Here is a 54,632-nt window from a genome sequence, read left to right as displayed (position 1 = left end):
TGCGTACGCCGGAGTCCCCCTCGTCCACGGTCAGCCGGCCCACGTCGACGCGGGGCAGCGCGGCGGGCCGCACCGCCGGCGTGCCCGGCCGCCAGCCCCAGCCGTCCATCAGCCACGCCTTGCCCGAGCGGCTGCGCGGGGTGAGTTCGAGGGTCTTCACCCGCTTCAGGTCCAGCTTGTCCGCGACCGTCTCCGACAGCGGCACGCGGACCTCGCGGCCCCAGTACGAGGCGGTCGACCCGCTGCCCGGCAGGCCGTCGACGCGGACGCGGCCGAGCTTAGCTCGGTGGCCCGCGGTGTCGACGAGCGTGACGTCGAAGCGGGTGCCGGCGGTGTTGGGCGGCACGATCAGACGCAGCGCCAGGCGGTCGGCGCCCGCCAGCGAGACGGGCCGGGCGGGGCTCACCCGCACCGGGGCGCCGGGATGCGTCCAGCGCAGCGCCACCGCGTCACGTCCCGGCTCGGGCGAGACGTCCCACGCGGCGAAGTGCGGTGACGCCCCCGCCGTGCGGGGCGGCAGACAGGCGCGGGCCGCGTCCTGGTCGACCTGGGCGCAGACCCTGCCGCCCCTGACCGTGGTCGAGGCGTCCGGCAGGAAGGCGGCCGTCCTGTTCGCGCCCACGGCGTGGGTGAGGACCCGTGCGGGGCCGGCGGAGGGCGCCCGGCGCTCGGCGCCGTCCAGGAGGGGGCGCACCCGGTCGTCGCCCGCGACGAACAGCCGGGCCGCCGCGGCGATGTACGTGGCTCCCGCGCGCTGCTGCTGGGAGGCGGTGAGCCGGGTCTTCTTCTCCGGCGAGCACACGGCGTCGGAGTCGTCGCCGAAGTCGTCGTCGGCGGGTGCCTTCGCCTGCCCCGGAGTCCACTCGCTGTTGAAGAAGTTGTGGTTGGCGCCCACCATGTAGACCGCGCTGTGCAGGGCCTTGCCGCGGCTGACCCGGCGCGTTCCGTCGACGTAGAGCTCGCCCTGGAGGTCGGACACGTCGCCGTCGCAGCCGGGCAGGATGGTGGCGGAGGGCACGTCGGGCACCGGGTTCTGGCCGAAGACGGTGGGGCCTATGAGGACGTTGCCGCGTATCTTCCAGCGCGTCGGGCCGTGGTAGCCGTCCTGGTCGGCGAGCGGGGCGTAGAGACTGTCGAGCGCGGCCCTGTTGACGCCCTCGCCGCCGCGCGAGTGGCCGACCAGCAGGACGCGGGAGAGGTCGGCCGGAGAGACGGCGCGCACGGCCGCCGGGGCGCCGGCCGGTTCCTTCGCCCAGTCCGCCCAGCGGCCGAGGTGCAGCCGTACCAGGGAGGAGCGGGCCTGTGCGCCGCCGTCCTCCGCGAGGTGGTCCTGGCCGTTGATGCCGTTGGCCGCGATGGACACGGTGACGTATCCCTGGGAGGCCAGGAGTTTCTGGGCCTTCTGGTAGCCCGCGTGGCTCGGCACCGGCTTGGTGCCGCTTCCGCAGGGCCAGCCGCCGCCCTGCCCGTCGCCCGCCCCGTAGCAGGTGTAGTGGCGGCCGTGCAGGAACAGGGCGAGCGGACGCTTCCCCGGCGCGTTCACGGGGCCGGTCACGGCGGCCCGCATCTCCACAGGTTCGGGGAAGCCGGGCAGTTTCACCGACGTGAGGGTGTACTCGCCGCTGGTGGTGCGGTAGCGGCCCTTCTTCCCCGGATCGACCGCGTTGGCGGGCGGGAGCGCGGCGGGCGGCGCGGGCCGCGGAGCCCTCGAACCGGCCGTGGGCGCCGCTTCGTCGAGACGGCGGCCACCCGCCACCACCCGCAGCTTCTCCGCCGGCCCGATGCGGTCGCCGTTCAGCGGCAGCCGGAACGACCGGCGGTCCCGCGCGGCCGTCGGCCTGCCGAGGAGCCTGTCCCCGGCGTAGAACTCGACCCTGGCGTCGCCCATGGGCACCGGCTCGTCGGCGGCCCAGACCAGCTCCTCGCCGCTGCCCTCACCGGCGAGGCGCCAGCCTTCCGGAAGGTCGTCGACCGGCGGGGCGGTCGACGCGGGTGGCGGTGCGGCGGGCAGCGCCTGCGCCGCCCCCGGGGTGACCACCGCGAGCGCGAGCACCGCCAACGCCGTGGTCGCCACGCGTGGGACACGTCTCACAAGTCCTCCTCATCTCACACTTCTCAGGGCACCCGACCGAACTGGCGTGCCCCTCCTGCCTCTTCGAGGACGGAGAAGCGCCCCTCCGCGTTGCCTCGCGGCCCGCACCGGCGGCGAGGAGGACGCCCGGGGCCGGAACCGGGGCATGGCGGGGCCGCGGGGGTGGCACGCCGCGAGGGGAACCCTCCGCGGGCCCCGGCGGGCGCTCCTGCCAGGATTCGGTCATGCACATCTACGAAGAGCGGCTGAGCGTCCCCCGCTCCTGGTGGGCGCTGGTCGCCCTGGGCGGCGCCGGTCTCGCGCTGGCGGGGATCCCCTTCGGCGTGATCGCCGCGGTGACGGCGGCGGCGGTCGGCATGGCGGTGGCCGCGGGGATCGTGTACGCGCACGGCAGGGTGCGCATCCTCGTGACGCCGGGCTCCCTGGTCGTCGGCGGGCGGAAGATCCCGATCGAGGCGCTCGGCGCGACGGAGATCCTCGACGAACGCGAGGCCTTCGAGTGGCGGACCGTCAGGGCGAACCCGTACGCGATGCTCCTGCTGCGCTCCTACATCCCCACGGCCCTCCGCATCGAGCTGCGGAACTCCTACGGCGGCGCCCCGTACCTCTACCTCTCGACGCGGCAGCCCATGAACCTGGCCGCCGTGCTGGCCTTCTCGCGGGGCTGAGAGCCGCCGCCGGCGCGGAGCGGCCCAACGGTGCGCCGCCCCGCGTATGCCCGGGGGACATCCGCGTCCACCCCGGGCATCCGGCCGTCTTCATGAGGCGTTCTTCCGCAGCGATCATTTCCGGTCGTTGCCGGTAGTCGAAGAAAGAACCAATTTCGCGACGCCACAGGTCAGAAGGTTGTCACGCGTTATACCAATGCCGGTTGTCCATATGCTGGACAGCCTCCCGGCGGCCGGGCCACCGGCCCTGAGCTGCCCGAACGGACACCCGGGCACCGCTCAGCGAACACACCCATCCGGAAATCGACCGTACGTGTGGCGCTCACTCTCCGCGCAGACAAGACTCCTCCCCGCAGTCAACACCCGCCTCGAACAAAGGAGAGTCCACCATGCGTCGCACCCTCAAGGCCGTGGGAGCAGCCGCCGCGGCGGCGACCTGCGTCCTCGCCGCGACATCAGGCACCGCGCACGCCGAGGCCCCGAAGCAGGCCGCCCTCTACGCGCCGTCCGCCCTGGTGCTCACGGTCGGTCAGGGCGAGGACGCCACTTCCACGGCGGTCGAGCGCGCCGTCACGCTGACCTGCGCGCCGCGCCCCGGCGGAACCCACCCCGCGGCAGCGGCCGCGTGTGCCGAACTGACCAAGACCGGCGGGCAGTTCGCCCAGCTCGTGGGCAGCACGTCCGACGTCGTGTGCACCAAGGAGTGGCGTCCCGTCACGGTCTCCGTCACCGGTGTCTGGTCCGGCAAGCACGTCGGCTGGTCCACCACCTTCGCCAACCGGTGCGAGATGAAGGCGGGTCTCGGGGAGGGCGCCGCTCTGGCCTTCTGACGGCACCACACAGGACCCTGACCCACACTCAGGGAGAGTCCCGGCCTCCTTTCGTGGGGGAAGGCCGCCGGGACGCGGGCCGGCCCCCGGCGCCCTCGGGCGCCGGGGGCCGTGGTGTGCTCACCGTGCGCGCGACGCCGCCGTCTCGTCGAGTCTGTGCAGGACGCGGGTGCGCAGCAGTTCGTACTCCTCGCGGAGCCGGTCTATCCGGGGCGGCCGGGCGACGACCGTCCCCTCGGTCACCACCTCCTCGGGCGCGAACTGCTCCCGGGTGAGGTCGATCTCGTACTCCCCGCCGATCCTGTTCCACCAGTGGAAGTCCGTCCACCGGCCGTCGACATGGACCTCGCCCCGCAGCAGGTCACCGCCCAGCAGGTCGTGCAGGACCAGCGCCGTGACGCCGCACTGGTCCCTGGCCGGATTGTCCGCGGTCCACTGTGACCGGCACTCCGGCGTCATGGTGTCGGCGCCCCAACCGGCGCGCACGGCCGCCTCGATGTCGGTGAGAAGCAGAGGATTCATGACGCCCACCATGGCAGCCGCCACTGACAATCACCCGTCATCGCCGCCCGCCGAGGGCTCCGCGAGGCGTACGACCCCGCGCTCGGCCGCCGTGCCGATGAACTCCTCGTCGAGCCCCGCCGCCGCGAGGACGTCCCGGGTGTCCGCCCCCGCGCCCCGCACCTCGGGCCGCACCCGCGCCGGGGTGCGGGAGAGCGAGACGGGCGAGGCGAGTCCGCGGTAGCCGTCGCTCTCGACGACCAGGCCGCGGTGGCGCACCTGGGAGGCCGTCAGCGCCTCGGCGACGTCGTGCACGGGCGAGGCCGGGATGCCGCGGGCCGTGAGCCGCGCGGTCAGGTCGGCGCGCGTGTGCCCGGCGATGGCCTCCGCCAGGGCCGCGCGGAGCTCCCCCTGGTGGCGCACCCGGTCCGCGTTGGCGCGAAAGCGCGGGTCGTCCACGAGGCCGGGCAGGCCGAGGACATCGGCGAGCGCGCCGAACTGCCGGTCGTTGCCGACCGCGACGAAGACCGGTCCGTCGGCGGCGGCGAAGGAGTCGTAGGGCGCGATGGAGGGGTGCGCGGAGCCGGTGCGGCGCGGCACGGTGCCGTCGGCGAGATACGCGGCCGAATGCGGATGGAGGAGGCTGACCGCGGTGTCGAGGAGCGTGCAGTCGACGAGCTGGCCGAGGCCCGAGCGGTGCCGCTCGTGCAGGGCGAGCAGGATGCCGGAGAAGGCGAGGATGCCGGTGACCTGGTCGACGACGGGTACGCCCACGCGCAGCGGCGGCCCGTCCTGTTCGCCGTTGACGCTCATGAGGCCGCCGTAGGCCTGGAGCACCGCGTCGTAGCCGGGCTGTCCGCCGAGCGGTCCCTCGGCGCCGAAGCCGGTGATCCGGCAGTGGATGAGGGCGGGGTGGCGCTGCCGCAGGTCCTCGTCGGCGTAGCCCCACTTGGCGAGGGTGCCCGCCTTGAAGTTCTCGACGAGGACGTCGGTGTCGCGCAGCAGGGCGTCGAGGATGTCGCGCCCCTCGGGCGCGGACAGGTCGACGACGATGTTCTTCTTGGCGCGGTTGAGGTTGCGGTAGTACGCGGAGGTGTCCGGCGCGACGAACGGCGGTCCCCAGCCCCGGGTCTCGTCACCGGCGGGGGGCTCGACCTTGATGACGTCGGCGCCGTGGTCGGCGAGCATCTGCGCGCAGTAGGGGCCGGCGAGGACCCGGGAGAGATCGAGCACCCTGAGCCCGGCGAGGGCGCCGCCGGACGCGGCGGACGCCGGGGACGGGATCGGTGGGGTCGGCATCGGCGGGACCTCGGCAGACTCGGCTCGTGGCGCGTGACGTGGCGCGTGCTCAGGGCGTGGCGCATGGCCCGGGATGCCGCCGAGGCTATGAACTCCATGATCGCCGGTCAAGACCGGCCCTCACCTGCCCGCACCGCACGGGACGGGCCGGGGCACAATGCGCGCATGCCCGCTTCGCCCTCCGGCCGCCCCGTGCGGCCCGCCACGATCCGCACGGCCCGCCTCGACCTCGTGCCGCTGCGCGTCGAGCACGCCGACGCCATGTCCCGCGTCCTCGACGACCCGGCGCTGCACACCTTCATCGGCGGCGCCCCGGAGGACACCGACGCGCTCCGCGCCCGCTACCGGCGCGTGCTCGCGGGCTCCCCCGACCCCGGCGTCTCCTGGTGCAACTGGGTCATCGGGCTGCGCGCGGAGGACGGCGCCCCGCTGGTCGGCACCGTGCAGGCCACCGTCGTCCCCGGCGCTCCCGGATCCGTCGCCGAGATCGCCTGGGTGGTCGGGACCGCCTGGCAGCGGCGCGGGATCGCGACGGAAGCGGCCCGTGGCCTGGTGGACTGGCTGGCGTGGCAAGGCGTGCGCACGGTGGTCGCGCACGTCCATCCGGACCACGGGGCGTCGGCGGCCGTCGCGGCGGCGGCCGGACTCGCCGCCACGGACACCGTCCAGGACGGCGAGATCCGCTGGCAGTCGCCCCCGGACGGAACGCCGGGCGGTGGCCGGTGCGGGATCAGCAGGGGCGGTCGCCCGTGATCGCGACGCGCTCCGCGACCCGGCGGTGCGGGGCGTAGTCGTCGACCGCGTAGTGCTGGGTCGCGCGGTTGTCCCAGAACGCCACGTCGCCCGCCTGCCAGTGGAAGCGCACCTGGTACTCCGGCACATGGGCCTGGCGCACCAGGAAGCTCAGGAGCCGGTCGCTCTCCTCGCGGTCCATGCCCACGATGTGCGTGGTGAAGGAGGTGTTGACGAAGAGCGTCCGCCGCCCGGTCTCCGGGTGGGTGCGCACCACGGGGTGGGTGACGGGCGGGAACCGGTCCTGGTGCGGGACGAGCTTGTCGGGTCCGTAGAAGCGGGCGAAGCCGGGGATGAAGTCGTGCACGGCCCGCGCCCCCTCGATGCGCTCCTTGACGTCGTCGGGGAGGTTGTCGTAAGCCGCGGCCATGTCGGCCCACATGGTGTCCCCGCCGTAGGGCGGCACCTCGCGGAGCTGGAGGACCGCGCCGAGGGCCGGGCGTTCGCGGAAGGTGACGTCCGCGTGCCAGACGTTCTCGTACGTGGGGGTGGCGCTGCCGCCCTTGTCGAAGCGGACCACGTCGTCGGCGGAGCCGCGGGCGAGCAGCGGGTTGGTCTCCAGTTCGCCCCAGTTGCGGGCGAAGTCGCGCTGCTGCTCGGAGGTGATGCCGGCCCCGCGGAAGAACAGCACCTTCCATTCGAGCAGGGCGCGGTTCAGCTCCTCCCGCAGGGCGGGCGTGAGGGGCCGCGCGAGGTCGACGCCGCGGACCTCGGCGCCGATGAGGCGTCCCTGCGGGACGAGGTCGAAGAGGTCGTAGGGCCGCTCCTGGACGCCTTCGGGGAGGCGATCGAGGGTGCGGCGGCCCTCGTACATGCCGTCGGCGGGGACGCGGGCCTCGCGCAGGACCGGGGTGTGCGGGGTGCGGTCGGTGACAGCCATGGCGAAGTGATCCTTCTGGTGGGAGAGAGCGGGCGGCCGTGCGGAAGGGGATCCGGGGACGGCTAGCGGCCCGATCGCTCGCACCCGCGCCGCCACGGGACGTCGAACGTCCGGTCGGCGGCGGTCAGGCGCTGGATCATGGACGTCATTGTGGAGCGCGCCGCGCCCCAGGTCAACAGGGTCGTGGCGCTCAGCCGTCCCGCCGCGGCAGCCGCAGCACTCCCCCGTATTCGTAGATGCCCTTGTTGGCCTCGGTGGCGCCGAGGTACGGCACGAGGTCCGGGTCGACGGGTGCGAGCCGCGGCTGCGCGGCGTCGGGGCGCCAGTCGACGAGGTTCACCAGGCCGGGGTCGACCGGGTCGAGGCCGGTCAGGAGCGCGTCGACCTCGGCGGGGGTGCGCGTCTGCCACGGGACGCCGCCGCCGGAGATGTGCTTCGTCATCGCGGCGCCCCTGGCGGGGTCGTCGGCGACCACCTGGGAGAAGCCGAGGAGGCTGCCGGGCGCGGCGCGGTCGATGACGGTGCGCAGGACGCGCCGGGGCCCGTCGGCGTCGACGAGGTGGTGGCCCACCGAGAGGAAGAGGACGGCGACCGGTTCGTCGAAGTCGATGAGCCGCGCCGCGTCGGGGTGGCCGAGGACCGCCTCCTGGTCCCGCATGTCGCCCTGGATCACGGTGGTCGAGGCGTCGTCGGCGAGCAGCGCGCGGCCGTGCGCGAGGACGATCGGGTCGATGTCCACGTAGACGACGCGGGCGTCCGGGGCGAAGCGCTGGGCGACCTGGTGGACGTTGTCGTCGGTGGGCAGCCCGCAGCCCATGTCGATGAACTGCCGGATGCCGGCCTCGCGGGTCAGATACCGCACCACGCGGAAGAGGAATTCACGGTTCTGCCGGGCGATGTCGACGCACTCGGGGAACGAGGGCAGGGTGGAGAGCAGGAAGTCCCGGTCCACCTCGTAGTTGTCCTTGCCGCCCAGCATCCAGCCGTAGGCGCGTGCCGAGGTCGGGATGTCGTAGGGGATGGACGACGGGTCCACCGTTCTGGGCCGGTTGTCGCTGTCCACTGCGCGCTCTCCACCTCTCCCACGGGCCTCACGGGACGTCTTCCGTGCCGGTGACACTATCCGGTGATCCACGTTCGGGTGAACCACGTGGGAGAAGTCAACACGGCTGGCAGGAAGGGATGTTGACACTCGCGCGACGCGGCGCACCGGCGGGTGACTTCTCCGGCGGGCAGTGGCATGCGCCACCCGCGCCCCGCACGGGCCACCGCATGGCGCATGATCGTGGCACGGAGTCACCCGTCATCCCTGTACCACCCAGAGAGGACCTCCCCATGGAAGACCGCTTCGACGTCGTCGTGCTCGGAGCAGGACCCGGCGGCTACGTGGCCGCCATCCGCGCCGCCCAGCTGGGCAAGCGGGTAGCGGTCGTCGAGGAGAAGTACTGGGGCGGTGTCTGCCTCAACGTCGGCTGCATCCCGACGAAGGCGCTGCTGCGCAACGCCGAGCTGGCCCACCTCTTCACGCACGAGCAGAAGACGTACGGCATCAAGGTCGAAGGACAGGTGTCCTTCGACTACGGCGAGGCGTTCAGCCGCAGCCGCACGGTCGCGGACGGCCGCGTCAAGGGCGTCCACTTCCTGATGAAGAAGAACGGCATCACGGAGTTCGACGGCCGGGGCACCTTCCTGGACGCCAACACGCTCCAGGTCGCGAAGTCCGACGGCACCACCGCCACCATCGGCTTCGAGAACTGCGTCATCGCCACGGGCGCCACGCCCCGCCTGCTGCCCGGCACCAGCCGCAGCGAGCGCGTCGTGACGTACGAGGAGCAGATCCTCGCCGACTCCCTGCCGCGCTCCATCGTGATCGCGGGCGCGGGCGCGATCGGCATCGAGTTCGCCTACGTCCTGCACAACTACGGCGTGAAGGTCACCATCGTCGAGTTCCTCGACCGCGTCGCGCCCCTGGAGGACGCGGACGTCTCCAAGGAGCTGGCCAAGCAGTACCGCAAGCTCGGCATCGACGTCATGACCTCCACCCGCGTGGAGTCCATCGACGAGTCGGGCGAGCAGGTCCGGGTGACGGTCACGGGCAAGGACGGCAAGGAGCAGGTCCTTGAGGCCGACAAGGTCCTCCAGGCCATCGGTTTCGCGCCGAACGTCTCGGGCTACGGTCTGGAGGCGACGGGCGTGCGGCTCACCGAGCGCGGCGCGATCGACGTCGACGGCCGCTACCGTACGAACGTCCCGCACATCTACGCCATCGGTGACGTGACCGCCAAGCTGATGCTGGCGCATACCGCCGAGGCCATGGGCGTCATCGCCGCGGAGACCCTCGCGGACGCCGAGACGATGGAACTCGACTATGTGATGATCCCGCGCGCCACCTACTCCCAGCCGCAGATCGCCAGCTTCGGCTGGACGGAGGCGCAGGCCAAGGAGAAGGGCTTCGACGTCAAGGTCGCCAAGTTCCCCTTCCAGGCGAACGGCAAGGCGCACGGCCTCGGCGACACCGTCGGCTTCGTGAAGGTCATCAGCGACGCGAAGTACGGCGAGATCATCGGCGCCCACCTGATCGGCCCCGACGTCACCGAGCTGCTGCCCGAGCTGACCCTGGCCCAGCAGTGGGACCTGACCGTCCACGAGGTGGCGCGCAACGTCCACGCGCACCCGACCCTCGGCGAGGCCGTCAAGGAAGCGGTGCACGGCCTGGCCGGACACATGATCAACTTCTGAGGCGGCGCCGGGCGCCCCGCCGTGACGCGAGTGACCGAAAGCGGGTGGCTCGACTGGCGGGGCGGCCCGGACCGGCCGATCCTTGTCGGGACACGACTGTGTGCCTCGGGGGCGAGGAGAGGCAGAGCCGATGTTTTCTGGTCTGGGCCGATTCGTGGTGCGCCGCCCGTGGTGGATCATCCTGGCGTGGGTGGTGGCTGCCGGCGCGGTGATATCACTGGCGCCGAAGCTCACCTCGAGTTCCGACGAGGCGAGTTTCCTTCCCGAGCACTACGAGTCGATTCGCGCGGCCGACGTGCAGGAGGAGGAGTTCCCCGAGCAGCAGAACGTCGGCGCGGTCATCGTCTTCCAACGCTCCGACGGCGGGAAGCTGACGGCCGCCGACTCCGCCGACGTGGAGCGCGTCTCCAAGGAACTCACGGCACGGAAGATCCCCGAAGTACGGGCCGTCGTCCCCGGCGAGGTCTCGCCGAACAAGCTGGTGCGGACGTCGGTCGTCGCCATGCCGAAGATCACCGACCCCGAGGACACCTCGCAGCAGGACGCCGTGGAGACGCTGCGGTCGGACCTCGGACCGGAGCTGAAGGGCACCGACCTGACGGCCGGTATCACCGGTTCCGCCGCCCAGGCGCTGGACGAGAGGGACGCTTCCGAGCGTGCGGGCATGCTCGTCGGGGTCGGCACGATCGTCATCATCATCGTGCTGCTTCTCGTCATCTTCCGCAGCCCCATCATCGCGCTGCTGCCGGTGGTCCTCATCGGCCTCATCTCCCCGATGGCGACCGGCCTGATCGCCTCCGCCAACGAGGCCTTCGACATGAAGGCCGACTCCTCCATCCAGGAGCTGCTCACCGTCGTGCTCTTCGGCGTGGGCACGGACTACATCCTGTTCCTGCTCTTCCGCTACCGCGAGGCGCTGCGGGCGGGCGAGGACCCCAAGGGCGCCATGGTCCACGCCGTCGACCGGGTCGGGGAGGCCATCACGTCGGCGGCGGGCGCCGTCATCGTCGCCTTCGCCGCCCTCACGCTCTCCTCGCTCGGCATGCTCCGGTCCATGGGCCCCGCGCTCGCCATCGCGGTCTTCCTGACGCTGCTCGCCGGCCTCACCCTCGTCCCCGCCGTGGTCTCGCTGCTCGGCACGAAGGTGTTCTGGCCGTCGAAGTCCTGGCGGCACGAGCCGCAGGGCACCGGTTTCGCCCGGCTCGGCGCGTCGGTCGCCCGCAGGCCCGCGGTGTGGGCGGTGGTCTCGGCCCTGTTCATGGGCGCCCTGACGCTCGGCGCCCTCGGCTACAAGGCCAACTTCGACCTCGCCGGGTCCTCGCTGCCCGAGGACAAGGAGTCGATGGTCGCGATGCGGGACCTGGAGAAGGGGTTCCCCGCCGGTTCCACCGACCCGACCTCCGTCTACCTCACCTCGACCTCCGGCGAGGCGGTGTCGCGAGAGCGGGCCGCCGCCTTCCGTGAGCGGCTCGCCGACGTGCCCGGCGTGGGCTCGGTGGCGGCTCCCCGCCTGAACCCGGGGCGCACGACGGCCTCGTACTCCGTGATCCTCTCGGACCCGCCCGCCTCCGACGGCGCGCTCGCCACGGTCAAGGACAGGCTGCGCCCCGTCGCGCACGAGGAGGCCCCGGACGGGTCGAAGGCGCTCGTCGGCGGCACGACCGCCATCTACGTCGACATCAACAAGGCGGTGGACCGCGACTATTCGGTCGTCTTCCCGGTGGCGGCGCTCGCCATCATGGTGATCCTGGGGCTGCTGCTGCGGAGCCTGGTGGCGCCCTGGTACCTGATGCTGTCCGTCGCCCTGGGCTTCGGCGCGACGCTCGGCGCCACCTCGCTGCTCTTCCAGCAGATCGGCAGCCAGCCGGGGCTGATGTTCATGCTGCCGGTGATCATGTACTTGTTCGTGGTCGCGCTCGGCACGGACTACAACATCCTCATGGTGTCGCGCCTGCGCGAGGAGGCGCGCGAGGGCCGCGGTCCGCGTGACGCCGCGGGCACGGCGGTGCGGCACTCGGGGCCCACGATCGGCTCGGCGGGCGTCATCCTCGCCGGCACGTTCGCGACGCTGATGCTCGCGGGCAACTCGACGCTCTCGCAGATGGGCTTCTCGCTCTCCTTCGGCATCGTGATCGCCGCGTTCGTCATGGCGATGCTCTTCACGCCCGCGCTGACGGCGCTCATCGGGCACGCCGCCTGGTGGCCCGGCCACGGGGACGAGCAGCGGAACGGAAGCGGCACGGCCCCGCGGTCCGACAGCGCGCGGGAGGAGCCGCGGGCGGACGGGGCGCCGCGGCCGCGCTGACCGGTGCGCCCGGCGGGACGCGCACCCGGCTCACCCCCGGGCGACCCCGGTGGCCGTCCCGCTGAGCGCCACGCACACCACGCCCACGCCGACCGCGAGGCAGACCTTCGCCACCCCGAAGCCGGCCGCCGCCGCGGTGACGGCGGCGGCGCCCAGCGGCCCGAGCGAGTAGTGCGTCGTCCAGAAGGCGGCGGTGACCCGGCCGAGGAGGTGGCCGGGGGTCACCTCCTGGCGCAGGGACATCGAGCAGATGCCCGCGACGCCGGTGGCGAGCAGCATGCCCGCCGACAGGGCGCCGATGACCGGCACGCTCCCCGTCAGCCCGAGGCAGGCGATGGCGACGCCGCCGAGGGCCGTGGCGCCGATCCAGGTCGCCCCGAATCCGAGGGCCTTGCGCACCCGCGTGACCGCGAAGGACCCGAGGAAGGCGCCGACGGTCCCCGCGCTGAGCACGTAGCCCACGGTGTCGTCGCCGTGCCCGAGGTCTTCCTTGACGCGGTAGATGATGACGTCGGTCATGCCGTGGGTGAGGAAGATGAACGCGGACAGGAGCACGGTCAGCGGGCGCAGCACGGGGTGGGCCCAGAGGAAGCGGACGCCGGCCAGGAACTCCTGGCGCACCCCTCCCCCGGTCTGCCGCTCGGGTTCGTCGGCGGGTGGCCGCAGCCTGACGAGGAGGAGTCCGGCGGCGGAGAGGGCGAAGGTCACGGCGTCGATCCCGATGGCCGCCACGGGACCGGCGGCGGCCGCGACGAAGCCGGCGAGGGTGGGCCCGCCGACCGTCGCCACGGCGTACGAGCCGAAGAGGTGGGCGTTGGCCCGGGTGATCTGGTCCGGCCCGACGATGGCGGGCACCACCGTCACGTACGTCACCCGGAACAACATCGCGAAGCCGCCGGCGAGCGGAACGACCGTGTAGATCACCCACATCGGCGTCGCGAAGAGCCAGACCGCCGGAATCGTCGCGTAGAGCAGGCAGCGCGCGACGTCTGCGGTCATGAGCAGCCGGCGCCGGTCGACGCGGTCGGCGATCACTCCGGCGAACAGCCCGGTGACGATCGAGGCGACGCCCGTCATCCCGGTCACGAGCCCCATCTGGACGACCGAACCCGTGCTGTGCAGCACGAGCAGCGGAATCGCCACGAAGGAGAAGGAGTCGCCGAGGGCGGAGAGGGTCTGGATGACCAGGAAGACGCGGTAGTCCCTGTTGGCCCAGAGGGACTCCGGGCGCGCGGGGTCGTTCACCTGCGGAACTCCCTGTCCTGTCGGGGGAGGCGATGTGGCACGCGACCTCACCGCGGCGGCGGGCCGAGAGGGCACGCTAGTGGGCGGCCCAGGGGCCGGTCCAGGTGTTTTCCTCGGCCACACAGCGGGCCGCTCAATTTGCTTTCCCGGGAAAATTGTGAACCCACGCGAGGGGACGTGAATTCTTTGCTCACACTTTCTCCGAGAATGCAAATAACACCCGGTAGCCCCTTTGCTCACACGACGAAGGGGAATGTCAAACGCGATTCGGAGCGCCCCGCGCACCACTGAACGCCCCCGCTACCAGCCCTTATCGGGTGCTAAGATATTCACTCGTCCCGAGCCCAGGCCGCATTCCCAGCGCCGCGCCGCTCGGATTGCATTGCGGTGTGACCGCTGCTCGAAGCGGTTCGCCGAGACTTCCCTCTCCGGAATTCCGGAGAATTACGTCCACGCCTCGCCCTGGAGTTCTCCCATGTCTGCTGACAGCCCCGCTGTCACCGCCCCCGCGCCGGCGGACACCGCCGGCGCGTCACCGCGCGGCCGGCACCTCGGCCTCGCGCTGTTCGTCATCGCCGCGGCCCAGCTGATGGTGGTGCTGGACGGCACGATCACCAACATCGCCCTGCCCAGCATCCAGACCGCCCTCGGCGTCTCCGACGCCAACCTGGCCTGGATCGTCAACTCGTACGCCCTGGCCTTCGGCGGGCTGCTGCTGCTCGGCGGGCGGGCGGGCGACCTCTTCGGGCGGCGCCGGATGTTCCAGGTGGGCATCGCCCTGTTCACCCTGGCGTCCCTGCTCGGCGGGCTCGCCCCGAACGAGGGCCTGCTCATCGGCGCCCGCATCCTCCAGGGAGTCGGCGCGGCCATCGCCGCGCCCAGCGCCCTGTCCCTGATCGCCACGACCTTCCCCGAGGGCAAGCCGCGCAACAAGGCGATGGGGGTCTACGCCGCCATGGCCGGCATCGGCGCCACCGTCGGACTGCTGCTCGGCGGCATCCTGACCGACGCCCTCGACTGGCGGTGGGTGTTCTTCGTGAACATCCCGATCGGCCTCGCCGTCCTCGCCGGCACCAGGACGCTCGTGGAGGCCGAGCGCCACCAGGGCCGCCTCGACCTGCCCGGCACCATCACCGGCACCGGCGGTCTCATCGCGCTGGTCTACGGCATCACGCGGGGCGGCGAGCACGGCTGGACCGACACGTTCACCCTGACCTGCTTCGTCGTCGCCGCCGTGCTGCTCAGCGCGTTCCTGTTCATCCAGAGCCGCACCGGGCACCCGATGATGCCGCTGCGCCTGTTCAAGGACCGCAACCGCTCCGGCTCCTTCGCCACGATGCTGTTCATCGGCGCCGGCATGATGGCGACCTTCTACTTCCTGACCCTCTACATGCAGCTCATCCTCGGCTACAGCGCGGTCAGGACCGGCTTCGCCAACCTGCCGTTCAGCCTCGGCATGGGCATCGCGGCCACCGCCAGCTCCAAGCTGATCACCCGCGTCCCGCCCCGGCTGATAGCCGGCCCCGGGCTGCTCGTGGCCGCGATCGGCATGTTCTGGTTCGCCACGCTGACGCCCGACTCGTCGTACGCCGGGCACCTCATGCCCGCGATGTTCGTGACCGCGCTCGGCCTCGGCATGGGCTTCGTGCCCATGACCCTCGGCGCGGTCAGCGGTGTCGAGCACCAGGAGACGGGCATCGCCTCCGCGCTGCTCAACACCGCCCAGCAGATCGGCGGCGCCCTCGGCCTCGCCGTCCTGTCGACCATCGCCACCTCGGCGGCGAACGACAGGCTGCCCGACGCCGCCGCCTCGTTCTACCGCGGCGTCGCCACCAAGGACCAGGGCCTGGTGGCCGACGCCGCCGACGCCCTGACCCACGGCTACACGCTGGCGTTCGTCGCCGCGGGCGTCATGTTCCTCGCGGGCCTCGCGGTCACCGCCCTCGCCGTCAACGCCAAGGCCCAGGAGGCGGCCGAGGGCGCGGCCCCCGTCCACCTGGGCTGAGTCCCGTGCCCCTCGGGTCAGTCGGCGGGCTTCCAGCCGCCGAGCCAGTCCGCGGTCTCAAAGTCCGCGGCCTGGGCGTCGCTCAGGTGCGGGCGGTCGGCGCTGGGGCCGCCCGCGCCCGGTCCCTTGTTCTTGTACTCGGCGAAGCGGTCGTCCTTCCAGGAGAAGCCGCCCATGTCCGTCCAGGGGGTCTTCTTGATCGGGGCGCCGAGGGTGGAGTCGCGGACGGTGGTCTGCGGGTCGAGGCTCGCGTCACCGCCCGCGTGCCAGGGGCGCCCGAGGTGGAAGCTCCCGGCGGACACGTCGCCGTCGATGGTCGAGCGGGTGATGAGGAAGCCCTTGCGTCCCGCGGGGGTGCTCGGCGCGGTGACGTACCCGGCCGACGTGCCGTTCCAGCGCTTCTTCAGGGTGAGGACGGACCGGTCGACGACCGCCGTGGCCCGGCCGAAGACGAAGTCGGTGTTGCCGATCACGTACGAGTCGGTCAGGTAGACCCGGCCCGTGCGGTCCTTGGCAGCGGTGTCGAGCAGCAGCGTGTCCTGGTCGCCGCTGACGATGAGGTCGTCCAGGCGCACCCGGTCGGCGGCGGTGCGCAGGGCCACCGCCTGCTGGCCGTCGAGCTGCTGGTTCCTGGCCTCGTCGAAGTCGTTGGCGAGGGAGAGGTTGCGGGCCGTGAAGTCGTCGGCCTCCACGGCGACGGTCGCGCTGCCGCCGGTGCCGTAGGTGCCGCCGCCCGGCTTGGTCATCCCGGAGGCGTGGCCCTCGACGATGAGCGTGTCCTTGCGGCTGCCGCCCGTGCCCTGCAGCGTGACGTGCGGCTTGTTCGACGGGACCTTGACCGTCTCGCGGTAGGTGCCGGGCGCGATCCGGATGACGACGGGCGCGGTGTTGCCCGCGGGCACGGCGTCGACGGCCCGCTGGACGCTGCGGTACTGCCCGCTGCCGTCCTTGGCCACCGTCAAGGTGGTGGCCCGTACGGCCTGGGTGCCGTTCGTCGTCCCGATGTCCTCGCGCGGCCCGGCGCCGGCCTTGAGGATGCCGGGGAGGTCGGCGGCCCTGTCCGGGGTGTAGCGGTAGTACCGCTTCGGGTCGAAGGCCGTGCCGCCGCTCTCGTTGCGCCCGCTGGTGCCGGAGAAGACGTTGCCGCGCTGCACGAGGGCCGCCGTGGCGTCCTTGATGACGGGGTTGTCGACGCCCTTGAAGTAGCTGTTCTCCAGGACCATCTTCGTCCTGCCGCGCGCGTAGTTCCCGTAGGACGAGGTGATGTCCGTGCCCGGGTCGTCCTGGAGGTAGTTGTTGTAGAGGTGCGCGTGCGCGACATTGTCCGTGGAGGGGTTGCGCTGCTCGGTCTCGCGGAACCAGTTGTGGTGCACGGTGAGGTCGGCGGTGGTGTTCTCGCTCCAGCCGATGCCGAAGGTCTTGTTGTTGCGGGACAGCCTGTTCCAGGACACCGTCACGTTGGTGGTGTCCTTGCGGCTGTCTATCAGGCCGTCGGCCATGTGCCGCAGGTCGTTGTGGTCGATCCACACGTGGTGGGCGCCGTCCATCTGGATGGCGTCGAAGTCGTGCTCCTTGTCGTTCCAGACGCCCGCGTACGAGTCCCGGATCGTGAGGTTCCGGATGATCACGTTGTGCACGCCCCGGCCGAGGAAGAAGCCGCCGCCGACGATCTCGCCCGAGGCGCCCGCGCCCACGATCGTCTTGTCGGACGCGACCTTGATCTCCTTGCCCTTGGGGTCCACCGGGATCGCCGCGGCCACCACAATGACGTAGGGCTCGGCGGCGGTCGCGTACTTCTCCAGGTCGGCGAGGGTCCGGACGGTCACCGTCCGCCCGCCCCGGCCGCCGTAGGTGCCCTTCTGGCCGTGGGCCTCGACCGACGCGAAACCGTCCGCGGTGTCGTCGGCCCAGGCCGGGGCGGGGGCCGCCGCGGCCTTCGGCTGCGCGTCCGCGCCGAACACCCCGAAGGCCGTGCCGTAGGCCATGGCCGCCGCGGCGGTCAGCGCCAGCGGAACACCTGCCACCAGGGCCGTCTTCTTCCGGCGGTGCCGTGCTCTGCCGGGGCCGTGCAGCTCAGTCATCCGTCTTTCCCGTCTCTGCGTGCGTGGGGGGCGCCCGTGTCCGGTGGAACGGGCCGCTGAGCAGTCGCCGCCGGATCACGAAAGGTTGCCGCCCCTCTTCGCCGGTGTCCCTCTAGCATCGGAAAAAGAGACGGAGAAACTTTCCGCGAGGTGTAGAGAACGCGCCGCCCGCTCCGACGTCCCCGGTGAGAGTCGCCCACGAGGGGTGACGGCGCGAACCGAGGAGAGACGCCATGAAGTATCTGGTGATGGTCCAGGGCTCCCAGGCCGACTACGACAGCATGTCGGGCAAGCCCTCCGGGACGAGCCCCGCCTGGAGCGAGCAGGAACTGCAGGCGATGTACGCGTTCATGAGCACCCTCAACGACGACCTCGCCGAGTCCGGTGAGCTCATCGACGGGCAGGGCCTGACCGAACCGGCGCGGGCCCGCGCGGTCAGCATCGGCAAGGACGGCCGGCCGGTGATCACGGACGGCCCCTACGGCGAGACGAAGGAGCTGCTCGCCGGGTACTGGCTCCTGGAGTGCGAGAGCCTGGAGCGGGTCACCGAGATCGCCGTGCGCATCGCGCGGTGCCCCGGCCCCGAGGGGGTCGTCGACCCGCCCGTGATCATCAGGCCCGTCCAGGGAGCCGGAGGCGAGTGCTGAGAGGTGCCGACGAGACCGAGGACCTGCTGCGCCGCCACGCGCCGCAGGTCCTCGGCGCGCTCGTACGCCGGTACGGGCACTTCGCCACCGCCGAGGACGCCGTGCAGGAGGCGCTGCTCGCCGCGGCCCGCCAGTGGCCGGACGAGGGTGTGCCGGACAATCCGCGCGGCTGGCTGATCCGGGTGGCCTCGCGCCGCCTCGTGGACCAGCTGCGCGCGGACGAGGCCCGGCGGCGGCGCGAGGAGGACGCGGCCCTGCTGACGCCGCGCGACGCGTTCACCGCTCCCCCGCCGGGCGAGAGCCGCGCCCCCTCCGACGACGACACCCTCACCCTGCTGTTCCTCTGCTGCCATCCGGCGCTCACCCCGGCCGCGCAGGTCGCCCTGACGCTGCGCGCCGTCGGCGGTCTGACCACGGCGGAGATCGCCCGCGCCCATCTGGCGCCGGAGGCGACGATGGCCCAGCGGATCAGCAGGGCGAAGGGGAGGATCAAGGGGGTGCCGTTCCGGCAGCCGGTCCCCGCCGACCGCGACGCACGCCTCGCCGTGGTCCTCCAGGTGCTGTACCTGATCTTCAACGAGGGGTACACCGCGACGTCCGGCGACGCCCTGCACCGCGCGGACCTGGCCCGTGAGGCGATCCGGCTGACCCGTGCCGTGCGCCGCCTGCTGCCCGGGGAGGGCGCGGTGACGGGCCTGCTCGCGCTGATGCTGCTCACCGAGGCCCGCACCGCCGCGCGGACCGGGCCGCACGGGGAGCTGATCCCGCTGGACGAGCAGGACCGCGGCCGCTGGGACCGGCGGGCGATCGCCGAAGGCACGGCGCTCGTGGAGGAGGCGCTGTCCCAAGGGCCGCCGGGCGCCTACCAGTTGCAGGCGGCGATCGCGGCCCTGCACGACGAGGCGGAGCGCGCCGAGGACACCGACTGGCCGCAGATCCTCGCCCTGTACGACGTTCTCGTACGCCGTGCCCCCGAGCCCATGGCCGGGCTCGGCCGGGCCGTGGCGTACGCGATGGCGCACGGGCCGCGCGCCGGGCTCGGTGAACTCGCGGCGCTGGAGGAGCAGTTGGGCGGACACTACCGCCTCGAAGCCGTGCGCGCCCATCTCCTGGAGAAGGCGGGCGACCGTGAGGGGGCGCTCGCCGCCTACCGTGCTGCGGCGAAGGGCACCCTCAGCGGACCCGAGGCGCACTACCTCCGGACGCGGGCCGCCCGGCTGCTGCCCTGAGCGGGGACCTGTCCCAGCGTGGCGCAGTGCTCGGCCACGGTGTCGGCGAAGGCGCGGGCCAGCGGGGTGAGCGCGTCCCAGCGGCGCACCGCCCAGCCCACCGTCAGCGGGGGCAGTCCGGGGACGGGCACCAGGCGCACGCCGCCGGAGGCGCCGCCGGGCAGCGCGGGGACCACGGCCCGGCCGGTGCCGAGCCCCGCGAGCAGGACGGCGGTGTCCCAGTCGGCGACGCTGGTGACCGCGGGCAGCTCCACGCCGGCCTCGGCGAGCCGCCGGTCGAGCTGGGCGCGGGAGGTCGAGTCGGCCGGTGGCGTGATGAGCTGCGCGGTGGCCAGCTCGCCGAGTTCGACGCACGCCCGGTCGGCGAGCGGATCACCGGCGCGTACGGCGAGGACCCACGGCAGCGCCACGACGGGCCGCTGCTCGATGCCGCGCACGGCCTCGCCGAGGGTGATCCAGGCCAGGTCCAGGTCGTCAGCGGCGAGCGCGTCGAAGCAGCCGCTGCTGGAGCCCGTGGTCCGGAACTCCAGGCCGACCCGCGGATGGCGCTCCCGGAAGCCGACGACGGCCTCGGCCATGAAGTGCCGCACGCTGGTGGCCCCGGTGGTCACCCGCACGGTGCCGCCGTCCCCGCGCGCCTGTTCCCGCAGCCGGCGCACGGCGAGGTCGATGCCGCCGATCCCGTCGGCGGCCGCCGCCGCGAGGACGCGCCCGGCCGGCGTCGGGACGACACCGCGCGCGTGCCGTTCGAGGAGGCTGACGCCGAACTCCTTCTCCAGACGTTTGACGTGCTGGCTCACGGCCGACTGCGTACAGGTCAGGTCGCGGGCGACGGCGCTGAGACTGCCCGCGCGGCACACGGCCACGAAGACACGGAGATCGTCGAGGGTCACGAAGGACGAAGTTATCGCTTGGAGGGATGCAAGCAAACCCGAGGATTGACTTGGGTTTTGGCCGTGGCGGAAGATCGTCACAGGTCCGGGCGGCGACCCGGAGACGGGCGTCGACCCGGGGCCCCGGCTCCGGCGAACCGGACCGAGGGCCGGGCGGAAAGGTGATGTGTGGAAGCGCTCGAAATGGTGGCGGTCGGAGCCGCCGGGGTCGCGGCCGGCGGACTCAACGCCGTGGTCGGCTCCGGCACCCTGATCACGTTCCCGACCCTGCTGGCCTTCGGCTGCCCGCCGGTGCTCGCCAACGTGTCGAACAACCTGGGCCTGGTGCCGGGCACGCTCAGCGCCGCGTACGGCTACCGGCGCGAGATGAAGGGGCAGGCCCGGCGCCTCGTGCGGTTCGGCGCGGCCTCGCTCATCGGCGGCCTGATCGGCGCGCTGCTCCTGCTCCGGCTGCCCGCCGACGCCTTCCAGGCGGTGGTGCCGGTGCTGATCCTGACCGCCTGCGTCCTGGTGGTGCTCCAGCCGTGGTTGAACCGGCGGATGAAGGAGCGCGGCGACAACGGCAGGCGCGACGGCGGCTTCCCGCTGTGGTGCGGCGTCCTCGTCACCGGCGTCTACGGCGGCTACTTCGGAGCGGCCCAGGGCGTGCTGCTCATGGGCCTCTTCGGCGCGTTCATCCTGGACGACCTCCAGCGGCTGAACGCCGCCAAGAACGTCCTCGCCTCACTCGTGAACGGCGTCGCCGCCGTCGTCTTCGTCCTCGTGGCGGACATCGACTGGACGATCGCCGGGATCATCGCCGCGGGGTCCACGGTCGGCGGGCTGGTGGGCGCCCGCTACGGCCGCCGGCTGCCGCCGGTCGCGATGCGCGGCTTCATCGTCGTCGTCGGCGTCACGGCGTCGGTGATCATGCTCGTGCGGTAGGCGTCACGCCCGCCCACGACCCCGGCCGACGCCGTGGACCAGGGCACTCTCCGGATGGTTTATCATTGAACATGAAGAGGCTCCGACCGAGATTCCCCCGTCCGGTCGGAGCCACTTCTCATTCCGGCGCCGCCTCGGACGCCACGGCCTCCCCCGCTGTCACGGACTTTCCCCGTTTTCACGCCTTGGGGGGCGAATATGCCGACCCCGGCGTGCCCCACGAGTCGGGGCGGCATCATGCGTCCATGAACGGTGCCAAGCCTGTACAGGTCGTGTTCACGCCCGAGGAGTACGCCACGGTCCTGCGGCGCGCGGACGGGCTCGGGGTGCCGGTCGCCGAGTACATACGCCGCGCGGCGACCGTTCCGGCCGAGGGGCGGCCCGAGCCGTGCCAGGCGGCGGACGCCCGGCGCGGGGCGCCCGTGCCGCCGGTCGAGCTGGGGGCCCGGGGGACGCCGGCCCTGCGGCGGTTCCTCGACACGCTCGCGGCAGCCGCCGAGCCCGTGGAGTGGGCCCCGGGGGATCAGGAGAGCGCCAGCTCCGGCCGGTAGAGGTCGAGCCAGAGCGCGAGGTCCAGGGTGCGCTCCAGGTCGCTCCGCGAAGCCTGGGTGATCTGCGGCGCCTCCCGCCCGGCGGCACGGGCCGCCCGCTCCCTGTCCACCAGGTCGAAGACCGGGTGCCCCGGCGTGGCGAGGAGGTCCTTGACGTGCCCTTGCAGGGCGAGCGCGTACTTGGGGTCCTGCGTGGAGGGATAGGGGCTCTTGACCCGGTCGTACACGGACCGGGGCAGCACGTCCGCGGTCGCCTCGCGCAGCAGGCTCTTCTCCCTGCCGTCGAACGACTTCAGCGCCCAGGGCGTGTTGTAGACGTACTCGACGAGCCGGTGGTCGCAGAACGGCACCCGCACCTCCAGGCCGACGGCCATGCTGGCGCGGTCCTTGCGGTCGAGCAGGATGCGCACGAAGCGGGTCAGGTGCAGATGGCAGATCTCGCGCATCCGGTACTCGAAATCGCTCTCGCCGTCCAGGCGCCGGATGCCGTCGACGGCCGTCGCGTAGCCGTCCTTGACGTACGCGGGCAGGTCGAGCGCGGCGGTCAGGTCGCGGCGCAGCACGCCGGAGTCGTCCCCGAAGTGGTCGGCGAGCCGCACCAGCCAGGGGAAGGTGTCGGCCGTGCGCGCGCTCTCGTCGAAGAACTGCAGATAGCCGCCGAAGACCTCGTCCGCTGACTCCCCGGAGAGCGCGACCGTGGAGTGCTCGCGGATGGCGCGGAAGAGGAGGTAGAGGGAGGCGTCCATGTCGCCGAAGCCCACGGGGATGTCGCGCGCGCGGATCATGTGGGCGCGGACGCCGGGATCGGCGAGCGCGTGGGAGTCGAGGACGATGTCGCGGTGCTCGGTGCCCGCCGCCTCGGCCACGTCGTGCACATACGGGGTGTCGGGGGTGGCCCGCAGCGCGTCGGCGACGAAGTTGTCGGTCTGCCCCACGAAGTCGACGGCGAAGCTGCGCACCGTCTCGCCCTGCTCGGCGAGCTGCCGCGCGGCGAGCGCCGTCATCGCCGAGGAGTCGAGGCCGCCGGAGAGCAGGGTGCAGCGCGGCACGTCCGAGACGAGCTGGCGGCGCACGATGTCCTCCAGGAGCTCGCGCACCCTGGCGATGGACGCCTCGCGGCCGTCGGTGTGGGGCCGGGTCTCCAGCTCCCAGTAGACGTGCCGGCGCAGCCCCGAGCGGTCGACCGTGACGACGGTGCCGGGCTCGACCTCGCGCATGCCGTCCCACACGGCGTGGCCCGGCGTCTTGACCATGGTGAAGAGCTCGCGCAGCCCGTCGAGGCCGACCCGGCGGCGAGCCAGCGGATTGGCGAGGATCGCCTTGGGCTCGGAGCCGAAGAGGACGCCGTCCGGGGTCTCGTAGCAGTAGAAGGGCTTGATGCCCATGCGGTCGCGGACCATGACCAGCTTGTCGTGCCGGGCGTCCCAGACGGCGAAGGCGTACATGCCGTTGAGCCGCTCGGCGAGGGCCTCGCCCCACTCCAGATAGCCGCGCAGCACGACCTCGGTGTCCGACTCCGTGGTGAAGCGGTGCCCGCGGCCGGCCAGTTCCCGCCGGAGCTCGGCGTAGTTGTAGGTCTCGCCGGAGTAGACGAGGGCGACCGTACCGGCCGGGGTCTCGACGGTCATGGGCTGGCGGCCGCCCGGCAGGTCGATGATCGCGAGCCGGCGGTGCCCGAGGGCCGCGGGCCCGTCGGCCCAGGTGCCCCGGTCGTCGGGTCCGCGGCAGGACATCGTCTCCGTCATGGCGTCCACGGTGCTTGACGCGGCCGTCAGATCACGGTCGAAGGAGACCCAGCCGGTGATGCCACACATGTGCTTCCTCCTGCTCGCCATATAGATGTAAAGAACACCTATATGGCCGAGCGTGCGCCGTGCCTCGCGTCCGGTCAACACCGCGTCGACACGACGACCGCCGCCACCCCCACGATTTCGGACGCACTCCGCCGGGGCCGGTGGCCACCACGGGCCCGTGCCGGCCACCGACCCGCGGCTTCACCGGTCGCCGACATGGCGGAAGGAAGGATTCCGGCCATCGGCAAAGAATTGTCAACCATGCGCGGGGTCCACCGCGGCGGCCCGGCGCAGCAACTCCTCCGCGTCGCGCCTCGCCTGCTCGATCGCGCCGGGGAAGACCCGCAGGCCGCTCGCGACGAGTGCGCCCTCGTGCAGCAGCATCAGCGTCCGGCCCAGGCGTTCGGCGCCGCGCGGCACGACCTCGGCGGCCAGACCCGTGAAGAGGCCCAGCATCCACGCCTTCTGACCGGCGATGATCGCGTACGCGGGGTGGGCGGGGTCGCTGATCTCGGCGTGGGCGTTGACCATGCCGCACCCCTTGGCCATGTGGCCCACCGCCCAGTCGCGTGAGGCGGCGAAGACGGCGACGGCCTTGTCGCGGGGCGTCGGCGCCGCGTCCAGATACCCGGCGAGGAAGACCCGCCAGCGCTCGTCCCGGTCCGCGAGGTATTCGACGACGATCTGCTCCTTGGACCCGAACCGGTCGTAGAGCGTCTTCTTCGTCACGCCCGCCTCGGCGGCGATCAGGTCCACGCCGACGGCGTGGATGCCGCGGTCGTAGAAGAGCCGCGCCGCCGCGCCGAGCACGCGGCGCGCCCCCGGCGTCATGGTGACGCGCCGGGGCGCGACGGCCTCCCTCGCGTCACCCTTGCCCGCGCCGCCGCCCACGCGGTCCGTTCCCTCGGTCATACCCCCATGGTAGACCGAACGGTTTACCCGGCTGGTTACACTCGAAGGCAAGCAGGTATACAGATCGGTCTACTTCAGCCGCCCCGGGACCGCTCGGCACGGTGGCGGCACTCCCCGACGAGGAGGAGCACCCATGAACATCCTGTTGTCGGCCGCGTTCGTGCTGACCTGGAGCTCCGGTTTCATCGGGGCCAAGCTCGGAGCGGGCAGCGCGTCCGCGGTCACGGTGCTGATGTGGCGCTTCCTGCCGCTGGCCGTCGTCCTGGGACTCGTCGCCGCCACGCTGACGCGGGCGGCCTGGCGGGGTGTGTCGGCCCGTGACCTCGGGCGGCAGGCCCTGGTGGGCGCGCTGTCGCAGAGCGGCTATCTCCTGACGGTCTACTACGCCATCCAGCTCGGCGTCTCCAGCGGCACCACCGCGCTGATCGACGGGACCCAGCCACTCGTCGCGGGCGCGCTGGCGGGGCCACTGCTCGGACAGTTCGTCAGCCGCACCCAGTGGGTCGGCCTCGGCCTCGGCGTGACCGGCGTCGCGATCGTGACAGCGGCGGACTTCGCCGAGGGCGGCGACACCGCGTGGTGGGCCTACCTCGTCCCGTTCCTCGGGATGTTCTCGCTGGTGGCGGCGACATTCCTGGACCGGCGCGCGCCGAGGTCCATGCGGCCGGCCGTGTCCATGACGGTGCACTGCGCCACCAGCGCCGCCATCTTCACCGCGCTCGCCCTGGCGGCCCGGGCCGCGACGCCGCCGGCCGAGGCGTCCTTCTGGGTGGCGATCGCCTGGCTGGTGGCGCTCTCCACCTTCGGCGGCTACGGCCTGTACTGGCTGATCCTGCGGCGCTCCGGCGTCACCCAGGTCAACACGCTGATGTTCCTCATGGCGCCGGTGACGGCCCTGTGGGGCGCCCTCATGTTCGGTGAGCCCTTCGGGGTCCGGACGGCGCTGGGCCTGGCCGTCGGGCTCGCCGCCGTGCTCGTCGTGCGGCGCGGTGCGGCGACCCCCCGTCCGACGGCCGCGGTGGAGGCGGCCCGGCCGGTCACCCGGGGGTCAGAAAGGCCTGCACGACGGGTGCGTAGCGGTCGGTGACGTCGTCGATGGCCGCCTCGCGCAGGCGGGGGCCGCGAGCGATGCCATACATCACGCCCAGGCCGATCAGTGTGCCCACGGCCAGCTCGGCCCGCAGCCCCGCGTCCGCTCCCGAGAGGCGCTCGCCGAGCCGATCGACCACCTGGGCGCGGAAGTTGGCGCGCAGGATGTCGCCCTGCTCTCCGTGCAGCGGGGCGAAGACGATGCGCAGGATGGGGTCGGCGCCGCGCTCGGCCTGGCCGGTCAGCAGATGGCGGACCATGTGGCGGCCGAGGTCTGCGAGCGGCGCGTCGAGGAAGGCCAGGGCGTCCGACTCGAAGGACATGACGTGGGAGAACAGGGCGTCCTTGTTGCCGAAGTACTTCAGGATCAGCGGGGCGCTGACCCCGGCCCGTTCCGCCACCGCCTTCAGGGTGATGTCACCGTGCGCGTGCCGCGCGAGCAGATACCGGGCGGCGCGGATGATGGCGGCCTTGGACGCCTCGGAGTCCCTGCGGCCACCCGCGCCCGGCCCCGCCGGGCCCTTCGCCGACGTGGTGGTGCCCCTTCTCCCCACGGTCACGCTCACGTTCCTTCCAGGGCCGTCTCCTGGGCGGGCCCGCCGCTGCCGCCGGGCTCCCGCGCCTCTTCGGGGACCGCTTCCGAGGGTATGGCCAAGGCCGCGGCGCACGCGACGAGCGCGACCGCGCCCGCCATGGCGAAGGCGACCTGATAACCGCCGAGCGTGGGGATCGGCGTACCCTCCACCACCGTGCTGTGGCCGACGAGCACGGCGGCGACGGCCGCGCTGCAGACGCTCTGGCCGATGGTCCTCATCAGGACGTTCACCCCGTTCGCGGAGCCCGTCTGCCCGATCGGCACGGCCCGCAGGATGAGGGTGGGCAGCGCCGAGTACGCGAGGGTGGTCCCCGCCGACACGACGGCCGCGCCCAGCATGACGGCCCACAACTCCGTGCTGTCGGCGATGCGCACGCCATACCCGAGGGCCATGACCAGCGCCCCGGCGGCGAGGGTGATCCGGGGTCCGCGCCTGGTGGAGACGCGGGCCGACACCGGGGAGAGGGCGAGCATGATCATGCCGTTGGGCAGCAAGCAGAGGCCGGTCGCGACGATCGAGAGCTCCAGGCCGTACCCGCCGGCGGCGGGCGCCTGCACCAGCTGGGCGGTGACCAGGGAGTTGGCGTAGAAGGCGAACCCGGCGAGCAGCGCGGCCACGTGCGGCAGCGCCACGCTCCGCCCGGCGGCCAGGCGCAGATCGACCAGCGGCTGTTCCGTGCGCCACTGCGTCCGCCACCACACCGCGAGGATGGCGAGGGCCCCGGCGAGCAGCGCGAGGACCGGCGCGCTCCCCCACCCCCACCGGCCGCCCTGCGACACGGCGAGCAGCAGGCAGACCAGGCCTGCCGCGAGCCCGAGCGCGCCGAGGACGTCGAACCGGCCGGGCGAGCGCACCGGCGACTCCCGCACGGTCCACCAGGCCAGGCCGAGGCCGAGGGCGCCCAGGGCGGCCGTCGCCCAGAACATGGCGTGCCAGTCCGCGTACTGGACGATGAGCGCGGCCAGCGGAAGCCCGAGCGCGGCCCCGATGCCCACGGTGGAGCTCATCAGGGCGACGGCGGAACCGGTGCGCTCCGGCGGCAGTTCGTCGCGGAGGATGCTGATGGACAGCGGCACCACGCAGGCGGCGGCTCCCTGGAGGGCGCGGGCGGCGATCAGCAGCCGGATGTCGGAGGTCAGTGCGCACAGCACGGAACCGGCGGTCATCAACCCGAGGGCGAGCAGCAGTACGCGGCGCTTGCCGTACATGTCGCCGGCGCGGCCGAGCACGGGCGTGAGGACGGCGCCGGCCAGCAGCGTGGCGGTGACCAGCCAGGAGACGGCGTCCGGTGAACTGGCGGTCAGCCGGGGCAGATCGGGCAGGAGCGGGACGACGACGGTCTGCGTGACGGCCATCAGGGTGCCGCCGAAGGCGAGGACGGGGACGGCCAGGCGGGCGCGTAACCCCCACACTTCGCCTGATATCGGGACGGGCTCCATCAGCGCTCCCCCGCGGGCCGAGGTGAATCTGAATTCACCATAGCGAGTGAATGGGAATTCACCAGAGGGCCCGTGGCATCGGAAGGCGGCATGTGCCCCGTGCGCATGCCACCGGATCCCTGCCGGACCGGTCTGGCGTGAACCCGCGCACCCGGGCGCCCGACCCATGCCCGTATGGCCAACATCGGCTCCTGTCCGGAAGCTTCACGGGCAGCCGGAGAGCTGTGTTCGAACGGCTTCGGTCATACTGCGGCGCATGAACCGACTCCGCATCGGCCTGGTCGGCACCGGCCCCTGGGCCACCGCCACCCACGCCCCCGCTCTGGCCAAGCACTCCGACATCGACTTCAGCGGCGTATGGGGCCGCAGGCCCGAGGCGGCGGCCACGCTCGCCGCCGCCCACGGCACCTCCGTGCACGAGGACGTCGACCAACTGTTCGCGGCCAGTGACGCCGTGGCGTTCGCCGTGCCACCGGACGTACAGGCCCCGCTCGCCGAGCGGGCCGCCGCCGCGGGCTGCCATCTGCTCCTCGACAAGCCGGTGGCCACGACGCCCGAGGCCGGACGCCGGCTCGCGCAGGCGGCCGAGCGCGCGCACGTGGCGTCCGTGGTCTTCTTCACCCTGCGCTTCGCCGAAGTGACCTCGGCATGGCTCGACGAGCAGCGCGCCATGGACGGCTGGTACACCGGCCGCGCCGACTGGTACGGCTCCTTCTACACACCCGAGGGAAACACGCTGTTCTCCTCCCCGTGGCGGGAGAGCCGGGGCGGCCTGTGGGACGTGGGCCCGCACGCGCTGTCGATGCTGCTGCCGGTCCTCGGCGACGCGAGCGAGGTGGCCGCGGCCCGCGGCCCCGGCGACACCGTCCACCTGATCCTGCGGCACACCAGCGGCGCGTCCAGCACGGCGGCGCTCAGCCTGACGGCGCCGGAGAAGGGCACGGGCCTGACGGTGGAACTGCGCGGTGAGAACGGCGTCTTCGTGATGCCGCCGTGGGAGCGCTCCGACGAGGCCATCGGCAACGCGATCGACGCCCTGCTCTCGGCCGTGCGCACCGGTACGCCCGATCCGTGCGATATCCGGTTCGGACTGCGCGTCACGGAGATCCTGGCGCAGGCGGAGGAGCGGATCGCCGCCACCTGAGACGAGTGAGCGTCACTTCCGCTCGAGAGAACGGGGACGCCCGCGGGCGGTCGGTACCGTGGCCGCTACGTAATGGCGAGTGACGGCACCGACCGCAGCCGGCGGGCCCATGGGGCCGGTACGGGAAGAAGCCCTGTGCGGTTCCCCGCTTGCCCTGTTTCCGCTCACAACGAGCGGAATACGAACAACCGTTCCGCACACTTCCCGGATCGACCCGGAAGGCCCCGGGGGTACCCGACGCCGGGGAATTTCAGCCATTCTCTGACTCCCCGGACAAGACACCCCACAGTTGTGCCCGCGCACTCGCCGACGATCAAAGGTGCAGGTCGGCGAGGTCGCGCCCACCATGATGCCGCAGCGCCTGATCGTTTTCTTCGGGCAATGTTTACTCCCAAAGAAGGTGTGAATATTTAGACTGCTGATGCTCCAACTCGGCGTGTACAAGAGGGATTACCCACCATGAACAAGACGGCGCTCCGCGCACTGCTCCGCGAACGACGCGCCCTCATCGCCCCCGAATCGCACGGCTTCTCCCGGCCCAGCGGTCAGGGCCGACGCGCGCCCGGTCTCTCCCAGCACCAGGTCGACCAGTTGCTGCACCGCACGTTCGGCACGTATCACCGTCTCGAATCGGGCAACTACCCCAACGCGCCCACCACGCTCCTGCGCGACGTGGCGCGCCTCTTCGGCCTGAACGAGCAGGAGTGGGTCTCCCTCAACCGCTACGCGCTGCTTCAAGACCCGCCGGGACCGCTGCACCTCTCCTCCGGCAAGGAGGTCCCCGGGGTGTGGCAGGAGGCGGTCGACGGGATCTCCCACATGGCCTACGTGACCGACGCCTCCTGGGACATGCTCGCCTACAACGAGCCGCTGGCCGAGATGTTCCCCGACGGAAACGTTCCCGCGAACGTGATGCGCTGGATGGTCCTCGACCCCGACGGCCGGCGCGCGCTGATGGACTGGCACGCCTCGTGGGCCCCCATGGTGCTCCCCCAGCTCCGGGCCGCGCTCGCCTCCAGGCCCGAAGACGACACCCTCTGCCAGATCGAGAAGGAAGTGCTCGCCGATCCCGAGACCTCGGCCCTCTACCGCACGGGCGTCTCCCATCCCCACCCCGACGGTGACGAGCGCCCCCTGCTCCACCCCGCCCAGGGCCCCGGCTGGGTCACCATGTGCACGGCCCAGCCGATGACCGCGCCCGGCGCCCGGCTCATGATCCTCGTGTTCCACCCCGGAGAGTTCCGCTCCCATCAGCGCGTGCCCATGCTCCGGGCCGTCTGAGCCCCTCCCGCCTCCCCCTGCGTCCGCGCTCACGTGGGAAGACGCGTTCGTGACGGTGAAGTACGTTGTGCCGCACCCGAACGTCTTCACGGCCCCATGGGAGTCGCACCGTGCCCGCTCACGTCTCAAGACCGCAGACCGTCGTCGGCGATCACAAGGTCACCACGGCGGAGATAGCCGACGACATCCGCGCTCACCACGCGGGCCACCCCCGGCTCCGGGCGATCCTCCGCGTCGTCGAGAACTGCGGTGTGCGCACCAGGAACTTCACCCGCCCCCTCAACGCCCCCACCGTGTCGGGCGCGGCCGACATCGGCGAACGAGCCCGCGCCGCCTTCGCCGACGCCCTCGACATGTCCGAACGCGCCGCCGCGGCAGCCCTGCGGACCGCCGGTCTCGCGGCGCGCGACATCGACGCGATCGTCACCACGCACAGCACGGGCTGGTCCGTCCCCAACCTCGACGTCCACCTCATCGCCCGGCTCGGTCTGCGCCCCACGGTCCGCCGCGTCGCGCTGACCACGCTGGCCTGCCCCGGCGGCACCCACTGCCTGATGCGGGCCGCCGACATGGTCGCCGCCCGGCCCGGCAGCAAGGTCCTCGTGGTCGCCGCCGAGGTCATCTCCAGCGTCTACCACCACTCCGACACGGGCATCGAGTCGATGATCTACAAGGCTCTCTTCGGGGACTCCGCCGCCGCCGCGGTCGTCAGCGACACCCCGCTCGGCCCGGGGATCGCGATCGAGGACTCCTTCGAGTACGTGCTGCCGGACAGCGTCGACCGGCAGCGGGGCCGGATCTCCCCCGACGGGTTCCACTTCGACTCCACCAAGAAGGCCCTGACGGCGGCCGACGACGCGCTGCCCGCGCTCACCGAGTGGGTCGGCACGGAGCAGGTGGACTTCGCCGCCATCCACCCGGGCAGCCTGCGCATCATCGCCGACACCGCCGCCGCGCTCGGCCTCGACGACCACGCGGCGCGGCACTCCACGGACACCCTGTGCGACGAGGGCAACCTCGGCGGGGTCAGCATCCTCCGCGTCATCGAGCGCACGCACGCGGCGCCCCCGGCCGACCGCGCGCGCGGCGTCGTCGTGGCCTTCGGCCCCGGCTTCTCCACCGCCGCGCTCCGCTGCCACTGGCACGCCTGAGCCCGCCGCCACGGCGGCCGAAAACCGTTTGCCGCACGACGGCTCCCCTGCTGAAGTGCCCCCCATGGATCAAGCAGCGGTGCTCGCCGCCTACGACCGGCAGATCAGACGCGAGGCGCGGAGCGAGAGCCCGGGCGCGAGGATCGAGCGGGGCGGCGGTGTCGTCCGGCAGACCGGCTCGGAGCAGGACTGGAACGGCGTCCTGTGGTCGGACGTGGACGCGACGACGGCCGACGCCGTGATCGCGGAGCAGGTGCGCCACTTCACGGCGGTGGGCCGCGAGTTCGAGTGGAAGCTGCACTCCTACGACCGCCCGGACGACCTCGCCCAGCGCCTCCTGGCGGCCGGCTTCGTGGCCGAACCCACGGAGACGGTGATGGTCGCCGAGGCGGACCGCCTGCCCGACGGGCCCCAGCTGCCCGACGGCGTGCGGCTGGTGGACGTGACGGACGAGGCGGGCGCCCGGCTCATGTCACAGGCGCACCTCGCGGCGTTCGGCGCCGCCGACGCGGCCCTGAGCGAGCAGCTCGGCAAGCGGGTCCTCGCCCAGCTCGCCGAGACCCCGGACGACATCGTCGCGGTGGTCGCCATGGCCGGTGACCGGCCGGTCTGCGGCGCCCGCGCCGAGTTCCGCCCCGGCGCCGACTTCGCGGGCCTCTGGGGCGGCGGCACCGCTCCCGAGTGGCGCGGGAAGGGCATCTACCGGGCGACGGTGGCCCACCGCGCCCGTATCGCCGTCGAGCGCGGCTACCGCTACCTCCAGGTCGACGCCTCCGAGGACAGCCGCCCGATCCTGGACCGCCTGGGCTTCACCACCCTGTGCACGACCACCCCGTACGTCCACACGCCCTAGCGGATCGGCATGCCTGACAGCGTCCGGGCGATGACGAGGCGCTGGATCTCGCTCGTTCCCTCGAAGATGGTGTAGATCGCCGCGTCGCGGTGCATGCGCTCCACCGGGTACTCGCGCGTGAAGCCGTTGCCGCCGAGGATCTGCACGGCCTGCGCGGTGACCTTCTTGGCGACCTCGCTCGCGTACAGCTTGGACATGGAGCCCTCGGCCGACTCGAACTTCTTGCCGGTGCTCGCCATCCACGAGGCGCGCCACACCAGGAGGCGGGCCGCGTCGATCTGCGTGCGCATGTCGGCGAGCTGGAAGGCGACTCCCTGGTTGTCGATGATCGGGCGGCCGAACTGGGTGCGGGTCCTGGCGTACTCCAGGGCCTCCTCGTACGCGGCGCGCGCCGTGCCGACCGCCATGGCGCCGACCGCGGGGCGGGACGCCTCGAAGGTGGCCATCGCGGCGTTCTTGACGCGCTCGCCGCCGCTCCTGGCGCGCTCACGCGCGCGTGCCAGGCGCTCGTCCAGCTTGTCCTTGCCGCCGAGCAGGCAGTGGCCGGGAATCCGCACGTCCTCCAGGACGACCTCGGCGGTGTGCGAGGCGCGGATGCCGTGCTTCTTGAACTTCTGGCCCTGGGAGAGGCCGGGGGTGGCGGGCGGGACGATGAAGGAGGCGTGGCCCTTCGAGCCGAGGTCGGGGTCGACGACCGCGACGACGACGTGGACGTTGGCTATGCCGCCGTTGGTCGCCCAGGTCTTGGTGCCGTTGAGAACCCACTCGTCCTTGGCCTCGTCGTAGACGGCGCGGGTGCGCATGGCGGCGACGTCGGACCCGGCGTCGGGCTCGGAGGAGCAGAAGGCGGCGACCTTGACGTCGTTCGCGTCGCCGTACATCTGCGGTATCCAGGTGCCGACCTGCTCCTCGGTGCCGTTGGCGAGCACGCCGACGGCGGCGAGGCCGGTGCCCATGATGGACAGGCCGATGCCGGCGTCACCCCAGAAGATCTCCTCGGTGGCCATGGGGATGCCGAGACCCGTGGGGTCGAAGAACTGCTGGGCATAGAAATCCAGCGAATAGATCCCGAGCTTCGCCGCTTCCTGGATGATGGGCCAGGGAGTCTCCTCGCGCTCGTCCCATTCGGCGGCCGCGGGGCGGATCACCTCGGCGGCGAATCCGTGGAGCCAGTCCCGGACCTCCTTCTGTTCGTCGTTGAGCTCCATGGTGAACTCGGCCATGACCCCTCCAGGACCTGCGATCAACTGCCACGTTACTTGCGGTAACCGCAGTGTGTTACCGGCCAGTAGCCGATGTCAACTCCCGGCAGCCCGTTCGATGCGGAGGGCGCTCAGAGTGTTACGTTGCGCGTGCGTCACCTCATCAGCACGGGCGGGGAGAAACCATGGAGACCACTCAGCGGACCGATCAGCAGCGGTCCGCCGAGCGCCGTCGGCGCGAGCTGCTCGAAGCCGCGGACCGGGTGGTGCTGCGCGACGGGCCGGGCGCGTCGATGAACGCCATCGCGGCGGAGGCCGGCATCACCAAGCCGATCCTCTACCGCCACTTCGGCGACAAGGGCGGGCTCTACGCCGCGCTCGCCAAGCGGCACACGGACGCGCTGCTCGAAGCCCTGCGCGCCGCGCTCGACGCCCCCGCCGAGCGCAGGGAGCGCGTCGAGGCGACCCTCGACACCTACCTCGCGGCCATCGAGGCACGCCCCCAGGTCTACCGCTTCCTGATGCACCCCGCGGAGGCCCCCTCCCCCGGCGACCAGGGCTTCGACGTCGGCGTGCACTCCACGCCCCTGCTGCGCCGCCTCGGCGAGGAGCTGGCCGAGGTCATCGAGGAGCGCGTCGACCTCGGCCCGGAGGGCGCGCAGCTCGCCCGCGTCTGGGGGCACGGCATCGTCGGCATGATGCACGCCGCGGGCGACTGGTGGCTGGGCGAACGCCCCTGCCCGCGCGCGGAGTTGGTGCGCAGCCTGGCCGATCTGCTCTGGGGCCGGCTGGCCGCGGCGGGCAACCGCGTGGGTGGCCCCGGGTTCTGAGCGGGCGTGCGTCAGACGGTGTTCCAGGACGCCCGCGCGGCGGCCCGCAGCACGCGGCGGCGGCGCCAGCCGGTGACGCGGTCGGTGTAGACCGAGCCCTCCAGGTGGTCGCACTCGTGCTGGAGGCAGCGCGCGAACCAGCCGGTCCCGTGCACCCTCACCGGCTCGCCGCGCACGTCGACCCCCTCGACCACGGCGTGGTCGAAGCGCGGCGTGCCCGCCTCCAGGCCCGGCAGCGAGAGGCAGCCCTCGGGGCCGCGCACCGTCTCGCCGTCGGCCTCGACGAGGCGGGCGTTGATCACGTGCCCGAGGTGACGGACGTCATCGTCGTCCGGGCAGTCGTACACGAACACCCGCTTGCCGACGCCGATCTGGTTCGCCGCCAGGCCCACCCCCTGGGCCGCGTACATCGTCGCGAACATGTCCTCGACCAGACGCGCCAGTCCGGGCCCGAAGTCGGTGACCTCCTCGCAGGCCGTGTGGAGCACGGGGTCACCGAGCAGGGTCAGAGGTCGTACGCGCCCCGAGGCGCCCGGGATCGAGCCGTGTCGCATGGCGGCAAGAGTACGGTCCATGGAGAGGAGCGGCGCCGAGGTGGTGCCGCTGTTCGGGCTTGTCGGCGGATCTCGATAGGCTGAGCAGAGAAACGATGCCGGGGGCAGGCGCGGCGCCGTACGCAAGGAGGATCTCGACAGATGTCAGGCAACACGGACCCGCTGTCGCCGCGGGCCAAGCTGGCCGTGACGGCGGGCAAGGCGGCCGCGGCGGTGTCGCGCGCGGCCGGCCGCGGCAGCGGATCGGTGATCGGCGGAAAGGTCGCGCTCCGGCTCGACCCCGAGCTGCTCGGTCGGCTCGCCACACACCTGGACGTGGTCCTCGTGTCGGCCACCAACGGCAAGACGACCACCACACGCCTGATCGCGGAGGCACTGCGGGCCAGCGGCCCGGTCGTGTCCAACGCCCTGGGTGCGAACATGCCCGCGGGAATCACCTCGGCGCTCGCCGGCGGCTCCGACGCCAAGTACGGCGTGATCGAGGTCGACGAGAAGTACCTCGCGGGCGTCGCCCGTGACGTGGACCCGAAGGCCATCGCGCTCCTGAACCTCTCGCGCGACCAGCTCGACCGCGCCGCGGAGACCCGCATGCTCGCCGAGAAGTGGCGCGAGGGCCTGTCCGGCTCCAAGGCCGTGGTCGTCGCCAACGCCGACGACCCCCTGGTCGTCTGGGCGGCCTCCTCCTCGCCGAACGTGGTGTGGGTGGCCGCGGGCCAGGAGTGGAAGGACGACGCCTGGTCCTGCCCGTCCTGCGGCGGCGTCATGCAGCGCCCCGGTGACGACTGGTTCTGCGGTGAGTGCGGCTTCCGCCGCCCCGCCCCGAGCTGGGTGCTCTCCGGTGACCACGTCCTCGACCCGCACGGCTCGGCGTGGCCGATCCACCTGCAGCTCCCCGGCCGCGCCAACAAGGCCAACGCCACCTCGTCGGCCGCCGTCGCCGCCGTCTTCGGGGTGCCGCCGCAGGTCGCCCTGGAGCGGATGTACCAGGTGCAGGCCGTCGCGGGCCGCTATGACGTCGTGCAGTTCCAGGGCCGTGACCTGCGGCTGCTGCTCGCGAAGAACCCCGCTGGCTGGCTGGAGACGTTCTCGCTGATCGACCCGCCGCCGACCCCGGTGATCCTGTCGGTGAACGCCCGCGGCGCGGACGGCACGGACACCTCCTGGCTCTGGGACGTCGACTACACCCGTCTCGCCGGTCACCCGATCTTCGTCCTCGGCGACCGCAAGCTGGACCTCGCGGTGCGCCTGGAGGTCGCGGGCCTGGACTTCCGGGTCTGCGAGACCGTCGACGAGGCGGTGCAGCTCGCCCCGCCCGGACGCATCGAGACGATCGCGAACTACACCGCGTTCCAGGACCTGCGCCGCCGCGTCGGCAACTGATCCCCACCGGCCCCCTGAGAAAATCGTAGGGACGAATGAGCATGAGCGACAACAGCCTGCGGCTGGTGTGGGTCTACCCCGACCTGCTGAGCACGTACGGAGACCAGGGCAACGCCCTGGTGGTGGAGCGCCGCGCCCGCCAGCGCGGCCTCCAGGTCGAGCGCTACGACGTGCGCAGCGACCAGCCGGTGCCCACCTCCGGTGACATCTACCTGATCGGCGGCGGCGAGGACCGGCCGCAGCGCCTCGCGGCCGAGCGGCTGCGCCGCGACGGCGGCCTCCAGCGGGCCGTGGGCAACGGCGCGATCGTCTTCTCGGTCTGCGCCGGGTACCAGATCCTCGGCAACGAGTTCATCAACGACCTCGGCCAGCGCGAGCCGGGCCTCGGCCTGCTCGACGTGGTCTCCACCCGCGGCGAGGGCGAGCGGTGTGTCGGTGACGTCCTCGCCGACATCGACCCGCAGCTCGGCCTGCCCTCGCTGACGGGCTTCGAGAACCACCAGGGCATCACCCACGTCGGCCCGGCGGCCCGCCCCTTCGCCCGCGTGACGCTCGGCCGGGGCAACGGCACGGGCGACGGCACCGAGGGCGCGTACAACGGCACGGTCTTCGGCACGTACATGCACGGTCCCGTCCTCGCCCGCAACCCGCTGATCGCGGACCTGCTCCTCAAGCTGGCCCTCGATGTGAACGCGCTGCCGCCCACGGACGACCGGTGGTACGAGGCGCTGCGCGCCGAGCGCATCGCCTCCGCGCAGCAGCCCGCCTGAGCCGGTGCGAGACCACCGGCCGGGGGCCCGCCTGACGCCCCGCCCGCACATGTGAGCGGGGGCGTCCAGCCCTCGGACGCCAGATGCGGCCCGGCCCCCCGCCGCCTATAGGGTGGCGGGAACTCAACCGGACGACGTGGTCCGGTCATCGGCCCACGTTGCAAAGGTATTCCGGGCTATGCGCATTGGTGTCCTGACCTCCGGCGGCGACTGCCCCGGCCTGAACGCCGTCATCCGCTCCGTCGTGCACCGCGCGGTGGCGGACCACGGGGACGAGGTCATCGGCTTCCACGACGGCTGGAAAGGCCTCCTGGAATGCGACTACCGCAAGCTCGACCTCGACGCGGTGGGCGGCATCCTCGCCCGCGGCGGGACGATCCTCGGCTCCTCACGGGTACAGCCCGCGCACCTGCGTGACGGCGTGGAGCGGGCCAAGGGCCACGTCGCCGACCTCGGCCTGGACGCGATCATCCCGATCGGCGGCGAGGGCACGCTGAAGGCGGCCCGGCTGCTCTCCGACGCGGGCCTGCCCATCGTCGGCGTGCCCAAGACGATCGACAACGACATCGCGGTCACCGACGTGACCTTCGGTTTCGACACCGCCGTGGGCGTGGCGACCGAGGCGCTCGACCGGCTGAAGACCACCGCCGAGTCGCACCAGCGCGTCCTCATCGTCGAGGTCATGGGGCGGCACACCGGCTGGATCGCGCTGCACTCCGGCATGGCCGCGGGCGCGCACGCCGTCGTCGTGCCCGAGCGCCCCTTCGACATCGAGGAGCTGACCGAGAAGGTCGGCGCGCGGTTCGCGGCGGGCAAGAAGTTCGCGATCGTCGTGGCCGCCGAGGGCGCCAAGCCCCGCGAGGGCTCCATGGAGTTCGACGTGGGCGGCAAGGACGTCTACGGCCACGAGCGGTTCGCCGGCATCGCCCGGCAGCTCTCCCTCGAACTGGAGCAGCGCCTCGGCAAGGAGGCCCGTCCGGTCATCCTCGGGCACGTCCAGCGCGGCGGCACCCCGACCGCGTACGACCGGGTCCTCGCGACGCGCTTCGGGTGGCACGCGGTGGAGGCGGCGCACCGCGGCGAGTTCGGCAAGATGACGGCGCTGCGGGGCACCGACATCACCATGGTGTCGCTCGCGGAGGCCGTGGAGACGCTGAAGACCGTGCCCGACGAGCGGTACGCCGAGGCGGAGTGCGTGCTGTAGGTCCGTTGCTCGTTGTACTACTCGCCCCCGGTCGCGTCAGCGGCCGGGGGCGGTCCTAGTCTGGTGCCGACACACGTCGCACAATCCGCACGAATCAGGAGCCACCGGATGGATCACAGCGGGCACGGCATGAACATGGATCTGCCGCCGTTCACGCTGGGGCGAGGCCTGGAGATCTCCGCCGACCCCTTCTTCCTCATCGGCGGCCTGGTGGGACTCGCCCTGTACGGGTGGGGCGTGACGCGGCTCGTGCGGCGGGGCGACAAGTGGCCGGTGGGCCGCACGGTCGCCTTCGTGCTCGGTGTGCTCACCGTCCTGCTCGTGATGTGCACCAAGCTCAATGACTACGGCATGGTCATGTTCAGCGTGCACATGGTGCAGCACATGGTGATCAGCATGCTGTCGCCGATCCTGCTGCTGCTCGGCGCCCCGATCACGCTGGCCCTGCGCGCCCTGCCCACGGCGGCCCGCGGCCACAAGGGGCCCCGCGAGTGGCTGCTGTGGCTGCTGCACAGCCGGTACATGCGGATCATCACGCACCCGGCGTTCACGATCCCGCTGTTCATCGCGAGCCTGTACGCGCTCTACTTCACGCCGATCTTCGACACGCTGATGGGCTCCAAGGCGGGCCACATCGGGATGATGGTGCACTTCCTCGCCGTCGGCCTGGTCTTCTTCTGGCCGATCATGGGCGTCGACCCCGGCCCGCACCGGCCCGGCTACGTGATGCGGATGCTGGAGCTGTTCGCGGGCATGCCGTTCCACGCGTTCTTCGGCATCGCGCTGATGATGGCGACGCAGCCGATGGTCGGCACCTACACGCACCCGCCGGCCTCCCTCGGCATCGACGCCCTGGCCGACCAGGAGGCGGCGGGCGGCATCGCCTGGGCGTTCAGCGAGATCCCCTCCGTGGTGGTCCTGGTCGCCCTGCTCTTCCAGTGGCGCCGCTCCGAGGACCGCGAGGCCCGGCGCAAGGACCGCGCCGCCGACCGCGACGGCGACAAGGAGCTGGAGGCCTACAACGCCTACCTGGCCTCACTGGCCGCACGCGGGCGCTAGCGCGGACGGGGCATCGCGGGTGACGATGGTCTTCGGACCGCGGTCCCGGCGCGCAGGCGCGTCGGGCTGCCGGGAGGAGGCTGAGCGATGCCCGGTTCCACGAAGACCATGGGTGGGTTCACCATCGGAGGCCTGGTCATGGTGACGGCCTATTCGGTGGCGCTCGGAGGCAACGGCTGGCTGTGGTTCGGCTGGGTCGTGCTGGGACTGCTCACGCTGGGGATGGTGCTGTCGCGCGGCACGTGAGCCGGGCGGGGCCTCCGGCGCGGGCCCGCCCCGGGTCAGAACCGGAAGACCGAGCCCGTGGCCACGTCCAGCTCGCAGCGGTTGGGGAAGACCTTGACCCAGCTCACGCCCCGGCCCCTGTGGCTGCCGTGCGCGCTCGCGGTGACCGGGTCGTACTTCTTGGTGCACGGCCGCTTCAGGCGGGGCAGCGCGTTGAGGTTTCCGGCCGCCCCGGCGATCTCCGCGCAGGCCAGCGCGGCGTGCGGGTGGCGACCCGACGGCTTCGGCTCGCAGCGCAGCTGCACGCCGCGGATCCACGTGTCCTCGGACTCCGCGACGGTGAGGAACAGCTCGCTCTTGGGTGTGGGGGCCGTGACGGACGCCCGCGTGGGGGCGCCGGCCGCCTGGGCGGGGACGGAGGCGCCGAGGGCGATCAGTGCGGCGACGGCGACGGTGAACGGACGCATGCGGGACCTCCGGTGACGGTGTCGGTGACGTTCTGTGGTGTCCAGTGGTGTCGGTCCCGGCGGCAAGGGCGCCGGGGAGAGACCAGCTGACCCCCGTCCGCGCAGGACGCCGGGGCGCCGCGCCGGGGTTTCGCCCGACCGGTGGCCGACAACAGCCCGAACGGGCTCTCGCGCCCGCACCGTTGATTGGCTACTGTGCGTCGGCACCGGGACCAGGGGGAAGGCAGCCACCATGTTCTATCCACTGCTCAAACACGTGCTCCTCGGTCCGCTGCTCCGGCTGATGTTCCGGCCCAGGATCGAGGGTCTGGAACATGTGCCGCAGACGGGCGCGGCGATCGTCGCGGGCAACCATCTGTCGTTCTCCGACCACTTCCTGATGCCGGCGATCATCAAGCGCCGCATCACGTTCCTGGCGAAGGCCGAGTACTTCACGGGTCCCGGCATCAAGGGACGTCTCACCGCCGCGTTCTTCCGCAGCGCGGGTCAGATCCCGGTCGACCGTTCCGGCAGGGAGGCGGGCAAGGCCGCGATCACGGAGGGCCTCGGCGTGCTGCGCAAGGGCGAGCTGCTCGGCATCTACCCCGAGGGCACCCGCTCGCACGACGGGCGGCTCTACAAGGGCAAGGTCGGCGTCGCCGCGATGGCGCTGAAGGCGCGCGTCCCGGTAATCCCCTGCGCGATGATCGGCACCTTCGAGGCCCAGCCGCCCGGCCAAAAGCTCCCCCGGCTGCGCCGCGTGACGATCCGGTTCGGCGAGCCCCTGGACTTCTCCCGCTACGTCGGCATGGACAACGAGAAGGCGGTCCTGCGGGCCGTCACCGACGAGATCATGTACGCCATCCTCGGACTCTCCGGCCAGGAATACGTGGACAAGTACGCGGCGGTCGTGAAGGCGGAGGAGGCGGAACGCGCCGCGGAGGGCGCCAAGGAGTCCCGCAGGTTCCCGCGGCTGCCGCTGAGCTGACACCCCCGCCCGAGCCGGGACCCCGCCCCCGCTCTGCCGAGAGCAGATCGCCTTCCGGGGCCGGCGCCCGCCGCGTACGGTCCCGGCATGAGGAACGCTGTGGTGATCGGCGCCACGGGACAGACGGGGCGCGTGACGGTGGGGGCGCTGGTCGAGGACGGCTGGACGGTGACGGCGGCCTCGCGGGGCGGCGGGCGCGACGGGCGCTGGCCGCGGGACGTACGGGCCGTGCGGCTCGACAGGGACGACGACGCGGCGCTCGCCGCGCTGCTCGGCGACGGCGTGGACCTCGTGGTGGACACGGCCGCCTTCGACACGGGCCACGCCCGCCAGTACGCGCGGCTGGCGAACCGGATCGGTTCGGCGGTGGTGCTCTCCAGCGGTGCGATCTACGAGGACGTCCAGGGCCGCAGTTTCGACACGCAGCACGAGCCCGACGGTTTCCCCCGCTACCCGGCGCCGATCCCGGAGACCCAGCCCACGGTCGCGCCGGGCGCGGCGACCTACGGCGCCCGCAAGGCGGCCCTGGAACGGAAGCTCCTCGCGCTCGGCGACCGGCTGCCGGTGACGCTGCTGCGGGCCGGGGCGATTCACGGGCCGCACTGCCGCGCCCCCAGGGAGCTGTACTTCGTGCGGCGGAACCCGGACGGCAGGCGGACCCGCGTGCTCGCGCACGGCGGGCGCGGCCGCTTCCACCCGGTGAGCGTGTGCACCCTCGCGCACCTGGTGCGCCGCGCCGCCGCGCGGCCGGGTTCCCGGGTGCTGAACGCCGGTGATCCCGAGGCGCCGACCGTCGCGGAGATCGGTGCGGCCGTGGACGCGGTGATGGGCGTCGAGACGGAGACGGTCCTGCTGGAGGGCGGGCGGGCCGCGGGGCAACGTCGGTCTGACCCCGTGGTCGGCCCGCCACCCGGTCGTGTACGACATGACGGCCGTCGAGCGCGAGCTGGGCCACCGGCCCCCGCTGTCGTACCGCGAGGCACTCACCGAGACGGTGGGCTGCCTGGTCGAGCGGCTCACGGAGGCCGGGGACCGGCGCGAGACGTTCCCGAAGACCGCCGCGCGCGGTGACTCCGGGGTCGACTTCTTCGACTACCGGCGGAGGACGCCTGGCTGGCGCGACGGTAGAGGCTCACGCCAGGTCGCGCAGCGCCGCGTCCAGTGTCCTGCGCACCCGGAGGGCGTCCGGGGCGACGGCGGTGACCAGGACGGCGGGGCCGGCCAGCGGGGTGAGCACGGCCCACTTTCCGAGCGGCGCCGCCACCGGTCCGCTCCGCTCGTACTCGGGCCGGACGACGACGAGCTGCCCCACCGCCCGGTGTCCCGCGAGGACGGCCGGGCCGTCCCAGCCGCCGGGTGCGCCGGGGCCAAAGGCCAGCTCCTGGTCGAGCAGCGGGGACCCCGCCCGGCACACGGTCAGCCGGCTGCTCAGCCGGCCGGGGGCTTCGCCCGCCCGGCCGAGCACCTGCTCCTCCCGCAGCACCAGACGGGCGCCCGCGGCCAGCTCCACGCGCGTCGAGAGCCGCAGGTCGCTGTCGCGCACCGAGATCAGCTGCTCGGGCAGCCACCGCAGCTCGGCGCCCTCGGCCACGCTGATCCGCACGTCGTAGCGCGCCGCCTCGCCGCCCTGGCCCGGCAGCGCCAGGGTGGCCGCCGCCGAGTCGATGTGCAGCCGGGCGCCCTCGTGGGCGGTGGCCTCGACGGTGAGGTGGTCGCCGCCGAGCGGGCCGCTCATCGCCCCGACCAGCGTGACGCGGGCGGCCGGGCCGCCGGAGCGGGTACGGGTGCGGCGCAGGGCGAGCGGGCCCTCACCGTCGAGCACGGGCAGGGCCGTGCCGCCCCGCCCGTCGGCGCGCGCCTCGACGCGGGCGGTGGCCCGCAGCCCCGCGCCGCCCACCGTTCCCGTACGGCCCCGCGGGGCGGTGTCCGCCCTCACGCCGACGCGGTCCACGCGGCGTACTGCTCACGCACCCAGGCGGCGACGGGGCCGACGCCCTCCTCGGACCGCAGCGACTGGAAGACCACCGGCAGCTCCGCGCGCTGCGCCTTGGCGTCGGCGGCCATCGTGGCGAGGTCCGAGCCGACGTAGGGGGCGAGGTCGGTCTTGTTGACGACCAGCAGGTCGGCGGTGGTGACGCCGGGGCCGCCCTTGCGCGGGATGTCGTCGCCGCCCGCGACGTCGATGACGAAGATCTGCGCGTCGACGAGCCCCTTGGAGAAGGTGGCGGTGAGGTTGTCGCCACCGGATTCGACGAGGATCAGGTCCAGCGGCCCGACCTCGTCCTCCAGGTCCTCCACGGCCTCCAGGTTCGCGGAGATGTCGTCACGGATCGCGGTGTGCGGACAGGCGCCGGTCTCCACGGCGGTGATCCGCTCGGGCGGCAGGACGGCCTCGCGGAGCAGGAATTCGGCGTCCTCGCGGGTGTAGATGTCGTTGGTGACGACGGCGAGGGACAGCTCGTCGCGCAGCGCCCGGCAGAGCGCGGCGACGGTGGCGGTCTTGCCGGTCCCCACGGGCCCTCCGAGCCCGATGCGCAGAGCACGCCGGCTCCCGTCGGGCCGCCGCGCGTCGGCGGAGACGGCAGCGGGGCCGTGGTCGTGGGAGTGGTCGAGGTGCATGGGGACTCCTGGGGTTCGTGATCGGATGGACGGGCCGTTCAGCCCGTCCTGCGTATGGGGAGGAGGCCGTTCAGGCCGATACGGGGGGCTGAGGGCGAAGACCCCAGCAGCCGGGCCCGACGGGAAGCTCAAGAGGCCCGTGGCAGGGGAGCACGCCGCTACGAGGCGAACAACCGCACAGGCCACCCCGCATGTGCCTCCGCGCCCAGCTCAAGGAGCGGAGCGGACGCCGCGGGCAACGCGTCGACCCCCTCGGTGACGGCCCTCCCGGCCGCCTCCGCCGCCCGCAGGGCGACCCGGTCGACGTCGGGCGCGAGGCGCGCGAGGACCCCCGTGGCGTCGAAGGGGTCGAGGCTGAGCAGCCGCACCGTGGCACTCGCGGGGCCGCTGATCCCCTCGTACGCCGAGCAGTACGCCGCGTCCTGCGGGCCGAGCCCCGCGGCCCGTGCGGCGAGCCCGAGGACGACCGGCTGATGCGCCCCCTTGGGGAATCGCCGGGCCAGCGCGTCGAGTTCCGGATGCGGCCAGGTCGCCCGCGCCGCCCGCATGAGCTGCCGCCCGAGCCGCCGCGCCGCCACCCGCAGCGCGGGCGAGGGCGTGCGGGCGTCCGCCGCGGCGTCGAGGGCTGCCGGGTCCACGCCGAGCGCGGCGGCCGCCGCGAGGGAGGCCGCCACCAGGCCGCTGGTGTTCAGCCGCCCCCGGCAGAAGTCCTCAAGGCTCGCGGCGCCGGTGACGCGGCCGGCCTTGACGGCCTCTTCGGCGCCGCCGGAGTGGGCGTGCCCGCCGGCGGGGAAGCGGCCGTCGGCCAGGACGAGGAGTGCTGCGCGTGACATGTGATCGCCGCCTGTGTCCGCCGGGCCGTCAGAAGAGGAAGTACCGCTGGGCGAGCGGCAGTTCCACGGCGGGCGACGGCTCGACGAGTTCGCCGTCGATGGTGACGGCGAAGCTGTCGGGGGCGACCTCCACCCGGGGCAGCGCGTCGTTCTCCCGCATGTCGGCCTTGGAGCGGCCCCGCGTGGAGCGGATCGCGGTGAACGGCTTGTCCAGGCCGAGGCGTTCGGGGAGCCCGTCGTCCAGGGCCGCCTGGGTGACGAAGTTGACCGAGTTGAGGCCGGGGGCGCGCCCATGGGCCCCGTACATGCGGCGCGGCAGGACCGGCTGCGGGGTCGGGATCGAGGCGTTGGCGTCGCCCATCTGCGCGTAGGCGATCTGTCCGCCCTTGAGGACGACCTGCGGTTTGACCCCGAAGAACGCCGGGTCCCACAGGACGAGGTCCGCGAGCTTGCCGGTCTCGACCGAGCCGATCTCGTGATCGATGCCCTGCGCGACGGCCGCGTTGATCGTGTACTTGGCGACATAGCGACGTGCGCGGCGGTTGTCGGCGCGGGTGTCCCCCGGCAGGAAACCGCGGCGCCGCTTCATCACGTGGGCGGTCTGCCAGGTGCGCAGGACGACCTCGCCGACGCGCCCCATGGCCTGCGCGTCGGAGGACATGATCGAGATGGCGCCGAGGTCGTGGAGGATGTCCTCCGCGCCGATGGTGGTGGGCCTGATGCGGGACTCGGCGAAGGCCAGGTCCTCGGGGACGGCCGGGTTGAGGTGGTGGCAGACCATCAGCATGTCGAGGTGCTCCTCGACGGTGTTGACGGTGTGCGGCCGGGTGGGGTTGGTGGAGCTGGGCAGCATGTTGGGCAGCGACACCGCGGTGATCATGTCCGGGGCGTGCCCGCCGCCCGCGCCCTCGACGTGGAAGGCGTGCAGCGTGCGGCCCGCGACGGCGTCGAACGTGGCGTCGACGAAGCCCGCTTCGTTCAGGGTGTCGGTGTGGACGGCGAGCTGGGCGCCGGTCTCCTCGCAGACGTCGAGGCAGGCGTCGATGACGGCGGGTGTCGCGCCCCAGTCCTCGTGGATCTTGAAGCTGACGGCTCCGGCGCGCAGTTGGGCGTGCAGGGAGTCGGTGGAGACGGTGTTGCCCTTGCCGAGGAGGCCGATGTTGACGGGGCTGGACTCCAGGGCGGCGAACATCCGCGCCAGATGCCAGGCGCCCGGCGTGATCGTGGTCGCCTTGCTGCCCTCGGCGGGGCCCGTGCCGCCGCCGAAGAGCGTGGTGACGCCGGAGGCCAGCGCCTCGTCGACGATGGTCGGGGAGATGAAGTGGATGTGGGTGTCGATGCCGCCGGCGGTGAGGATCTTGCCGTTGCCCGAGAGGACCTCGGTCTCCGGGCCGATGACAAGGGCGGGGTCGACGCCGTCCATCGTGTCCGGGTTGCCGGACTTGCCGATGCCGGTGATCCGGCCGTCGCGTATGCCCACGTCGGCCTTGACGATGCCCCAGTGGTCGATGATCACCGCGCCGGTGATGACGGTGTCCGGGGCGCCCTCGGCGCGGGTCGTGCGGGACTGGCCCATCGACTCGCGGATGACCTTGCCGCCGCCGAACACGGACTCGTCGCCCGAGCGTCCCGGGCCGCCCGAGCGGTCCTCCTCGATCTCGATCAGGAGGTCGGTGTCGGCGAGCCTGACGCGGTCGCCGGCCGTGGGGCCGAACAGGTCGGCGTACGCGGCGCGCGAGAGCTCAGGCATCGAGGGCACCTCGGGTCTCGCCGCGCAGTCCGGGTACGACGCGCTCGCCGGCCAGCGGCACGAGTTCGACGTCGACGGGGATGCCGGGCTCGAAGCGCACGGCGGTCCCCGCGGCGATGTTGAGCCGCTTGCCGCGCGCGGCGCCGCGGTCGAAGCCGAGGCCGGGGTTGGCCTCGGCGAAGTGGTAGTGGGAGCCGACCTGGACGGGCCGGTCGGCGGTGTTGAGGACGGTGAGGCGGGTGACCTCGCGGCCCTCGTTGTAGAGGACGGGTGTGTCGGCGAACAGGATCTCGCCGGGGACGAGCCCGTGTCCCGTGTCGTGCGTGGCGGTGTGCATGAGGCGCGGACCCCCCGTCAGACGATCGGGTCATGGACGGTGACCAGCTTGGTCCCGTCGGGGAACGTCGCCTCGACCTGCACGTCGTGGATCATCTCGGGTATGCCCGGCATGACGTCGTCCCGGGTGAGGACCGTGCGTCCCGACGACATCAGCTCGGAGACCGTGCGGCCGTCGCGGGCGCCCTCGAGGATGTGCGAGGTGATGAGGGCGATCGCCTCGGGGTGGTTGAGCGGCAGCCCCCGCGCCCTTCGCTTCTCGGCCACGTCCGCGGCCACATGGATGAGCAGTCTCTCCTGCTCGTGCGGGGTCAGTTGCACGATTCCCACCTCACGTCTCACTCCGGACCGTGCGGGGCCCGGATCGCCGCACCACCGCGACAGGTATAGGTGTAACACACATCGAATGCGCGCGATCTTGCGCATCGTGGCTACGAAAACCCCTGGTGGCGTGCGACGGGAGAGTAGCGGGAAGGAGTTTCACCGAGGTTAACCAGTCGTTGACCGGCCCATGACCGTCAGCTGGTCTCCCCCATACTCATCAGGGCGCGCACCCCGTCCCGGAGCGCCTCGACGGGCACTTCGTCGAACAGCGCGTACTGCGCGGCGAACCCCTGCGCGGCGGCGATCATCGTCCGCGCGACATGGTCGGCGGGGATGTCCGCGCGCATCATGCCCGCCTCCTGGTACCCCTCGACGATCGACACCCAGGCGGCGCGCACCCTGGCGTAGACGCCCGCCATGAGCGCCGAGAGGCGCTCGTCGCGCAGCGTCTCCGTCCAGACCTGGATCATCAGCCGGGGGAAGTGCGACCTGGCGCCGTCGCGCATCCCGGGCCGCAGGTCGAGCACCGCGGAGAGCGCCCGCCCCACCAGGACGTCCGGCGGGGGCGGCGGGCTCTGCCGGGCGGCCGACTCGAAGACGCCGCTGATGTCGGTCAGGACCTCGGAGACGATCGCGGCGATCAGCTCGTCCTTGCCGCGGAAGTAGCGGTAGACCGCGCCCGCCGAGAGACCGACCTCCTTCAGCACGTCCTGCATCGAGGTGGCGTGGAAGCCGTTGCGCGCGAAGCAGAGCGCCGCGCCGTCGATGATCTGCCGACGCCGGGCGTCGAGGTGTTCCTGGGATACGCGGGCCATGCGCCCCAAACTAAAACGAACATTCATTCTTGATAAGCACGCCACCCCGCAGGACAGTGGGGGCAACCCGTAAAACGAACGATCCTTCTCTTTGGAAACCGCTCCCCGCGTCTCGCCACCGAGGACTGAATGATCATGTCGACTCCCCGCACGACGGCGCCCCCGGCGACGCCCCCGACGGCAACCGGGATGGGTCGCCGCACCCTCCTGGTGACCTTTCTGGCCCCCGTCCTCGCCGCCCTCGCGCTCTGGGCGTTCGCCTGGCCGGCGGCCCGCACCGCCCCGCGCGACCTGCCCCTCGGCGTCGCGGGCGCCGCCACCGCCGCGGATCCGATCGCCCGGCAACTCGCGGCGCGCGACGGTGCGTTCGAGATCCACCGGTACGCGGACGAGGCCGCGGCCAGGTCCGCCATCGAGGACCGGACGGTCTACGGCGCGGTCGTGGCCACGCAGCGGGGCCCCAAGCTGCTGACCGCGACCGCCGCGAGCCCCGTCGTCGCCCAACTGCTGGAACAGGCGGTGCGGCAACAAGCCCCGCAGGGGGCTCCGGTGCCGACGGTCGACGTGGTGCCCGCGCCCGCGGCCGATCCGCGGGGCTCGGCCCTCGGGTCGAGCGTGCTGCCGATGGCGATCGCCGGGGTCGCGGCCGGCGCCCTGGTCTCGCTGCGGGGGCTGCGCGGCCTCCGCGCGGCGGCGGCGCTGGTGGCCACCGCCGTGCTCGTCGGAGCCGTGGCCGCCGCGCTCACGCACAGCTGGCTCGGCGTCCTCACGGGCGACTGGTGGGCGGAGGCCGGGGCGCTCGCCCTCTCCACGCTCGCGGTGAGCGCGGCGGTGGCGGGCTTCGCGGCCCTGCTCGGCCCGGCGGGCATCGGGGTGGGCGGCCTGCTGATGGTGCTCCTCGGCAACCCCTTCTCCGGGGTCACCTCCGCGCCGCACCTGCTGCCCGAACCCGTCGGCTTCCTCGGGCAGTTGCTGCCACCGGGGGCCGGCGGGTCCCTGCTGCGCTCGGTGGCGTTCTTCGACGGCGCACGAGCCACGGCGCCCGCGGTGACCCTCGGCGCATGGGCCGCGCTCGGCCTCGCGGCCGTCCTGCTCGGCGCGGCGGCACGGAACCGGCGGGCGCCGGGCCCGGCGGCCGAGGGGCGAAGCGGAGTCGCGGCGGCCGGCTGAGGGCGGGGCGGGCGGACGCCGAGGACCGGGTCACCGCCCCGCCGTCACCGCGCCTCCGGCCCCCGGTGCTCCGCCGCGATGCCGAACCGCTGCCGCTCCGGCGTCGGCGGTGACGCGGGGGCGACCGAGGTGACGGTGCTGACCGTCCGCTGCTCCTCCGCTGCCGCGAGCCCTTCGAGGCGCTCCAGGTCGGCGGCGGAGACCAGGGCCACGAGCGGCTTGCCGTGCCGCGTGACGACGACGCGCTCGCCGCCGTAGACGACGCGGTTGATCAGCTCGGCGAGCTCTGCGCGTGCTTGCGTCACCGGAATCTCGTAGGCCATGCCCTCCAGCTTAGACGCCGCCCTTCCGGCGTCGGGGTGACGAGAAGACTCCATCCTTCTAGCGTACGTCCTGTACATTTTTTACAGAGGTCCGGACCGTCCGCGACCGGGAGAGAAGAGGCGCGCCGTGAACCGTCCGTCCGCCCGTCATGTCCTGCCCGAGTTCACCGAGCGCACCAGCTCCGGCGCGCGGACGATGGATCCGTACTCCAAGCTGCTCGAAGAGCGGATCGTCTTCCTGGGCGCCCCGATCGACAACACCTCGGCGAACGACGTGATGGCGCAGTTCATGCACCTGGAGTACATGGCGCCGGACCGCGACATCTCGCTCTACATCAACTCCCCCGGAGGCTCGTTCAGCGCGATGACCGCCCTCTACGACACGATGCGGTTCGTCAGCTGCGACGTGGAGACCATCTGCCTGGGGCAGGCCGTGTCGACCGCTGCCGTGCTGCTGGCCGCCGGGACTCCGGGGAAGCGGTTCGCGCTGCCGGGGGCGCGCGTGCTGATCCAGCAGCCCTCCGTCGCCGAGCCGTTCCAGGGGCAGGCCAGCGATCTGGCGATCCAGGCGGCCGAAGTCGCGCGGACGCGGGCCCTGTTGGAGGACCTCATCGCGCGCCACACGGGGCAGCCGCGCGAGCGGGTCACCGAGGACATCGAGCGGGACAAGATCCTCGACGCGGCGGGGGCCCTGGAGTACGGCCTGGTGGACCGCGTCATTCCCAGCCGCAAGGCCTCGCTCGGCACGCGAGCGGCGGGGTGACGTACCGGTGCTGCCGCCCGAACCGCCGCCGCTGCCCGCGCTCACCCGGGCCGAGGCCGAGCTGATCGACCGCTACCTGGAGGTCGTGGATCTGCTGGGCCGGATCAATCCCGCCCGCGCCGAGCACACGTACGGCGGTCTGCGGGCCGCCCAGGCGCTGGTCGGCAGGGCGACGGCGCTGCGGGACGCGCTGACGCTCATGCACCAACGGGGTGAGAGCGAGCTGCACGCGGGGACCCTCGACCGGGCGTTGCGTGTTCTCGACGGCGAACGGCGGGCGGGGCGGGTCGCCATGCCCCCGCCGCCCGGGGGGTGACGGCGCGCGCCGCACCCCGAAACGTCCGTCCGCGATTTGAAACGGACCAGACGAGCTACCCCCGATGGCGTACGAATCCCTCTTTCTTTGCGGGGTCGCGAGTTGCATGGCACGCCTACGCGAAATTCGGAATCTGACGTTCCGTTGCTGGTGGAGGCGTCGTCAGAAGCCCGGGGCAGCGGTCGATTTCGGCCGTGTCCACCCGAACAGGTCAGTCGTGAGTAGCCTCACAAAAGGCCGTTTCGGCTCGGCTTTCGCACCCTTGTCGGGTCAAGATCCCTTTCGACGACAAGCCCCTGCCGCTGTGGCGGGGCGATCCGGGCGGACGCCTAATCCTGCCGCCGTCCGGATGACCGGTCGACATCGGTGCATCGGCAGGAGTGGAGGACCCGAGTACGACGGGCCCGCCCGGGAAGTCCGGGCGACGCCCTTGGGGTGAAGCCGCAGAGCACGACGCGGCCGGGCATCTTCGCCTGCCCGAACCCGACAGGTCATCCTTCTCAGGCGGCTGACGAAGGGTTATGCATGTCCGCGGAGAATTCCGTTCCGTCGCTGCTCAGCAAGGCCGGGGCCGCATCGGCCCTCACACTCGCCGTCGTGGGCGGCACCCTCGTGGCCCCCGGGCTCACGACCGAAGCGCAGGCGGCCACACACGCGACGAAGGCGCTCAAGATCGCGGCGTCGAAGAAGGGCTCGCCCTACGCCTATGGAGCGACGGGCCCCTACCGGTTCGACTGCTCGGGCCTGACGCAGTACTCGTTCAAGCGCACGGGAAAGAAGCTGCCGCGCACCGCCGCCGCGCAGTACAACAAGACCCGGCACATCGGCAGGTCGCAACGGACCCCGGGCGACCTGGTGTTCTTCCACTCGGGCCGGAACGTCTACCACGTCGGGATCTACGCGGGTAACGGCCGCATCTGGCACTCGCCCAAGACGGGAGCCGTGGTGCGCCTGGAGAAGATCTGGACCAACAGCGTCTGGTACGGCCGGGTCCGCTGACCCTCGCCGTGCCCGCCGAACGGGCGCACCCCACTTGCCCGCGGCGCTCCCAGGCGCCGCGGAACGTATGGGGTGCGTCCGTTCGGATACACGTACGGAATGTCGGACGACTACTCCCGCACCGCCCGCGAGGAGACGCCGCTGGAGCGCGCCGACCGCAAGTTCGCGGAGCTCCTCCAGGAGTTGCGGGTCACGCAGACCGGCGTCCAGATCCTGTTCGCCTTCCTGCTCAGCCCGGCCTTCACGCCGCGCTTCCCCTCGCTCGACGCGGTGCGGCACCTACATCACGACGCTGCTCCTCGCGGTGGCCGCCGCGGCCGGCCTCGCCCTGCTGGTGCTCGCCCTGACCGGGTCCGTGCCGCTCGTGGTGGACGTGACGGCCGGCCGGGCCGAGGGCGTCGCGGCAGGCGCGGCGGCGCTGACGGTCTGTGGGGGGTTGTGGGGCGTGCTGCCGCGGCTCGTCCGGCGCTCGGGGCCGCGCGCCGGGGCCGCCGCTCGCGGCGTTGCGGACATCACCCCGGTGGCGGTCCGCAGGGGCCTCTCGCGGGCCCCGCGCCGGCAGTGGTAGCGCCGTCTCCGCCGCCGTGCCCGGGTCCGGCGCGCGGTCAGCGCGTGGCATCGCGCTCCCTGCCCTGGAGGGGCGCCGTCCAGGGCAGGGCGATCCAGACGGTCTTGCCCCCCTCGTCGGTGGGGCTCACCGAGAGGCGGCCACCGCATTCGGCGGTGAGCATGCGGATGATGACCATGCCTCTGCCGTTGTCCTGCTGGACGGCGGCGGGCAGCCGGCGCGGATAGCGGGGGTGACTGTCGGTGACGCCGATCCGCAGCCGCTCGTCCCGGTCGAGCTCGACGTCCACGGTGAAGGTGGGCGAAAGCCCGCGGGTGTGCTGCACCGCGTTCGTGGCGAGTTCGGAGACGATCAGTCTGACCGTGTCCCCCACCTCGGCGTGGTCCGGCAGCCCCCATTCCACGAGGGTCTTCGACACGAACTTCCGGGCCGCGGAGACCGAGGCAGGATCGCTCGGCAGAGTGACGGATACTTCCTTGTGATCTGCCATGGCGACGCTGTCCCTTTCCCACCGGGGCCGGTCTCCGACTCGGAGCGGATGACTCGAGGACGGCTCCGGACTGGTGCCTCGCGCCAGCCTCCCACTCCTTGGCCGCCGACGGGTGGCGATCCACCGAGATGTGCATATATCTGTCGCTCGATGCGGTGAACTCTGCTACGGACGAACCTATTTGGGCGCGAGCTCTGAGCTTGTTCTAATCTCGCCCGTGACTTCGTCGACGCCGTCGTTCTTTCGGCCGATCCGTCCGGAAGGGAGCGAATATGCGGTACGGGCCCGCGGTGCGCCGCCGTCAACTCGGGGCCGAACTCCGGTCGCTGCGCGGGCAGGCCGGACTCACCAGCAGTGAGGCGGCCGCCAGGCTCGGCTGGCACCAGTCCAAGGTGAGCCGCATCGAGACGGGCCGCAGCGGGGTGAAGACCTCGGACGTGCGACGTCTGCTCGATCTGTACGAGGTGCGGGACACGCGGCTGAGGGACCTGCTCGCGGCGCTGGCGGGTACGGACGACGCCGGTGAGGGACGCCACCACTGGTGGAGGGCCTACCGCGATCTGCTGCCCGCCGCCTACCGCGACTTCATCAGCCTGGAGTCGCAGGCGAGCCGGATGCGCACCCTGGAGACGACGGTGGTCCCCGGCCTGCTCCAGACCCGCGACTACGCCCTCGCGATGACCCGGGCCGCGGTCGCCGGCCTCTCCGACGAGCAGGTCGACGCGCTGGTCGAGGTCCGGCTGGCCCGCCAGGACGTGCTGCGCGCGGACCCTCCGCTCCAGCTGAGCGTGGTGCTCGACGAAGCGGTTTTGCGCCGTCCGGTGGGCGGGCCGAAGGTATTCGCGGGGCAGCTCGCCTGGTTGAGGGAGGTGTCCAAGTTGCCACAGGTGCGACTACAGGTACTCCCGTTTACTTCCGGTGAACATGTGGGCTTGATCAGCCCCTTCGTAATTTTTTCATTTCCGAACATTTCTGATCTGGACGTGGTTGTTCTCGACCATTTGACGAGTAGCCTCTGCCTGGAGCGGAAAGAAGACCTCCGGGCCTACACCGAGGCCTTCAACTCCCTCCAGGATCGGGCGCTTTCACCCGAGGAATCGGAGAAATTCATCGCCGGGCTTAGCGACGGCACAAAGGAGGAACAATGACCGCAACGCCTCGGCACGTCCGCACCGGCAGCACCCTTCAGGGCGCGAGGTGGCGGCGCAGCAGCCACAGCAACGGAATGAACAACTGCGTCGAGACGGCCACGCTCGACTCCGGCAGGCCGAACCGCCTGCTGGCCGTGCGTGACTCCAAGAACACCGAAGGATCAGCCCTGCTGTTCTCCCCCGGTCCCTGGGAGACGTTCCTCGACAGCCTGCGGTGAGGCGCTTCGGCCCCGCTCGGGGGCCGGAGCGCCTCAGCGCGGCGCGGTGCGGCTGATCACTCGGACGGCATCGGCGATCTGCGCCCCGGTGAGATCCGCGCGAGCGGTCAGCCGCAGCCTCGAAACGCCGTCCGGCACGGACGGCGGCCTGAAGCAGCCGACTGCCAGGCCCGCGGCCCGGCAGTCGGCCGCCCAGCGCACGGCCGACTCCGGCCCCGGCGCGCGCACGGAGACGACGGCGGCCTCCGGGCGTACCGCCGACAGCCCCTCGGCCGTCAGGCGTTCATGCAGCTCGGCGGCGACCTGCCGGGCCCGTGCGGCCCGTGCGGGCTCGCGGCGGAGCAGCCGCAGGGCCGCGAGCGCGGCGCCCGCGGCGGCGGGCGCGAGGCCGGTGTCGAAGATGAAGGTGCGGGCCGCGTTCACCAGGTGGTCGATGACCTTGGCGGGGCCCAGCACGGCGCCGCCCTGGCTGCCGAAGGACTTCGACAGGGTCAGGGTGACCACGGTGTCGGCCGCTCCCGCGAGGCCCGCGGCATGGGGGGCGCCCCGGCCGCCGACGCCCAGCACACCGAGGCCGTGGGCGTCGTCGACGATGAGGCCCGCGCCGGACTCCCGGCACACCGAGGCCAGTTCGCCGAGAGGGGCGGCGTCGCCGTCCACCGAGAACACCGAGTCGGAGACCAGGACGGCGGGACCGTCGTGCGCCTCCAGCGCCTTGCGCACCGCGCCGGGGTCGGCGTGCGGCACCACCCGGGTCGTGGCGCGGGCGAGCCGGCAGCCGTCGATCAGCGACGCGTGGTTGCCCGCGTCCGAGACGATCAGCGAGCCGTGCGGGGCGAGCGCGGTGACGGCGGCGAGGTTCGCCGCGTAGCCGGACGACAGCACGAGGGCCGCCTCGAAGCCGCAGAACTCCGCGAGTTCGCGCTCCAGGTCCTCGTGGAGCAGGGTGGAGCCCGTGACGAGCCGGGAGCCGGTGGCGCCGCCACCCCAGAGCCGGGCCGCCGCGGCGGCGCCCTCGGTGATCTCCGGGTGCCTGGTCAGACCCAGGTAGTCGTTGCTCGCCAGGTCCAATAGGTTCCCGGCGTCCGCGGCGCGCGGGCGCAGGGTGCGGACGAGCCCGGCGTCGGCGCGCAGCCGCGCCTGCTCGTCGAGCCAGTCGAACGGCGAACGCCTGGACGGCTCACGTGCGGGGCCCGGCGAGGCCGGCTCGTTTGTAGACATTGCACAGACCCTAGCCGTCCTGCCACCCGGGCAGGGTGTGGCGATACCCACACCTCAATCCCCTTCTGTTGTGCGAACCCTCCTTGGCCGGGGACCCTGCCGTGCGTAAGGATCAGCGCCATGGATCTGCTGAACACGC

54 protein-coding genes, 2 pseudogenes and 1 riboswitch (2 of these 57 only partly in view) are annotated in these 54,632 nt (G+C 72.4%); of the genes and pseudogenes, 31 read left to right on the top strand and 25 right to left on the bottom strand.

The features are described 5' to 3' along the window. Positions 1 to 2,092: the 5' portion of a hypothetical protein gene (locus DCW30_RS16115; RefSeq protein ID WP_076687516.1), read on the bottom strand. Its footprint begins 674 nt before the window's first position; the window shows 2,092 of its 2,766 coding nt (coding positions 1-2,092); the start codon lies at positions 2,090 to 2,092; its stop codon lies off the left edge, out of view. Between the two features lie 224 nt (positions 2,093 to 2,316). On the opposite strand from DCW30_RS16115, the gene DCW30_RS16110 reads away from it, so the two are divergent. Together DCW30_RS16110 and DCW30_RS16105 are read left to right on the top strand one after the other, a co-directional pair. Continuing rightward, a complete protein-coding gene (locus DCW30_RS16110; protein WP_076687515.1) occupies positions 2,317 to 2,760 on the top strand; it encodes a DUF3093 family protein in 444 nt (147 codons plus the stop codon). Positions 2,761 to 3,149: 389 nt separating this feature from the next. After that, entirely contained in the window at positions 3,150 to 3,590 is a 441-nt protein-coding gene (locus DCW30_RS16105) for a subtilase-type protease inhibitor (protein WP_076687514.1), read from the top strand. 120 nt (positions 3,591 to 3,710) lie between these two features. Here the strand turns inward: DCW30_RS16105 and DCW30_RS16100 are convergent, their stop codons facing one another. Both DCW30_RS16100 and DCW30_RS16095 read right to left on the bottom strand, forming a co-directional pair. Continuing rightward, positions 3,711 to 4,112, bottom strand: coding sequence for a YunG family protein (locus DCW30_RS16100; protein ID WP_076689645.1), 402 nt, complete (start codon positions 4,110 to 4,112; stop codon positions 3,711 to 3,713). Positions 4,113 to 4,142: 30 nt separating this feature from the next. Next, the gene (locus DCW30_RS16095) at positions 4,143 to 5,390 is read right to left on the bottom strand and encodes a CaiB/BaiF CoA transferase family protein (protein ID WP_079250230.1); all 1,248 of its coding nucleotides are present in this window, start codon (positions 5,388 to 5,390) and stop codon (positions 4,143 to 4,145) included. Between the two features lie 165 nt (positions 5,391 to 5,555). Here DCW30_RS16095 and DCW30_RS16090 point away from each other — a divergent pair, with 165 nt between their 5' ends. Further along, positions 5,556 to 6,143, top strand: a complete 588-nt coding sequence (locus DCW30_RS16090; RefSeq protein WP_076687513.1) for a GNAT family N-acetyltransferase — start codon at positions 5,556 to 5,558, stop codon at positions 6,141 to 6,143. Here DCW30_RS16090 and DCW30_RS16085 read toward each other — a convergent pair. Beyond that, on the bottom strand, positions 6,121 to 7,062 hold the full coding sequence (locus tag DCW30_RS16085; RefSeq protein WP_079250229.1) for a TauD/TfdA dioxygenase family protein: 942 nt from the start codon (positions 7,060 to 7,062) through the stop codon (positions 6,121 to 6,123). The genes DCW30_RS16090 and DCW30_RS16085 overlap by 23 nt on opposite strands. 190 nt (positions 7,063 to 7,252) lie before the next feature. Continuing rightward, on the bottom strand, positions 7,253 to 8,125 hold the full coding sequence (locus DCW30_RS16080) for an SAM-dependent methyltransferase (RefSeq protein WP_076687512.1): 873 nt from the start codon (positions 8,123 to 8,125) through the stop codon (positions 7,253 to 7,255). A gap of 272 nt (positions 8,126 to 8,397) precedes the next feature. On the opposite strand from DCW30_RS16080, the gene lpdA reads away from it, so the two are divergent. Together lpdA and DCW30_RS16070 are read left to right on the top strand one after the other, a co-directional pair. Then, positions 8,398 to 9,801, top strand: a complete 1,404-nt coding sequence (gene lpdA, locus DCW30_RS16075; protein WP_076687511.1) for a dihydrolipoyl dehydrogenase — start codon at positions 8,398 to 8,400, stop codon at positions 9,799 to 9,801. A 130-nt stretch (positions 9,802 to 9,931) separates the two neighbouring features. Beyond that, positions 9,932 to 12,106 (top strand): MMPL family transporter, encoded by a 2,175-nt coding sequence (locus tag DCW30_RS16070; RefSeq protein ID WP_076687510.1) that lies wholly within the window; start codon positions 9,932 to 9,934, stop codon positions 12,104 to 12,106. 30 nt (positions 12,107 to 12,136) lie between these two features. Here DCW30_RS16070 and DCW30_RS16065 read toward each other — a convergent pair whose 3' ends face one another. Then, on the bottom strand, positions 12,137 to 13,351 hold the full coding sequence (locus DCW30_RS16065; protein ID WP_076687509.1) for an MFS transporter: 1,215 nt from the start codon (positions 13,349 to 13,351) through the stop codon (positions 12,137 to 12,139). A 475-nt stretch (positions 13,352 to 13,826) separates the two neighbouring features. On the opposite strand from DCW30_RS16065, the gene DCW30_RS16060 reads away from it, so the two are divergent. Next, positions 13,827 to 15,356 (top strand): MFS transporter, encoded by a 1,530-nt coding sequence (locus tag DCW30_RS16060; RefSeq protein WP_076687508.1) that lies wholly within the window; start codon positions 13,827 to 13,829, stop codon positions 15,354 to 15,356. Between the two features lie 17 nt (positions 15,357 to 15,373). Here DCW30_RS16060 and DCW30_RS16055 read toward each other — a convergent pair whose 3' ends face one another. Then, entirely contained in the window at positions 15,374 to 17,437 is a 2,064-nt protein-coding gene (locus tag DCW30_RS16055; RefSeq protein ID WP_076687507.1) for a pectinesterase family protein, read from the bottom strand. A gap of 233 nt (positions 17,438 to 17,670) precedes the next feature. Here DCW30_RS16055 and DCW30_RS16050 point away from each other — a divergent pair, with 233 nt between their 5' ends. After that, positions 17,671 to 18,084 (top strand): YciI family protein, encoded by a 414-nt coding sequence (locus tag DCW30_RS16050; protein WP_062775816.1) that lies wholly within the window; start codon positions 17,671 to 17,673, stop codon positions 18,082 to 18,084. Continuing rightward, positions 18,078 to 19,313: an RNA polymerase sigma factor gene (locus DCW30_RS16045; protein WP_076687506.1), complete on the top strand. Its 1,236-nt coding sequence runs from the start codon at positions 18,078 to 18,080 to the stop codon at positions 19,311 to 19,313. The genes DCW30_RS16050 and DCW30_RS16045 overlap by 7 nt, the downstream gene beginning before the upstream one ends. Here the strand turns inward: DCW30_RS16045 and DCW30_RS16040 are convergent. Next, complete coding sequence (locus tag DCW30_RS16040; protein ID WP_076687505.1) at positions 19,277 to 20,206, bottom strand: LysR family transcriptional regulator; 930 nt, start codon at positions 20,204 to 20,206, stop codon at positions 19,277 to 19,279. The two genes, DCW30_RS16045 and DCW30_RS16040, sit on opposite strands and share 37 nt — an antisense overlap. A 168-nt stretch (positions 20,207 to 20,374) precedes the next feature. Here DCW30_RS16040 and DCW30_RS16035 point away from each other — a divergent pair, with 168 nt between their 5' ends. Both DCW30_RS16035 and DCW30_RS16030 read left to right on the top strand, forming a co-directional pair. Continuing rightward, on the top strand, positions 20,375 to 21,130 hold the full coding sequence (locus DCW30_RS16035) for a sulfite exporter TauE/SafE family protein (RefSeq protein ID WP_079250228.1): 756 nt from the start codon (positions 20,375 to 20,377) through the stop codon (positions 21,128 to 21,130). A 245-nt stretch (positions 21,131 to 21,375) separates the two neighbouring features. After that, complete coding sequence (locus DCW30_RS16030; protein ID WP_076687503.1) at positions 21,376 to 21,681, top strand: hypothetical protein; 306 nt, start codon at positions 21,376 to 21,378, stop codon at positions 21,679 to 21,681. Here DCW30_RS16030 and asnB read toward each other — a convergent pair. After that, entirely contained in the window at positions 21,654 to 23,495 is a 1,842-nt protein-coding gene (gene asnB / locus DCW30_RS16025; RefSeq protein ID WP_076687502.1) for an asparagine synthase (glutamine-hydrolyzing), read from the bottom strand. The genes DCW30_RS16030 and asnB overlap by 28 nt on opposite strands. A 234-nt stretch (positions 23,496 to 23,729) precedes the next feature. Further along, positions 23,730 to 24,305, bottom strand: coding sequence for a TetR/AcrR family transcriptional regulator (locus DCW30_RS16020; protein WP_076689641.1), 576 nt, complete (start codon positions 24,303 to 24,305; stop codon positions 23,730 to 23,732). A 214-nt stretch (positions 24,306 to 24,519) separates the two neighbouring features. Here DCW30_RS16020 and DCW30_RS16015 point away from each other — a divergent pair, with 214 nt between their 5' ends. Continuing rightward, positions 24,520 to 25,473, top strand: a complete 954-nt coding sequence (locus tag DCW30_RS16015; RefSeq protein WP_076687501.1) for a DMT family transporter — start codon at positions 24,520 to 24,522, stop codon at positions 25,471 to 25,473. Here the strand turns inward: DCW30_RS16015 and DCW30_RS16010 are convergent. Together DCW30_RS16010 and DCW30_RS16005 are read right to left on the bottom strand one after the other, a co-directional pair. Further along, complete coding sequence (locus tag DCW30_RS16010; protein ID WP_076689639.1) at positions 25,424 to 26,029, bottom strand: TetR/AcrR family transcriptional regulator; 606 nt, start codon at positions 26,027 to 26,029, stop codon at positions 25,424 to 25,426. The two genes, DCW30_RS16015 and DCW30_RS16010, sit on opposite strands and share 50 nt — an antisense overlap. 8 nt (positions 26,030 to 26,037) lie before the next feature. Further along, positions 26,038 to 27,510 carry an MFS transporter gene (locus tag DCW30_RS16005; RefSeq protein WP_103557545.1) on the bottom strand — a complete coding sequence of 491 codons (1,473 nt, stop codon included), beginning with the start codon at positions 27,508 to 27,510 and terminating at the stop codon, positions 26,038 to 26,040. Between the two features lie 256 nt (positions 27,511 to 27,766). On the opposite strand from DCW30_RS16005, the gene DCW30_RS16000 reads away from it, so the two are divergent. The 4 genes from DCW30_RS16000 to DCW30_RS15985 all read left to right on the top strand — a co-directional run bounded on the left by DCW30_RS16000 (position 27,767) and on the right by DCW30_RS15985 (position 31,939). Further along, positions 27,767 to 28,654, top strand: coding sequence for a Gfo/Idh/MocA family protein (locus DCW30_RS16000; protein ID WP_076687500.1), 888 nt, complete (start codon positions 27,767 to 27,769; stop codon positions 28,652 to 28,654). Between the two features lie 459 nt (positions 28,655 to 29,113). Further along, a complete protein-coding gene (locus tag DCW30_RS15995) occupies positions 29,114 to 29,935 on the top strand; it encodes an MmyB family transcriptional regulator (protein WP_076687499.1) in 822 nt (273 codons plus the stop codon). Positions 29,936 to 30,045: 110 nt separating this feature from the next. After that, positions 30,046 to 31,086: a beta-ketoacyl-[acyl-carrier-protein] synthase family protein gene (locus DCW30_RS15990; protein WP_076687498.1), complete on the top strand. Its 1,041-nt coding sequence runs from the start codon at positions 30,046 to 30,048 to the stop codon at positions 31,084 to 31,086. Positions 31,087 to 31,150: 64 nt separating this feature from the next. Further along, positions 31,151 to 31,939, top strand: coding sequence for a GNAT family N-acetyltransferase (locus tag DCW30_RS15985; RefSeq protein WP_076687497.1), 789 nt, complete (start codon positions 31,151 to 31,153; stop codon positions 31,937 to 31,939). Here the strand turns inward: DCW30_RS15985 and DCW30_RS15980 are convergent. Then, positions 31,936 to 33,162, bottom strand: coding sequence for an acyl-CoA dehydrogenase family protein (locus DCW30_RS15980; protein WP_076687496.1), 1,227 nt, complete (start codon positions 33,160 to 33,162; stop codon positions 31,936 to 31,938). The two genes, DCW30_RS15985 and DCW30_RS15980, sit on opposite strands and share 4 nt — an antisense overlap. A 164-nt stretch (positions 33,163 to 33,326) precedes the next feature. Between DCW30_RS15980 and DCW30_RS15975 the strand changes: the two genes are divergently transcribed. Further along, complete coding sequence (locus tag DCW30_RS15975) at positions 33,327 to 33,971, top strand: TetR/AcrR family transcriptional regulator (RefSeq protein WP_062775840.1); 645 nt, start codon at positions 33,327 to 33,329, stop codon at positions 33,969 to 33,971. A gap of 11 nt (positions 33,972 to 33,982) precedes the next feature. On the opposite strand, the gene def is transcribed toward DCW30_RS15975, so the two are convergent. After that, the gene (gene def, locus DCW30_RS15970) at positions 33,983 to 34,525 is read right to left on the bottom strand and encodes a peptide deformylase (RefSeq protein WP_079250227.1); all 543 of its coding nucleotides are present in this window, start codon (positions 34,523 to 34,525) and stop codon (positions 33,983 to 33,985) included. A gap of 141 nt (positions 34,526 to 34,666) precedes the next feature. Between def and DCW30_RS15965 the strand changes: the two genes are divergently transcribed. From DCW30_RS15965 to DCW30_RS36700, 5 genes are all read left to right on the top strand, one after another. Next, on the top strand, positions 34,667 to 35,905 hold the full coding sequence (locus DCW30_RS15965) for a Mur ligase family protein (RefSeq protein ID WP_062775844.1): 1,239 nt from the start codon (positions 34,667 to 34,669) through the stop codon (positions 35,903 to 35,905). 41 nt (positions 35,906 to 35,946) lie between these two features. Further along, positions 35,947 to 36,675 carry a type 1 glutamine amidotransferase gene (locus DCW30_RS15960; RefSeq protein ID WP_062775845.1) on the top strand — a complete coding sequence of 243 codons (729 nt, stop codon included), beginning with the start codon at positions 35,947 to 35,949 and terminating at the stop codon, positions 36,673 to 36,675. 178 nt (positions 36,676 to 36,853) lie between these two features. Further along, the gene (locus DCW30_RS15955; RefSeq protein ID WP_062775848.1) at positions 36,854 to 37,879 is read left to right on the top strand and encodes a 6-phosphofructokinase; all 1,026 of its coding nucleotides are present in this window, start codon (positions 36,854 to 36,856) and stop codon (positions 37,877 to 37,879) included. Between the two features lie 108 nt (positions 37,880 to 37,987). Then, positions 37,988 to 38,938: a cytochrome c oxidase assembly protein gene (locus DCW30_RS15950; RefSeq protein ID WP_062775850.1), complete on the top strand. Its 951-nt coding sequence runs from the start codon at positions 37,988 to 37,990 to the stop codon at positions 38,936 to 38,938. 87 nt (positions 38,939 to 39,025) lie between these two features. Then, positions 39,026 to 39,184: a hypothetical protein gene (locus DCW30_RS36700; protein ID WP_162933601.1), complete on the top strand. Its 159-nt coding sequence runs from the start codon at positions 39,026 to 39,028 to the stop codon at positions 39,182 to 39,184. A 35-nt stretch (positions 39,185 to 39,219) separates the two neighbouring features. Here DCW30_RS36700 and DCW30_RS15945 read toward each other — a convergent pair whose 3' ends face one another. Further along, on the bottom strand, positions 39,220 to 39,630 hold the full coding sequence (locus tag DCW30_RS15945; protein ID WP_076687494.1) for an SSI family serine proteinase inhibitor: 411 nt from the start codon (positions 39,628 to 39,630) through the stop codon (positions 39,220 to 39,222). Between the two features lie 232 nt (positions 39,631 to 39,862). On the opposite strand from DCW30_RS15945, the gene DCW30_RS15940 reads away from it, so the two are divergent. Together DCW30_RS15940 and DCW30_RS15935 are read left to right on the top strand one after the other, a co-directional pair. Further along, a complete protein-coding gene (locus DCW30_RS15940) occupies positions 39,863 to 40,597 on the top strand; it encodes a lysophospholipid acyltransferase family protein (protein WP_076687493.1) in 735 nt (244 codons plus the stop codon). Between the two features lie 87 nt (positions 40,598 to 40,684). Further along, positions 40,685 to 41,725, top strand: a pseudogene (locus DCW30_RS15935) (NAD-dependent epimerase/dehydratase family protein). Positions 41,726 to 41,729: 4 nt separating this feature from the next. Here DCW30_RS15935 and DCW30_RS15930 read toward each other — a convergent pair. From DCW30_RS15930 to DCW30_RS15900, 7 genes are all read right to left on the bottom strand, one after another. Further along, positions 41,730 to 42,494, bottom strand: coding sequence for an urease accessory protein UreD (locus DCW30_RS15930; protein WP_076689635.1), 765 nt, complete (start codon positions 42,492 to 42,494; stop codon positions 41,730 to 41,732). Positions 42,495 to 42,529: 35 nt separating this feature from the next. Beyond that, positions 42,530 to 43,216, bottom strand: coding sequence for an urease accessory protein UreG (gene ureG / locus DCW30_RS15925; RefSeq protein ID WP_062775856.1), 687 nt, complete (start codon positions 43,214 to 43,216; stop codon positions 42,530 to 42,532). A 158-nt stretch (positions 43,217 to 43,374) separates the two neighbouring features. Beyond that, the gene (locus DCW30_RS15920; RefSeq protein ID WP_076687492.1) at positions 43,375 to 44,049 is read right to left on the bottom strand and encodes an urease accessory protein UreF; all 675 of its coding nucleotides are present in this window, start codon (positions 44,047 to 44,049) and stop codon (positions 43,375 to 43,377) included. Positions 44,050 to 44,077: 28 nt separating this feature from the next. After that, positions 44,078 to 45,799, bottom strand: a complete 1,722-nt coding sequence (locus DCW30_RS15915) for an urease subunit alpha (RefSeq protein WP_076687491.1) — start codon at positions 45,797 to 45,799, stop codon at positions 44,078 to 44,080. Beyond that, a complete protein-coding gene (locus tag DCW30_RS15910) occupies positions 45,792 to 46,136 on the bottom strand; it encodes an urease subunit beta (protein ID WP_076687490.1) in 345 nt (114 codons plus the stop codon). The genes DCW30_RS15915 and DCW30_RS15910 overlap by 8 nt, the downstream gene beginning before the upstream one ends. 17 nt (positions 46,137 to 46,153) lie before the next feature. Further along, positions 46,154 to 46,456, bottom strand: a complete 303-nt coding sequence (locus DCW30_RS15905) for an urease subunit gamma (RefSeq protein ID WP_062776107.1) — start codon at positions 46,454 to 46,456, stop codon at positions 46,154 to 46,156. A 197-nt stretch (positions 46,457 to 46,653) separates the two neighbouring features. Then, complete coding sequence (locus DCW30_RS15900) at positions 46,654 to 47,274, bottom strand: TetR/AcrR family transcriptional regulator (RefSeq protein ID WP_076687489.1); 621 nt, start codon at positions 47,272 to 47,274, stop codon at positions 46,654 to 46,656. Positions 47,275 to 47,409: 135 nt separating this feature from the next. Between DCW30_RS15900 and DCW30_RS15895 the strand changes: the two genes are divergently transcribed. Beyond that, a complete protein-coding gene (locus DCW30_RS15895; RefSeq protein WP_237283467.1) occupies positions 47,410 to 48,444 on the top strand; it encodes an ABC transporter permease in 1,035 nt (344 codons plus the stop codon). 44 nt (positions 48,445 to 48,488) lie between these two features. Here the strand turns inward: DCW30_RS15895 and DCW30_RS15890 are convergent, their stop codons facing one another. Then, on the bottom strand, positions 48,489 to 48,767 hold the full coding sequence (locus DCW30_RS15890) for a type II toxin-antitoxin system Phd/YefM family antitoxin (protein WP_076687487.1): 279 nt from the start codon (positions 48,765 to 48,767) through the stop codon (positions 48,489 to 48,491). A gap of 127 nt (positions 48,768 to 48,894) precedes the next feature. Between DCW30_RS15890 and DCW30_RS15885 the strand changes: the two genes are divergently transcribed. The 4 genes and pseudogenes from DCW30_RS15885 to DCW30_RS15870 all read left to right on the top strand — a co-directional run bounded on the left by DCW30_RS15885 (position 48,895) and on the right by DCW30_RS15870 (position 51,413). Beyond that, positions 48,895 to 49,530 (top strand): ATP-dependent Clp protease proteolytic subunit, encoded by a 636-nt coding sequence (locus DCW30_RS15885; protein ID WP_076687486.1) that lies wholly within the window; start codon positions 48,895 to 48,897, stop codon positions 49,528 to 49,530. A gap of 7 nt (positions 49,531 to 49,537) precedes the next feature. Beyond that, positions 49,538 to 49,846, top strand: a complete 309-nt coding sequence (locus tag DCW30_RS15880; RefSeq protein ID WP_062775872.1) for a hypothetical protein — start codon at positions 49,538 to 49,540, stop codon at positions 49,844 to 49,846. Between the two features lie 329 nt (positions 49,847 to 50,175). Continuing rightward, a riboswitch (cyclic di-AMP (ydaO/yuaA leader) is annotated at positions 50,176 to 50,369 on the top strand. Positions 50,370 to 50,371: 2 nt separating this feature from the next. After that, positions 50,372 to 50,845: a C40 family peptidase gene (locus tag DCW30_RS15875; protein WP_062775876.1), complete on the top strand. Its 474-nt coding sequence runs from the start codon at positions 50,372 to 50,374 to the stop codon at positions 50,843 to 50,845. Positions 50,846 to 50,944: 99 nt separating this feature from the next. Further along, positions 50,945 to 51,413 (top strand): annotated as a pseudogene (locus DCW30_RS15870) (DUF6328 family protein). Between the two features lie 37 nt (positions 51,414 to 51,450). On the opposite strand, the gene DCW30_RS15865 reads toward DCW30_RS15870, so the two are convergent. Beyond that, on the bottom strand, positions 51,451 to 51,903 hold the full coding sequence (locus DCW30_RS15865; RefSeq protein WP_062775878.1) for an ATP-binding protein: 453 nt from the start codon (positions 51,901 to 51,903) through the stop codon (positions 51,451 to 51,453). A gap of 272 nt (positions 51,904 to 52,175) precedes the next feature. Here DCW30_RS15865 and DCW30_RS15860 point away from each other — a divergent pair, with 272 nt between their 5' ends. Beyond that, entirely contained in the window at positions 52,176 to 53,051 is an 876-nt protein-coding gene (locus DCW30_RS15860) for a helix-turn-helix domain-containing protein (protein WP_076687484.1), read from the top strand. Next, complete coding sequence (locus tag DCW30_RS15855; RefSeq protein ID WP_062775882.1) at positions 53,048 to 53,272, top strand: DUF397 domain-containing protein; 225 nt, start codon at positions 53,048 to 53,050, stop codon at positions 53,270 to 53,272. The genes DCW30_RS15860 and DCW30_RS15855 overlap by 4 nt, the downstream gene beginning before the upstream one ends. A 33-nt stretch (positions 53,273 to 53,305) precedes the next feature. Here DCW30_RS15855 and DCW30_RS15850 read toward each other — a convergent pair whose 3' ends face one another. Next, the gene (locus DCW30_RS15850; RefSeq protein ID WP_076687483.1) at positions 53,306 to 54,493 is read right to left on the bottom strand and encodes an 8-amino-7-oxononanoate synthase; all 1,188 of its coding nucleotides are present in this window, start codon (positions 54,491 to 54,493) and stop codon (positions 53,306 to 53,308) included. 120 nt (positions 54,494 to 54,613) lie between these two features. Here DCW30_RS15850 and bioB point away from each other — a divergent pair, with 120 nt between their 5' ends. Continuing rightward, positions 54,614 to 54,632, top strand: partial view of a biotin synthase BioB gene (gene bioB, locus DCW30_RS15845; protein ID WP_076687482.1) — the 5' end (the start) only. 1,148 nt of this gene lie beyond the right edge of the window; the window shows 19 of its 1,167 coding nt (coding positions 1-19); it begins with the start codon at positions 54,614 to 54,616; the stop codon falls past the right edge of the window.

Origin of the sequence: Streptomyces alfalfae (assembly GCF_004127445.1) — a bacterium.
Classification (GTDB): Bacteria; Actinomycetota; Actinomycetes; order Streptomycetales; family Streptomycetaceae; genus Streptomyces; species Streptomyces alfalfae.
Note: the sequence above shows the minus strand (reverse complement) of the source record. Positions and strands in the feature narration are given on the sequence as shown.

What these genes read in the sequence shown, in the direction of transcription:
- DCW30_RS16005 (WP_103557545.1), bottom strand. Translation starts at nt 27,510, where the DNA reads ATGGAGCCCGTCCCGATATCAGGCGAAGTGTGGGGGTTACGCGCCCGC.
- DCW30_RS15980 (WP_076687496.1), bottom strand. Translation starts at nt 33,162, where the DNA reads ATGGCCGAGTTCACCATGGAGCTCAACGACGAACAGAAGGAGGTCCGG.
- DCW30_RS16085 (WP_079250229.1), bottom strand. Translation starts at nt 7,062, where the DNA reads ATGGCTGTCACCGACCGCACCCCGCACACCCCGGTCCTGCGCGAGGCC.
- DCW30_RS15915 (WP_076687491.1), bottom strand. Translation starts at nt 45,799, where the DNA reads ATGCCTGAGCTCTCGCGCGCCGCGTACGCCGACCTGTTCGGCCCCACG.
- DCW30_RS15975 (WP_062775840.1), top strand. Translation starts at nt 33,327, where the DNA reads ATGGAGACCACTCAGCGGACCGATCAGCAGCGGTCCGCCGAGCGCCGT.
- DCW30_RS16100 (WP_076689645.1), bottom strand. Translation starts at nt 4,112, where the DNA reads ATGAATCCTCTGCTTCTCACCGACATCGAGGCGGCCGTGCGCGCCGGT.
- DCW30_RS15855 (WP_062775882.1), top strand. Translation starts at nt 53,048, where the DNA reads ATGACCGCAACGCCTCGGCACGTCCGCACCGGCAGCACCCTTCAGGGC.
- DCW30_RS16000 (WP_076687500.1), top strand. Translation starts at nt 27,767, where the DNA reads ATGAACCGACTCCGCATCGGCCTGGTCGGCACCGGCCCCTGGGCCACC.
- DCW30_RS15895 (WP_237283467.1), top strand. Translation starts at nt 47,410, where the DNA reads ATGTCGACTCCCCGCACGACGGCGCCCCCGGCGACGCCCCCGACGGCA.
- DCW30_RS16020 (WP_076689641.1), bottom strand. Translation starts at nt 24,305, where the DNA reads ATGACGCCGGGGGCGCGCCGCGTGCTCGGCGCGGCGGCGCGGCTCTTC.
- DCW30_RS15900 (WP_076687489.1), bottom strand. Translation starts at nt 47,274, where the DNA reads ATGGCCCGCGTATCCCAGGAACACCTCGACGCCCGGCGTCGGCAGATC.
- DCW30_RS16110 (WP_076687515.1), top strand. Translation starts at nt 2,317, where the DNA reads ATGCACATCTACGAAGAGCGGCTGAGCGTCCCCCGCTCCTGGTGGGCG.
- DCW30_RS15940 (WP_076687493.1), top strand. Translation starts at nt 39,863, where the DNA reads ATGTTCTATCCACTGCTCAAACACGTGCTCCTCGGTCCGCTGCTCCGG.
- DCW30_RS15860 (WP_076687484.1), top strand. Translation starts at nt 52,176, where the DNA reads ATGCGGTACGGGCCCGCGGTGCGCCGCCGTCAACTCGGGGCCGAACTC.
- DCW30_RS15875 (WP_062775876.1), top strand. Translation starts at nt 50,372, where the DNA reads ATGTCCGCGGAGAATTCCGTTCCGTCGCTGCTCAGCAAGGCCGGGGCC.
- asnB (WP_076687502.1), bottom strand. Translation starts at nt 23,495, where the DNA reads ATGTGTGGCATCACCGGCTGGGTCTCCTTCGACCGTGATCTGACGGCC.
- DCW30_RS16090 (WP_076687513.1), top strand. Translation starts at nt 5,556, where the DNA reads ATGCCCGCTTCGCCCTCCGGCCGCCCCGTGCGGCCCGCCACGATCCGC.
- DCW30_RS15865 (WP_062775878.1), bottom strand. Translation starts at nt 51,903, where the DNA reads ATGGCAGATCACAAGGAAGTATCCGTCACTCTGCCGAGCGATCCTGCC.
- DCW30_RS16015 (WP_076687501.1), top strand. Translation starts at nt 24,520, where the DNA reads ATGAACATCCTGTTGTCGGCCGCGTTCGTGCTGACCTGGAGCTCCGGT.
- def (WP_079250227.1), bottom strand. Translation starts at nt 34,525, where the DNA reads ATGCGACACGGCTCGATCCCGGGCGCCTCGGGGCGCGTACGACCTCTG.
- DCW30_RS16050 (WP_062775816.1), top strand. Translation starts at nt 17,671, where the DNA reads ATGAAGTATCTGGTGATGGTCCAGGGCTCCCAGGCCGACTACGACAGC.
- DCW30_RS16030 (WP_076687503.1), top strand. Translation starts at nt 21,376, where the DNA reads ATGAACGGTGCCAAGCCTGTACAGGTCGTGTTCACGCCCGAGGAGTAC.
- DCW30_RS15955 (WP_062775848.1), top strand. Translation starts at nt 36,854, where the DNA reads ATGCGCATTGGTGTCCTGACCTCCGGCGGCGACTGCCCCGGCCTGAAC.
- DCW30_RS15965 (WP_062775844.1), top strand. Translation starts at nt 34,667, where the DNA reads ATGTCAGGCAACACGGACCCGCTGTCGCCGCGGGCCAAGCTGGCCGTG.
- DCW30_RS15910 (WP_076687490.1), bottom strand. Translation starts at nt 46,136, where the DNA reads ATGCACACCGCCACGCACGACACGGGACACGGGCTCGTCCCCGGCGAG.
- lpdA (WP_076687511.1), top strand. Translation starts at nt 8,398, where the DNA reads ATGGAAGACCGCTTCGACGTCGTCGTGCTCGGAGCAGGACCCGGCGGC.
- DCW30_RS15950 (WP_062775850.1), top strand. Translation starts at nt 37,988, where the DNA reads ATGGATCACAGCGGGCACGGCATGAACATGGATCTGCCGCCGTTCACG.
- ureG (WP_062775856.1), bottom strand. Translation starts at nt 43,216, where the DNA reads ATGCACCTCGACCACTCCCACGACCACGGCCCCGCTGCCGTCTCCGCC.
- DCW30_RS15985 (WP_076687497.1), top strand. Translation starts at nt 31,151, where the DNA reads ATGGATCAAGCAGCGGTGCTCGCCGCCTACGACCGGCAGATCAGACGC.
- DCW30_RS15890 (WP_076687487.1), bottom strand. Translation starts at nt 48,767, where the DNA reads ATGGCCTACGAGATTCCGGTGACGCAAGCACGCGCAGAGCTCGCCGAG.
- DCW30_RS16060 (WP_076687508.1), top strand. Translation starts at nt 13,827, where the DNA reads ATGTCTGCTGACAGCCCCGCTGTCACCGCCCCCGCGCCGGCGGACACC.
- DCW30_RS15850 (WP_076687483.1), bottom strand. Translation starts at nt 54,493, where the DNA reads ATGTCTACAAACGAGCCGGCCTCGCCGGGCCCCGCACGTGAGCCGTCC.
- DCW30_RS16055 (WP_076687507.1), bottom strand. Translation starts at nt 17,437, where the DNA reads ATGACTGAGCTGCACGGCCCCGGCAGAGCACGGCACCGCCGGAAGAAG.
- DCW30_RS15945 (WP_076687494.1), bottom strand. Translation starts at nt 39,630, where the DNA reads ATGCGTCCGTTCACCGTCGCCGTCGCCGCACTGATCGCCCTCGGCGCC.
- DCW30_RS15920 (WP_076687492.1), bottom strand. Translation starts at nt 44,049, where the DNA reads ATGTCACGCGCAGCACTCCTCGTCCTGGCCGACGGCCGCTTCCCCGCC.
- DCW30_RS16070 (WP_076687510.1), top strand. Translation starts at nt 9,932, where the DNA reads ATGTTTTCTGGTCTGGGCCGATTCGTGGTGCGCCGCCCGTGGTGGATC.
- DCW30_RS16105 (WP_076687514.1), top strand. Translation starts at nt 3,150, where the DNA reads ATGCGTCGCACCCTCAAGGCCGTGGGAGCAGCCGCCGCGGCGGCGACC.
- DCW30_RS36700 (WP_162933601.1), top strand. Translation starts at nt 39,026, where the DNA reads ATGCCCGGTTCCACGAAGACCATGGGTGGGTTCACCATCGGAGGCCTG.
- DCW30_RS15960 (WP_062775845.1), top strand. Translation starts at nt 35,947, where the DNA reads ATGAGCGACAACAGCCTGCGGCTGGTGTGGGTCTACCCCGACCTGCTG.
- DCW30_RS15995 (WP_076687499.1), top strand. Translation starts at nt 29,114, where the DNA reads ATGAACAAGACGGCGCTCCGCGCACTGCTCCGCGAACGACGCGCCCTC.
- DCW30_RS16095 (WP_079250230.1), bottom strand. Translation starts at nt 5,390, where the DNA reads ATGCCGACCCCACCGATCCCGTCCCCGGCGTCCGCCGCGTCCGGCGGC.